The organism is Reyranella sp., assembly GCF_036558665.1.
Classification (GTDB): domain Bacteria; phylum Pseudomonadota; class Alphaproteobacteria; order Reyranellales; family Reyranellaceae; genus Reyranella.
Map to the genome: position 1 here is coordinate 1 of NZ_DATBFE010000021.1, position 55840 is coordinate 55840.

Consider the following 55840-nt stretch of genomic DNA (forward strand, 5'->3'; position numbering starts at 1 on the left):
CCTTCACCACGCCGCTGGCGACCACGGCGCCGTTGAGCGGCGCCTTCACCGACCAGATGCCGAGGCCGCCGAAGAAGAGAGCGATGATCAGCCACCCGGCCAAGGCTGGGCGCCAGCTCGAATCACTGAGGGTTTGGCCGGCGGTCGCGGCCGAGGAAGAGGCGCTCGGGGGCGCCGGGATAAGAGCCGGGAGGGTCATGCGGCCCTCGCCTTTTCGGCCTTGCCGTGCACGGGCTGGACAGTGGGACCGGCGGCATTGGCTTGATGGCGTGAAAGCTGCGCCAGGATCTCGGAGCGCGAGCCGAACATCACGGCCGCGCCGTCCTTCAGCACGAGAAGCTTGTCGACGACGCCGAGCGTGGTCGGCCGATGGGAAACCAGAATGACCGTCGCTCCACGCCCCTTGAGCTCGAGGATGCAATTGGCGAGCGCCGTATCGCCCTCCGAGTCGAGGTTCGAGCTTGGCTCGTCGAGAACGACAAGGCTCGGATCGCCGTAAACGGCGCGCGCCAGGGCGAGCCTCTGGCGAAGGCCGCCAGAAAGGACGGCGCCTCCTTCACCGACCGGCGTGTCATAGCCCTCGCGCAGGCGCAGCACGAGGTCGTGCACGCCCGCCATCTCGGCGGCGCGCAGGGTCGCGGCGTCGTCTCCGAGCTGGAAGCGGTTGATGTTGGCGGCCACAGTGCCGGGGAAGAGTTCGATGTCCTGCGGCAGGTAGCCGACATGCCGTCCGAGCGTGCCATGCGACCATACGGCGACATCGGCGCCATCGAGCCGCACCGCACCTGCCGTCGGCGCCATCACGCCGACCAGATGACGCGCCAAGGTCGATTTGCCGGCGCCCGACGGCCCGATCACGCCCAGCACTTCACCAGGCTCCAGGCTGAACGAGATACCGCGCAGGAGTGGCGTCGGGCAGCCCGGGATCATGGCGGTCAAGCCTTCTACAGCGAGCCGGCCGGCTGGACGCGGCAGCGACAGCTCCGGCGTCTTGCTCGGGCTCGCGGCGAACAGCGCGTTCAGTCGCCGCAGGGCTCCTCGCGTGGACACGAAGTTGCGCCAACTGCCGACGACCTGCTCCACCGGCTGCAGCGCGCGCCCAAGCAGAAGGCTGGCCGCGAACATGGAACCCGCCGTCGCGTCGCGCTCGATCACGAGCCAGGCTCCCAGCCCCAGGATCACCGATTGCATGGAAAGGCGCAGGAACCGGATGGCACTCTGCAGCGTCGCCGCACGGTCGCTGGCCACGACCTGCCGTTCCAGCATGTAATTGCGGTCGTCGGCCCAGCGCCGAAGGAGAGCTTCGGTCATGCCCATGGCGCGCACCACTTCCGCGTTGCGCAGGCTCATTTCCGTGAAGCCATAGCTGCGCGCGGAGGCGGCGTTGGCCGCGCCAAGCGGCGTCCGCACCAGCATTTCGTTCAGTATGGCCATCAGGACGAGCACGATGCAGCAGCCGAGCGCAAAGAAGCCGAGCGTCCAGTGCAGCATGAAGGTGACGGCGATGTAGATCGGTGCCCAGGGAAGATCGAATACGGCATGGATGCCGGGACCTGTCATGAACTGCCGCATACCGTCGAAATCACGCAAGAGCTGACTGCGCGCGCCGCCGGCGAGGGCAGGGCGGTCGATAATCGCCGTCATGATGCGCGGCGCGATGCGCCGGTCGAGCCGGATGCTGGCGCGCGTGAGCACCTGGGCGCGCATCGCGTCCAATCCCGCCAGCGCCAGATAGGCCGCCAACAGGGCGAGCGTGAGCATCGCCAGGGTGATCTCGCTGCCGCTCGAGACAACCCGGTCGTATACCTGCAGCATGTAGAGCGGGCCTGCGAGGTAGAGGATATTGACCGCGAGGCTGAAGGCTGCAGCGGTCGCGAAGTAGCTGCCGCTGGACCGCAGCAGGCGCATGAATTCGGAAGGGTTCTTGGTCATGATCGTCACGTATGATGGAAGTCCGTCGAGGTGAGGCCGAGATGGACGCCCACCAGTGTGATCTCCATGTTGGCCGCGTGCGTGTCGGACGTGGTCACGGTTTCCGTGGCATTCGTGGTGTTGACCAGAACATGCGTGCTTCCCCCGGTCTCGACAAAGGCGACGCTGTGGGCATTCAGGGTCAGGTTGCCGCCCCCGGTGATGTTGCCCTGGAATCGGGGAACGCCGTTGGTGGCGTTGATTCCGGCAATGTTGGTGAAGTCGATCTTGTCGATGCCGTGCTGAAAGTCGGTGATCGTGTCGGCTGCGGCGGGTGTCGAGTCCGCGGCCGCATGGTAGGCAAAGGTGTCCTTGCCGGCGCCGCCGGTCAGCCTGTCGCCGCCTGCACGACCGACGATCGTGTCGTTGCCGCCACTGGCGCTGATGATGTCGTTGCCCGTCGAGCCGGTGAGCGGATCCGCCTTCGAGCTGCCTAGAATTGCGCTATTGGTACCATGGATGACGTTGCCGGCCTGATCATAGACGTTGAACCCGAACGAATGGACGCCGTTTGACGCGGCGGAAGCCGTGTAGCTCCAGGTGCCGTTGGCGTCTGTCGTCGTCCAGCCGATCCAGCTAGACCCATCATAGATTTCGACGACGTCGCCTGCCTCGCCAGCATTGCCGGTAAGCAGCACGCTGCCGCTGCCCGGGATCAATCCCGTAAAGGAGGGCTGCGTCTGCAGCGTGAAGGTGAGTGAAGCGCTGCCTGTATTGCCGGCAAGATCGGTCTCGCTGGCAACGACCGTATGTGCGCCGTTCGCCAGTCCGCTCGGGGTGAAGGACCAATGACCGCTGGCATCGGCCATCGCGGTATCGGCAATGACGCTGCCGTCGACAGTGAAGTGCACGGCCGCATTGCCGTCGCTGGTACCGGCAAGGCTGGTGGCGTTGCCGCCGTTCACCAGGCTTTCTGTCACGACCGGCGCTGTCGTGTCGAGCGTGAAGGTGAGGGAGGCACTGCCCGCGTTTCCGGCGAGATCGGTCTCGGTGGCCACGATCGTGTGCATGCCTTCGGCGAGGCCGGTGGGGATATATGACCAGAGGCCGTTCGCATCGGCGGTTGCTGTGGCCGCGAGAGCGCTGCCGTCGACCGTGAAGTGTACGACTGCACCGGTATCGCCGGTTCCGGTCAGGGCAGCACTCGAGGTGACCTTGTCCGTGGCGGACGCACCCGTATCGCTGCGCAGCCCCGCCGTCACCGCGGGCGCCTTGCTGTCGAGCGTAAAAGAGAGGGAGGCCGTGCCGGTGCCGGCGGCGTTGGTCTCGCTCGCCACGATGGTGTGGACGCCGTCAGCCAGACCGGTCGGCGCGTATGTCCAAACGCCGTTCGCATTCGCCATTGCCGTTGCCGCAACGGATCGGCCGTCGACGGAAAAGTGCACCAGCGAATTCGGATCGGCGGTGCCGGTCAAAGCCGGATTGGACGTGATGTGATCGATCGAGGAGCTGCCGGTGTCGTTCGCCAGTCGTTCGTTAACGACCGGTGTGGCGACGCTGCTCAGGGTAAAGGTGAGCGAGGCGGTGCCGGTGTTGCCGGCGAGATCGGTCTCGCTCGCCACGATCGTGTGCGTGCCGTTCGCAAGGCCGGTCGGCGTGTAGGACCACGCGCCGGCGGCGTCGGCAGTCGTGGTGCCCGTGATGGCGTTGCCGTCGATGGTGAAATGCACCGTCGCATTGGCGTCGCCACTGCCGGCAAGGGCTGCGCTCGAGCTGGTTGTGCCGCCGCTCGCGAGCTTCTCGGTCATCGAGGGTGGTGCCGTGTCGAGAGTGAAGGAGATCGACGCCGCTCCGGTGCCGGCGGCGTTGGTTTCGCCTGCCACGACAGTGTGCGCGCCATCGGCGAGACTGGTCGGCGTGTAGGACCAGGCACCATTCGCGTCGGCCGTCGCCGTCGCGGCAACCGCATTGCCATCGACGGTGAACTGCACGACGGCACCGGCATCCGCTGTCCCGATGAGTGTCGGATTGGACGTGATCTTGTCCGTCGAGGAATAACCCGTATCGCTCGCTAGCCCCGCCGTTACAATCGGCGTGGTCGAGGCCGTCGTCAGGCCGATGACCGGGTCAGCGCCGGTGACGGCGATGTTCGAGCCGACAAGGACGTTGCCCGTGCCGGCGATGGCGAGCGTCCCGTTGCCCTGGATGTTGGCCAGCACAGTGGGATCCGCGCCCGAACCGTAGTACTCGTTGCTGACGCCGGTCAGGGTGACTTTCCCCCCCGCCAGATAACCACCAATCGCCGTGGTCTGCGGGCCCCAGGTCGAGAAGGTGTCGTCGGTAAAATTGCCGGGACCCTGGACGATCGCGCCGGAGCCCTGGTTGTTCTCGAAGCCGCTTGCCTGCACCAGCGTGATGCCGGATGTGGCGTCGATGCCCGGTCCGTGGTTGTCGACGAAGTAAGCGCCCTTCACGACCATGTCGTGCGCGCCATTGTCGAGAATCATGCCGGCCACGCCGTTCAGTCGGAAGCCGCCGCCTTCCCACTCGAGTCCGCTCGTCACGCCCCCGCCCGGACTGTTGGCGAAACGCGCGCCGCCCTGATCATTGCCGTTCATCCACGAGTCGACCACCAGGGCACGCGAGACATTGCCCATGACATCGAGCCCGATGCCGGCGACATGTTCCACGCTCACGTTATTGATGCTCAGCATGCTGATCGCGCGGTCGGTTCCGTCGGCCACGATCCTGATGCCGTCGCCCAAGGAGCCGTTGATCGAGAAGTTCGACAGCGTGAGTGAACTCAGGGTCACGCCGGCGCCGACGACAATCTCGATCACCGGCTGGCCGCTACCGACCTCGGAGATGATCTTGGCGCCGCCCAGGTCGATGCCGAACGCGCCCTGGTTCGTGTTGGTGACGTTGATCACGATCGGAGACGTGACGGTGTAGGTCGTGTCGGTGAGGTGGGCCACGTAACTCCCCGCCATGGCCGCGTTGAGCACGGTCGCGAGTGAGTCGGTTCCCGTGCTGGTCCCGGTCGTGGCGGCAGTGACGGGCGCAAGCGTGGGCAGCGCCACACCTTGGTTGGTCAAGCCGACATGCGCCAGGTCGCCGTCTCCGGCCGGGCTGACGGCGACGTTCGTGCCGGTCACGAGGGCGCCGCTGTCGCCGGTCGTGAACACATTGCCGCTGCCCTGGAAGTTGGCCAGCGCCGTCGGATCGGGACCTGCGCCGGTGTAGGTGCTGGTACTTCCGATCAGGGTTGCGTTGCCCACAAGGTAGCCCTTGATTCCCAGCGCTTGCGAGCCCGACGTGGTGAAGGTGTCGTCGTTGAAATTGCCGAAGCCTTGGAACCAGATGCCCGCGCCCTGATTGTCGTGGAATTCGCTGCCCGTGACCGACGTGATGCCCGATGGGGCGGCGATGCCGACGCCGTTGTTGTCGGCAAAGGTGACATGGTCGACCGACATGTCGCGCGTGCCATTGTCCAGGGTGAGGCCGTCGCCGCCATTGCCCTCGAAGCCGCCGCCGAACCAGCGCAGCGCGCTTGCCATGCCGCCATTCGCACTGTGTGAGAAGTAAGCGCCTCCTGCACCGTTGCCGTTCATCCACGAGTTCGAGACGAGGCCCTCGGAGACGCTGCCCTGCACGTCGAGGCCGTAGCCGCCGACATTGTTCACGGTGACGTTGTTGATGTTCCAGTTGTAGAGCCAGCGATCATTGCCGTCGGCCACGATCTTGATGCCGTCGCCTTCGTGGCCGTTGCCCTGGATCGTGAAATTGGACAGCGTCAGGTAGCGCACATCGACGCCTGGCCCGACATCGATTTCGATCACCGGCGCGCCGTTGGTGATCTGGGAGATGATCGTGGCGCCGCCGAGATCGATGCCCAGCGGTCCCTGAATGGTGCTGTCTATGTGGATGACGATTGGTGAGGTCACGATGTAGCTGGTGCCGGCCGAATGGGCCATGGAGCCGCTCGCGATGGCCGCGCTCATCATCGAGCCAAGGTTGGTCGCGGTGATGGTCGAACCGGTCGTCGTGCTTGGAGCGATGGGGATCGAATCCTGCAGGAGCAATGTGGTGCTGGTGCCGGTAATGTCGGTGCTTGCAATGGCCGTCGTGGGCATGGAGCGCTCTGGCTGGAGAAGAGTACGTCTCGTGGCGCCAGCGCGTAGGGCTGGCTCTACTGACATGGCGGGAAGCTTCGCGCGTGGACACACTGTCCTCCCGGCGGCTACTGCCGAGAGTTGGCGAAGGCTCTTGGTCTCAGCCGGTCGACGCGGGCGACCGGTGTCGTGGTGCAGCAGAGAGGGCGGTCGTCATCCCCAATAACCGGCTGAACCAGCATTGCGGGCTGCGCACGTTTCAAAATTACAGATCTCGATTTGAAATGAACAATGTCTGTCCCGTAAGAAACGCGAAATAAGATGTCTACGCAGACGGTAAAGAGACAATCTTAAGGCCACGCATTAACACAGGCCAGTGACTCGATGTCAATGCGTTCTTGCATATCTGGAACGGGCGAAGCCCATTTGTTGCCGCCGAGACATTGCGGCGGCTGTTCGCCAGACATCAGGCTGCAGGCAGTTGCGATCTGTCGATCAACGCGCCCTGAGCCAGCAGCATGCGCCGAATGGCGTTACCTTGTGTACGGCCTCCTTCGGCAAACTGGGCGGCCGCCACGCCAGCCGCCTGACCGGTCGCGAACGCCGTTCCCATGACGCGCAGGCTGGCGCCCGCTTTTTGATCTCCATCGGCAGTGCGCCCCGCGGCGAACAGGTTCGGCGTGTCGGCGCTCCTGAGACAGCCGAGCGGAATCTCGTAGGCACTTTTGTCGGGCGGATAGACGAAGGTACTCTCGAAGGTGGCGCGGTCGTGCCACTCCACACCCCAAGCCCCGAGCGCGATGCTGTCCTGCATCTCGCGGCCGGCCACCACGTCCTGCCAGGTAAGCCGGTAGCATGCATCGATGTGGCGCGACTCGCGGGTGCCGAAGTCGGGGCCGGTTGATACGAGATAGGCTTTCTCGCACCGCGGAAGCCCGCGGATCACATCGAGATAGGCCCAGGCCTGCTCGCGTCCGCGACGTTCGGCGATACTCATGCTGCGCGTATCGCGCGGATCGTAATCCTCCGACGCGAGGTAGCAGACGACGTCGCCCGACAGCGGCAGCCGCGTGACGACGCTCCTATCCTTGCTGAACGGCCCTTGCCCGCGGATGCGCGCGGCTTGGACGGCGGCACCGAGCTGGTCGGCGGTGATGACCACATCCGCTGGAATGCCGCCGAACCGCGTGCCGAGCGTGCCGAGGTTGACCGCCCCATCATTGCCGTAGCGTGTCGAAGCGCCGGCCAGCCAGGCGAGGTCGCCATCGCCGCTCGCATCGACGAACGCCTTCGCCCCGACGACATGCGGGCCGGCATGATCATGGTAGGTGAGATCGCCGATGTGGTCGTCCTCCCTCGTCGCACCGGTTACGAAGGCATGCAGCAGCACATCGACGCCCGCCGCTCGGCAAAGCGCGTCGAGGACGCGCTTCACGCCCTCGGGGTCGAATACGACGAAGACGCCACGATGGCGTTGCGGCCCGGTCACGGCACCCAGACGGCGCAATCCCTGCAGCACCTCCTCCGCGACGCCGGCAACCGCCTGTCGTGGCGTCTCGCCGAGCGTATACAGCCCGCAATAGGTCAGGACGTTGCGCATCGTCGAGGCGCCACCGAGGCAACCCGACTTCTCGATCAGCACCGTTCGCGCGCCTGTCCGCGCGGCTGCGACCGCTGCCGCGACACCCGCGCTGCCGCCGCCCGCCACCGCGACGTCATAACTGCCGGTCGTCATGGCTGATCCGGCTAGTTCACGTGGATATTCTGCGTCTCGATGATCTTCGTCAGCATGGCCGTCTCGGCCTCGAGCCGACGCGCGAGCACGTCGGCTGGTGCAGCCGCCACGTCCCAGCCCTGCTGGGTGAGCTGCTTGCGAACCTCGGGCGACCGGATCACCTGCAGCACGAGCGCCTCGAGCCTGCTCCTGAATTCCTCCGGCATGGTGGCGGGCGCCGCCATGGCGACCCAGCCTTCGATCTCGATGCCCTCGACGCCCAGCTGGCCGAGCGTCGGCACTCCAGGAGCGAGATCGCTGCGCTGCGCCGAGGCAATGGCCAGTGCGCCGATCTTTCCGCCCTGCACCTGTTGCATGGCGATACCCGCGGGGACGAAAGCGAGGTCGATCTCGTTGGCCGCGAGCGCGGCGAGGACCTGCGGATTGCCAGGATAAGGCACATGAGTAGGCTTGATGCCGAGCTTGGCCGTCAGCAGCTCCATTCCGAGATGCGCCATCGAGCCGATGCCGACCGAACCATAGTTCAACTTGCTGCCGGCCGCGCGGAGCTCATCGATGCCGGCCTTTTGCGCGGCCCATTTCGGGCTCAAGGCGAGAAGGAAGGGTGTGGTGCCAACGAGGCAGATCGGCGCCAGATCGTGGCGCGGGTCGTAGGTGACGGCCGGATTGAGGATGCGTGCGATGGTGAGATTGAGGTTGATCATCACGCCCACGGTGTGGTCGTCATGCGCTTTGGCGACGATATCGGCCGCAATGTTGCCGCTGGCGCCCGGCTTGTTTTCCACGACGACTGGCTGACCAATGAGCTGTGACAACGGATCGCCGATCGTGCGGGCAATAAGATCGGGCGTCGATCCGGCCGAGAAGCCGACGACGAAACGCAGTGGCTTGCTGGGCCAGGCGGGCTCGGCAAAAGCGCAGGGCGAAAAGCGCACGGTACCGGCGGTAGCCGCTGCCGCAGTGAGAAAAAAACGTCTGTCGATCATGAGTTCCTCCGCGACTCCACCCCTAGCACCAGTCGCGAGGGAATGTCTGCGGCATCGGCAGCTTTTGTGATTTCAATCGATCCGACGCCTGCTAGCTTCGCGTGAAACTGGGGAGGCAGGATTTGCAGCGATTGACCCGACGCGTGGTGCTGGCTGCGGCTGTGATGGCAGCACACTGTCCGGCATATGTGCATGCCGATGATATTCCGTTGCGCATCGTGCTCGGCTTCCCGCCGGGTGCCAGCAGCGACACTGTTACGCGGCTGATCGCCGACAAGATGCGGACGTCCCTGGGACGGCCCGTCGTGGTCGAGAACAAGCCGGGTGCCGCCGGCATCATCGCCAACATGGTGGTGAAGGCCGCAGCACCCGACGGCAACACGCTCCTGATGACGCCGCTTGCCACCATGGTCGCCTATCCGCATTCCTATTCGAAGCTCGATTACGATCCGTTCAAGGACTACGTGCCGGTGGCGCATATCGCGGCCTTCCAGCTGGCCTTCGGCGTCGGTGCCGCGGTCCCTGCGAAAACCATGGCCGAATATGCCGCGCTCGCCAGGAAGGGCGGCGCCTACGCCAATTTCGCCTCTGCCGCGGTGGGCAGCCTGCCGCATTTCTTTGGCCTGCTCTTCGCCAAGACGGCGGGCATCGAGCTCGTACATGTTCCCTACAAAGGCACTGCGTCCGTCCTACAGGCGCTGATCTCGGGAGAAGTGCCGGCGGCAGTGCTGCCGATCAGCGACCTCGGCGCACTCGCGCAGTCGGGCAAGGCGCGCATCCTCGCAAGCTCGGGTGCCCGGCGCTCGCCCCAGTATCCGGACGTCCCGACCTTCAAGGAGAGCGGCTACGATATCGAGGGCTCGGCCTGGTACGCTTTGTTCGCGCCGGCTGGAACGGAGAGGGGTCTGGTCGACAAGCTATCGGCTGCGGCGATCGCAGCGGCGCACCAGCCGGATCTGCGTCAACGCCTGGACCCGCTGGGAATGGAGGCGACAGGGCTCGGCCCCGCCGAACTGGCCGCCATCATGAAGGCGGACTACGCCAAATGGGGACCGATCATCCGCGCCTCCGGCTTCAAGGCGGACTGAGGCGGGCGCGGGCGCCGTCTATCGAGTCTTGCCCGACGACAGGCTGTCCTTGAGGTCGGGACCCAAGGAAGGGCCCAAGGAGGGCCTCGGGGAGGCATTCTGCGTCGCCGCGCCCATGGGCATGGTCCCCCCTGGAGTTGAGGATATGGAGGAGCCGCCCGGGATGCCGGGACCAGTCGCGCCCGCGTCAGAGGTGCCGGCGGACGAGGGCCGAGTCCGCGTCAAATCCTTTTGCTGAGCCTGCGCTGCCGCGACCATACCGAGCACAAGGCCGAGGGCGAGCGCCAAGGTCCTGGTCATTGCAACCTCATTGTCATCACAAGTCGTGATCAACTCTGCCGCAAGGCTACGGCCGCTGTCTGTAGCAAACGCGTGGCAATTCCTAGTAGCGCGATGGCACGTACACGGTTGTCGACGGCGGTGGCGGCGTGTCGGGTACCACGACCGCCGTCCTCGGAGCAGGTTTCTCCACGACGGTTTCGCTGTGGAAGCCACAGCCCGCGATCGCCACGGAAACCACGACCAGACAGGCAAGCGCCCTCATGATGAGCCTCCTCGAATGAGAATTTCGCCGCATCGGATTGCGACGATCCACCCAGCCAACGTGGCGATCCGCGGTTGGTTGCCGAGGTCCTTTCCGTGTCGGGAGCCCTACGGGTGGCCTTGAGGCGCTTCGACCGTCTCGCTGTGTGGCGGCGGCCCGAGGGCATCCGGCCGCTGCAGCCGGGCCATCCGCAGATTGTGGGCAAGGTGGTAGCCAAAGCCCAGCATGATCAGCAACACCAGGCAGAGGACGATGATCTTGCAGTAAGGGGAGGCCAGGAATCTTTCCATCGCCGAGCCTGCCGGCTGCATGCCGCTTCTGCCATCACCAATCGGCCAGCAACGTTCGGGTTGCACTGCGCAGTCGATTTGACCATGAAGGCAAGGCCCTGGTCTCGGCGCTAGCTTGAGCCGTCTTCCCCGCGCAGCCTCTCCAGGCGGGCGCCGACGGCCGCCACGACAGGCTCCGCCTCCTCCCGCGGCAGGAAGATGAAGTTGTAGACGAAAGGTCCGAATCGCTTGCGGGCCGTCAGCGGTGCCGTGAGGCCGGGAAGGTTGGATCGATTCTGCATGTGCTCGATGGAGAATTGATCGATCGGCTTCAGGAAGCCGTCATGAACGAAGTAGCCTGCATAATCGAGCGCGTCGAAATAGGCGCGGGCGCGCGCGATTCCTCCCGGTGACAGCATCTCCATCACCTCGACCAGCGCGCGTGGCCGGCAGCGCCGAACCGTCGCGACGCCGCCGTCGAGAACGGCCTGCTGGTGCCCTTCGACATCGATCTTGATGAAGCCGGCGTCACCGCTGTAGACGTTGTCGAGGCGATCCATGGGCACGTCGATGGCGACATAGCCCGGATAGACAGCGGAGGCCCGGTCCGAGATCGTAGAGCAGCCTTCGATGGCGACGCCATCGACCATCGGCATTCTGAGCTCGATCTTTCCGCTACGGTCGGAGAGCGCCATGCGCTGGATGACGACACCTCGGGGGAACTTTTCGTGCAATGCCTGGGCGAGCTTCGGCATCGGCTCGAACGCGATGACGCGCGGGACATGACGGCGCAGATAGTGGACGTAACTGCCGTCGTTGGCCCCGACGTCGATCGCGTCTGACCCGGGGCGGCAAAGGATGTCGAGCAGATGGAGCTCGACCTCCCCGTACCGGCCGTAGTAGCGGGCCTCGCGCCAGTTCAGCAACGGCTGGGGGCAAAGGGCACGGAGCGCGCGCTTGGCTTCGTTGAAGGATGTACTCAAAGCCACCATTCGGTCCTCGCAAGGCTCGTTCAAGGAAGAGCCATAGTACCCTATCGAGGCCACACGGAGGCGATGTGTGAGATCGGCACTGCGTCAACCAAGGCTACTCGTGGCTCCAGAAGCTGGTGCCGACGCTGGTGCTCTTGCTGACGACCGTAGGCCCGGCATCAGGCGCGGATTTCCTTTCGACCGTCTGGCTGTGGATCGAGCAGGCGGCAATGGCCAGCGAGGCGAATGCGAAGACGACAAGGGCGCGCATGAACAAGCTCCTCGAGTGCGCTCACCGTCGCCGCAAGTCCAGGTCACGGAGATGGTGCGCCCTGAGAAACGCCGAAGCTGGGCTTAGGTTGCGCGAAGGCAATCGCCTGTCACGCGCCATCGCTATTGGCGCATGGGTGTCAGTCGTTGGCGGGCCGCTTGCCGAGCTTGAGGTGCGCGGCTCGTAGCGAGGTCGCGATCCGGTGTTTTGCGGATCGGTCCAGGCTGCAGTGCGCGGTCGAGGCCCATGCTGCTTCCTTGCCGCGCGCCTTGGCTTGCAGCGCGTCGCCGAACCTCTTCGCATCGATGTCGTTCTCGAAGACGACCCTGATGTCCCTCCTGTCCGAACTCATCGCATAAGGACCGCCGAGCCGCAGCTCTTTGGCCAGCCGCTCGAGAAGTGCGAGGCCATGCTTGCGCGCCTTGGAATCGGACTGCTTTGGAAAGTCGACAATCACGAGATGCGGGCGATGGTGCGAGTCCTGAAAGGCGTCCCAATCCTCGAGGGGCATGCGTCGTCCCTGGCTGATAATCCTGTCCGTGAATAATCTGATCCGGGACGGAACGGCGGTGCCCAATCGATGCCAAACCGGTGCCAAATTGGTGGCGCCGCGAGCCGCGCCGCAGCCGGAGGATCGGCTTGAACGCGCGCCGCGGCCGTGAAAAAACGGTGACCGACGGCAAGATCACAGGCCGGACCGCCGGAGGTTGCTAGCCTCGCGCGAGGGCTTCTTGCCGGCGATTCGCCAAGCGGAGGTGAGGTGGACGTGACTCACGCGGGTGCTGCCAGGGAAGAAGGGGACGGTCCTCCCTTTCCCACGGGCGTTGTTTCGACATCCGGCATATCCCACCCGAGCGTGTCGCCAGCCCCGGCGGACGGGGTTCGGGAAAAGAAGCCGACCGGCACCAGGCCGGCCTCCGGCGCCGGCGCCCTGACGGGCCTTCTCGGCATTGTTTGCGCACTGCTCGGCATCGTCGCCGCTCCTGCGCTGTTCCTGCCGCTGGCCGTCGCCTTCTCGGCGATCTCGCTCACGCGCAGCCTTGGCACCCTCGGCGTCGCCGGCACGATTGCCGCAACCCTTTCGTGTGCTCTGACCGTCGTTGGATTGGTGTTGTATCCGTGGGGTGTGGAAGAAGGACCGAGGACGGCAACAACGGCTTCGAGGCCTGCGCCAGCGACCGCCTCCCAGGCCTCTGTAAGGCCCCCGGCGCCTGCGGCTCCGCCGGAAAATGCTTTGCCGTCAAAGCCGGTCGAGGAAAGCCCGGCGACCGGCTCGCTCTCACTGCCGCCGTCGGTCGTTCCGGAACCGGCGGCGATCCCGGCAACCCCTCCCAAAAAGGAGGAGGCCGGGCAGACGCCTCCACCGGCCATACCTCCCGCAGCCAGCGAGCCGAAGGAGAAGCTCGAGGATGCCTTGCCCGATGCGCCGCCGCCTGCTGCTGCGGTTGTGGTCCCCGCTCCGGCCGCAATGACGCCTGCGGCGGCCGCCGACGCGCCCAAGGCGCCAGCTCCTCCGGTCGACACCATGCCCAAGGCGCCACCTCCTCCGGCCGACGCCGCGTCGAAGGCAGCGCCTCCGCCCCCCGACGCGTCCAAGGCGACACCCCCAGCCGATGGTGCCAAGGTCGACCTGCAGCCTTGGCCCGAGAACAGGACCGAGCAGACCAAGTTGATTCAGGTGCTGCTGCGCGATCTCAATTTCTATCACGGCACGACCAACGGTACGTTCGGGCCCGGAACGCGCGCCGCGATCTGCCTGTATCTCGTGACCTACGACGAAAAGGGGGAGTGCGAACCAAGCAAGGCGCTGTTCGACTCGCTGCAAAGAAGGCGGGCTCAATCACCGGCCCACGGCGCGCCGCGGCGCTGAGGAGAGGGCCGGACGAGCATTTTGGCCGCGACCCCTCAGGCACTGAGCCCGAGCCGCTGACCGCGATAGGCCCCGCTCAGGACCCGTTCCCACCAGCCGCGATTGTCGAGATACCAGCGAACGGTGTCGCGCAGTCCCTGCTCGAAGCTGTGGCGCGGCCGCCAGCCCAGCTCACTGCGTATCTTGGCGGAATCGATCGCATAGCGTGCATCGTGGCCGGGACGATCGGTCACGAACTCGATCAGCCTTTCGTGCGGGCGGTGCAGGCTGTTGGGCAGCATCTCGTCGAGCAGCGAGGAAATCGCCCGTACCACGTCGATATTGCGCCGCTCGCTGTCGCCGCCGACATTGTAGGTATCGCCGGGCCGGCCCTTCTGCAGCACCAGGGTCAGCGCCTCGGCGTGATCCTCGACGTGCAGCCAGTCGCGGACATTCTCGCCCTTGCCGTAGACCGGCAGTCGCTCGCCACGCAGGGCGCGGATGATGCAGAGCGGGATCAGCTTCTCGGGGAAGTGATAGGGCCCGTAGTTGTTCGAGCAGTTGGTCGTGAGTGTCGGCAGGCCGTATGTATGGTGCCAGGCGCGCACCAGGTGATCGGAGGCCGCCTTGCTGGCGGAGTAGGGCGAGTTGGGCTGGTAGGGCGTGGTCTCGGTAAAGCGGCCGGTGGGCCCCAGCGAGCCGAAGACCTCGTCGGTCGAGATGTGCTGGAAGCGGAACCGGGTGCGCGCCTCGCCGCTCAGGTCGCGCCAGTAGTCAAGGGCGGCGTCGAGGAGCACATAGGTTCCCGTGACATTGGTCTCGATGAACGGCGAAGGACCGTCGATCGAGCGGTCGACATGACTTTCGGCGGCCAGATGGAGCACCGCGTCCGGCCGGACCGCGTGAAAGATTTCCCTGAGCGCATTACCATCGCGGATGTCGACCCTGTAGTGCCGATGGCGCTTGCTGGTGCCGGCCTCGGCCAGAGACTCGAGGTTGCCGGCGTAGGTGAGCTTGTCGACGTTGGCTACCGACCAGTCGGTGTCGCGAATGACATGCCGTACGACCGCCGAGCCGATGAACCCCGCGCCGCCGGTGATGAGGAGCTTCATGTCGCGAAGATACCGAAAGATCTCTCGCTGCGCTCGCGAGGACACAACAACATCTGTGTTGACCCGAGACGATACCGAGGGATCTTTCGCACCCGGGATGACAAATCAGTGATGCAGGATCTGGCCCAGGAAGGTCTTCGTCCGTTCGTTCTTCGGATGGGCGAAGAATTCCTCGGGCGCGTTCTGCTCGACGATCTCGCCGCGGTCCATGAAGATGACGCGGTCGGCGACGGCCCGCGCGAAGCCCATTTCGTGGGTGACGCAGAGCATCGTCATGCCTTCCTTCGCAAGCTCGATCATGACGTCGAGCACTTCCTTCACCATCTCCGGGTCGAGCGCCGAGGTCGGCTCGTCGAACAGCATGATCTTGGGCCGCATACAGAGCGCTCGGGCGATCGCCACGCGCTGCTGCTGGCCGCCCGATAGCTGGCCCGGATACTTGTGCGCCTGCTCGGGGATGCGCACCCGCGTCAGCAGACTCATGGCGATCTCCTCGGCCTCCCTCTTGGGCGTCTTCTTCACCCAGATCGGTGCCAGCGTCAGGTTATCGAGAATGGTGAGGTGCGGGAACAGGTTGAACGACTGGAACACCATGCCGACGTCGCGCCGGATCGCCTCGATGTTCTTGACGTCGTTGGAGAGCGCGACACCGTGGACGACGATATCGCCGCGCTGGTGCTCCTCCAGCCGGTTGATGCAGCGGATCAGCGTCGACTTGCCGGAGCCGGACGGTCCGCAGATCACGATGCGTTCGCCCTGCTTCACGTCGAGATTGATGTTGGAGAGGACGTGGAACTGTCCAAACCACTTGTTCACGCCCTTGAGCTCGATCACCGATGGGGCATGGGAGAGGTCATGAGCGGCAGTGGTGACCATTTTAGCGGCGCGTCCCCTTGTTGAGTTCGATCTCGAGGTACTTGGAGTAGCGCGACATCGAGAAGCAGAAGCAGAAATAGACGAAGGCGGCGAACAGATAGACCTCGCTCGGAAAGCCGGCCCAGTTGGGGTCCACGAGCGCCTGGTTGGCGGCGTTGAGAAAGTCGAAGATGCCGATGATCAGCACCAGCGAGGTGTCCTTGAAGAAGCCGATGAAGGTGTTGATGAGGGGTGGGATCACCACGCGCAGCGCCTGCGGCAGGATCACCAGCATCGTCTTCTGGAAGTAGTTGAGGCCCATCGCGTCGGCGGCCTCGAACTGGCCTTTCGGCAGCGACTGCAGGCCGCCGCGGATGATCTCCGCGATGTAGGCGCCGGAGAACAGGATGATCGCCACCAGGGCGCGCAGGAACTTGTCGATGCTCATGCCCGAGGGCAGGAACAGGGGCAGCATGACCGAGGCCATGATCAGGAGGCTGATCAGCGGCACGCCACGGATCAGCTCGATGAAGCCCACGCACAGTCCCCTGATCAGCGGCAGGTTCGAACGCCGGCCGAGCGCCAGCAGCACGCCGTAGGGAAAGCCGAACAGCAGGCCATAGGTGGCGAGGATGAGCGTGACCGGCAGGCCGCCCCACAGGCCGGTCTCGACATAGGTAAACGGCGCGATGGCGAGACTCCAGGGAGGCAGCACGCCCGCCAGCCGAAGAAGGATGCCGATCGCGCCGATCGCCGCCAGGGTCCGCCAGCCGTTGAGTTCGGCCGGGGCAGCGACGCTGCCGCGCAGCAGCATGCCGACGCCGCCGACCGCCAGCGCCACGAACAGGATGAGGGCAAGCGGGATGTGGATCTGGCCAAGCATCAGCAGGAAGGTGAGGAAGCTGCCGACCGCCCAGATCCAGACCAGCCGCGCATTCCACATCCGCCGGTCGGCGCTTGTCACCAGCATGGTCAGCATGACGATCACCGCCAGGAGCGGCCGCCACTGCTCGTTGTAGGGAAAGGTGCCGAAGAAGATGAAACGATACTTCTCGTGGATCAGGGCCCAGCAGGCGCCGTGACCACGGCAGCTCTGGCCGGTCGGCGCGGTCCAGACCGCATTCACCACGGCCCAGTCCAGGAACGAGGTCAGCAGCCAGAAGATCGCCACGAGCAGGACGACGGTGGTGATGCCGTTGCCCCAGCTCGAAAACAGGTTCTTGCGCAGCCAGCCCAGAGCGCCAGTCTCACTGGCAGGAGGCGGAAGCTGCTGGCGCTCGTTCGCGGACAGCACATCGGCCATGGCTCAACGCTCCCGAAGCGCGATGCGCTTGTTGTACCAGTTCATGAAGGCGGAGATGCTGAGGCTCACGGTCAGGTAGGCGGCCATGATGATCAGCACGTTCTCGATCGCCTGCCCGGTCTGGTTGATGGTGACGTTCACCGCCGCCACCAGGTCGGGATAGCCGATGGCGATGGCGAGCGAGCTGTTCTTGGTGATGTTGAGATACTGGCTGGTCATCGGCGGTACGATCACCCGCAGAGCCTGGGGCAGCAGGACCAGCCGCATCGCCTGGCCGCGCGACAGGCCGAGCGCCATCGCCGCCTCGCTCTGGCCCTTGTGCAGCGCCAGGATGCCGGAGCGCACGATCTCGGCAACGAAGGCCGAGGTGTAGACCACCAGCCCGAACAACAGCGCGGTAAACTCCGGCTGGATTACCGTGCCGCCCTGGAAGTTGAAACCCTTGAGCTCGGGCCAGCTCATCTGATGCGGCGCGCCGCCCAGCAGCCAGACGACGAACGGCACGCCGATCACCAAGGCGGTGCCGGCCCAGATCGTGGGGAAGGGCTCGCCGGTCGCGTCCTGGCGCCGTCTCGCCCAGCGCTTCACCGCAAAGGCCGCCGCGATCCCGATCAGGAGCCCCAGCCCCATCCATGGATGAATCGGGTCATCGACCGGCACCGGGAAATAGAGGCCGCGATTGCTGAGGAACAGCGTGCCCAGCACGTTGATCGCCTGGCGGGGGCCGGGAAAGGCCTCGCTGATGAGCTTGTAGAAAAGGAACAGCCAGAGCAGCAGGGGCACATTGCGGAACGCCTCGACGTACCATTCGCAGATCTTGGCCAGCAGCCAGTTGGGCGACAGGCGGCCAATACCGATCAGCGTTCCCAGGATGGTCGAGAGGATGATGCCGAGGACCGCCACTTTCAGCGTGTTGAGCATGCCGACCAGGATGGCGCGCGCATAGGTGTTGGCGGGCGAATAGGGGATCATCGAGTCGCCGATTTCGAAGCCCGCCTCGCGGCTGAGATAGTCGTAGCCGCTGGCGATCTTCTGCCGCGCCAGATTTTCCATGGTATTGCTGACCAGGAACCAGGCCAGCAACCCGACCAGGCCCACGATCACGATCTGGAAGGCCCAGCCGCGGATGACGGGGTCGTTCCAGGGTGCCACTTTGGGACGCGTCGTTGAGCCGAGTGTCTCGACGACCATGCCGCTAGTCTCCCTGCCTGATGCGATTCGTCCGCACGTCGCTTGGTTGCCGGCAGTGTAGGAGGGAATTGCAGGGTTGCAACCCGCCAAGACACCGCCGGCAATGCAGCTTCAGCGGATGGGCGGGGCGTATTGCAGGCCGCCGTGCGTCCAAAGCTTGTTGAGGCCGCGGTCGATCTTGAGCGGCGAGCCCATGCCGACGTTGCGCTCGAAGCTCTCGCCGTAGTTCCCGACCTGCTTGACGATGTTGTAGACCCACTTCTCGTCGACGCCGAGCGCCTTGCCCATGCCGGGGGTGACGCCGAGGATGCGCTTGATCGACGGATTGTCGCTCTTCAGCATTTCGTCGACGTTCTTCGACGTGATGCCGTATTCCTCGGCCTCGAGCATGGCGAACTGCGACCAGCGGATGATGTCACCGAACTGGTTGTCGCCGTGCCGGAAGGCCGGTGCCAGCGGCTCCTTCGAGATGATCTCCGGCAGGATGATGAAGTCTTCCGGCTTGGCGGGCGGCGGAGTATTGGCAGCGCGGGTCGCGTAGAGGCCCGACGAGTCCGTCGTGTAGACGTCGCAGCGGCCGGCGAAGAACGCGGCCCGGATCTCCTCGACCTTCTCGATCACCACCGGCTTGAAGCTCATCTTGTTGGCACGGAAGTAGTCGGCGAGGTTGAGCTCGGTGGTCGTCCCGGGGGCGACGCATACGGTGGCGCCATTCAGCTCCTTGGCGCTCTTGATGCCGAGCTTCTTGTTCACCATGAAGCCCTGGCCGTCGTAGTAGGTGATCGCGCCGAAATCGAGGCCAAGCGCGGTGTCGCGGGTCAGCGTCCAGGTGGTGTTGTTGGAGAGCAGGTCGACCTCGCCCGATTGCACGGCCGTGAAGCGCTGCTGGGCCGTCAGCGGTACATATTTCACCTTCTCCGAGTCGCCGAAGATCGCGGCCGAGACGGCGCGGCAGACATCGACGTCGAGGCCGGCCCACTTGCCCTGGCTGTCGGGCACTGCAAAGCCCGCGATGCTGGTTGGTACGCCGCAGATGACCGCGCCGCGCGCCTTGACGGCGTCGAGATCCTTGCCGGCCCACGCCGTGCCCGACATCAAGAAGGCGGCCAGTCCGATGACCGCCGCGTTCGAAAGTTTGTGCATGATGTTTGCCTCTCCCGTTTTCATTGACCGACGGAGTGTCTCCCGGGCCGGGCAGGCAAGCAACAGGCCAAACGAAACCACCGCCCCTTTGGGGCAGTGGCGCGTTCGTTCGGGAGGTCCGAGGAGATCCTAGCGGATCGGCGGGGCGTACTGGATTCCGCCGTGGGTCCACAGGCCGTTCAGGCCGCGCGCGATCTTGAGCGGCGAGCCCATGCCGACGTTGCGCTCGAAGCTCTCGCCGTAGTTCCCGACCTGCTTGACGATGTTGTAGACCCACTTCTCGTCGACGCCGAGCGCCTTGCCCATGCCAGGCGTCACACCCAGGATCCGCTTGATCGACGGATTGTCGCTCTTCAGCATCTCGTCGACATTCTTGGAAGTGATACCGTACTCCTCGGCCTCGAGCATGGCGAACTGCGACCAGCGGATGATGTCACCGAACTGGTTGTCGCCGTGCCGGAAGGCCGGCGCCAGCGGCTCCTTCGAGATGATCTCTGGCAGAACCACGAAATCGTCGGGTGTCGCCGGCGGCGGTACATTCGCGGCTCGCGTCGAGTAGAGGCCGGAGGCATCGGTCGTGTAGACGTCGCAGCGTCCGGCGAAGAAGGCGGCGCGCGCTTCCTCGACCTTCTCGATGACCACCGGCTTGAAGCTCATCTTGTTGGCGCGGAAGTAGTCGGCGAGGTTGAGCTCGGTGGTGGTGCCGGGCTGGACGCACACGGTGGCGCCGTTCAGTTCCTTGGCACTCTTCACGCCGAGCTTCTTGTTCACCATGAAGCCCTGGCCGTCGTAGTAGGTGACGGCGCCGAAATCGAGGCCGAGCGCGGTGTCGCGGGTCAGCGTCCACGTCGTGTTGCGCGACAGCAGGTCGACCTCGCCGGATTGCACCGCCGTGAAGCGCTGCTGGGCCGTGAGCGGCACGTACTTCACCTTCTCCGAGTCGCCGAAGATCGCGGCCGAGATGGCGCGGCACACATCGACGTCGAGGCCGGTCCACTTGCCTTGGCTGTCGGCCTGCGAGAAGCCGGCAACGCCGGTGCTGACCCCGCAGACAAGCTGGCCGCGCGCCTTGACGGCGTCGAGATCCTTGCCGGCCCACGCCGTGCCGGCAGCGCCCAGCAGCGCGGCGGCGGCGCCGACGGCAACGAATTTCTTCAGCATGTTTCTGTCCCTTGTGGTTGTTCCTGCCGCTCGTCAGCCGCCACGACGGCCGCTCGGGCGCGGCGGCGCCATTGGTAGGCGATCAACCGCTGGGACGCAACGCCGGCAGCGATACTGCAGCCGTCGCTTGCGCCGATGCCGTCGAGACTAGAGACGGCCGGGACTTGGTGGCGGCGTGAAGGGGTTGCGGCTCCAGAAGGAGGCCTGCTCGGTCTTGGTCTTTTGAGCGAGCGCGGCGCCGCGTACGTCCTGCTGCCATTGGCGGTAGGCGACGAGATCGTTGCCGCCCAGCGCGTTGGCCTTGTCCGAGAGGTAGTTCTCCGGGTCGACGAAATGGCCGTCGACGATCGCAGAGAAGTGGAGATGCGGTCCGGTCGCGCGACCAGTCGCACCGACATAGCCAATCACGTCGCCCTTATGCACCATCGTGCCCGGCGCGATGTTCGGCGCTATCCGCGACATGTGAGCGTAAAGCGTCTCGAAATGCTCGGAGTGGCTGATCTTCACCGTCCGGCCATAGTTGTAGTACCAGTTGGCGTGATTCACGACGCCGTCGGCCGCGGCATAGATCGGATCGCCGACATGACCCTCGAAATCGATGCCGTTGTGGAAGGCGTGGCTGGTGATGCGGCCGTAGTAGCGACGGGTCCCGAAGGGTGAGGAAATGCGAGCGCCCGGCTTGGGCTCGATGAGCGCCGCGCCACCCAGACGCTTGCCCTGCTCGTCGAACCAGCCTTCAGGCTGGTCGGGGGGCGCAAACCACCAGTAGGAATGCCTGCCCTTGCCCTCGCCGATGCTGGCATAGACCACCCGCGATGAACCATCGCCGGTTCGGGCCTGCATCATCTCGACTCTGGCTTTGGTCGGTGAGAAGCCTGCGAAGGCTTTGGTCAAGTCCTTGAAGATCGGCTGGTTGGCACCGCCCGGCATGGAGTTGAAGGCGGCGGCGGCATTGTCGGCTTTGACGAAAGTGATCGTGCCTGCAACGACGGCGCGAGCTCCGGCCCCCGGTGGCGTCGGCGTGGGCGCGCTCAGGGTGCGCTCGGTCTCGGTGCCGGCCACCCCGGGCGTGGTGGCAACGGTGTCCGGATTGGCGGCGGCGTTAGCCTTGAAATCGGAAAGCCACTTCCTGTTGAGTTCGTCGGCCTCGTTGTCGGTGGGCGAGGCCTGGCTGTTGAGCTTGGCGACGTTGCTCGGTTTGGTGACGGTCCGATGTTGGGAGTGGACCTGCTTCTTGGCGGCGGTGGCAACCTGGGCCATTGAGGGCGAGGGTGCAGTGAGCTGGAGGAGGGAGACCGTCAGTGCTGCGGCTGCCACAGCGCGCATCATCCTCCACCGGTCGGCGCGCTCAGCGCGCGTCGTCGTGATCGCCATCAGCCTCTCCCGTTCCATTGATCCAAACAAAAAACGCTTGAGGCAGTGGCGAACTTACCGGCTCCCCTGCCGGCGCCCCCCGCCTTGCCGCCTCGGGGGGTGATACTGGTCACGAAAAAATCTCATGTCCAACAAAAAGTTGCAAAAATGCAACAGTCGTGCAGATCTGGGGTAACGTTCTGATTTGACGAAGTATTGTCGGTTACGCGTGCTTCCGGTCCCGAAAGACTGCGGTGGGCAGAATGTCGCTTTCGACTTGTTGACGAAGGGTCGGGTAGCGCGCGAGCAGGCCAGCGGCTTCGGCCATTTCCTCGACGTCGTTGAACATCGGCACGCCCGCTTGCTCCATACGGGCGAACCATTCGCTCTTGGCCGGCAGCGTTCCCATCATGCTGTGCAGCAGCGGCAGCGGGCTCTGACGTGCGAGTCGGGCGAGGCGCTCGATCACCGGACCAGCCTCGACCATGAAGGGCACGACATGGATCATCAGCACCGCGTCGTAGTCGGCAGCGGCGTGCGCCATGGCCGCTTCGAGAGCGAGGGAGAACCGATCCTCACGGGCATCGGCCAGCAGGTCGATCGGATTGGCGATCGAGGCCTCCGCCGGTAGCTGCTGGCGCAGTATGTCGACCATCGCCTTCGGCAGGGGCGCGAGGTCGAGGCCTTCGAGCGCGGCGCGGTCGGCGCAGATCACGCCCGGCCCGCCGGAGTTCGAAAGTATAAGGGTCCGCCGGCCCAAGCCCTGTGGGAAGCGGCCAAAGGCCTTTGCCGCGAGCAGCAGGCGGCGCAGGCTGGCGACCCGCACGATGCCGCATGAGGCGCAGAATCTCTCGATGGCCGCGTCGTCATTGGCCACCGCGCCGGTGTGAGCCGCAGCGGCTCGGCCGCCGATCTCGGTTCGGCCGCCGAACAGGGCAATCACCGGCTTGACGGCCGCCACCTTGCGCGTGACGGCGCGGAAGCGCTCATGATCATCGATCGATTCGACGTAGAGCAGTGCCGCGCCGATCTCGGGCCGCTCGCCGAGCCAGGCGAGGTAGTCCTCGACGCCAAGATGCACCGCGTTGCCGACCGACACCACGCTGGTGAGCGGTAGCGCGCGCCCATTCGCCTTGTCGATGAACTCCTCGGCCAGAGCGCCCGATTGGGAGATGAAGGCAAGGCCGTTGGCGGCGCCTGGAGCGGCGCCGGGCGGCAGGTCGCGCAGGAAGGTCGCGGCAAAGCGCCAGGCCGGATCGAGGTGGACGATGCCGGCGCAGTTTGGGCCCGCGATGGTGAGCCCGCGCTCGGCAGCGAGCGTCAGCAGCATCTCGTTGCGTGCGATCCCTGATCGGCCGGCCTCGGCGAAGCCGCCTGGCAGGATCAGAAGATTGCGGATCCCGCGGTCGGCCGCTTCGCCGACGGCGTCGATGATGGCGTCAGGCCGAATCACCATCACCGCAAGGTCGACCGGCGGATCGATGGCAGCGATCGAGGACACCGATTCGTAACCGAAGATCGGGCCGCCCCTGGGATTGACCGGCACGACGCGTCCGCCATAACCGGCGAGACGCAGCATCTGCATGACAGCGCCGCCCGAGGAAGTGGGTCGTTCGCCCGCGCCGACAACGGCGATGCTGCGCGGAGCGAAGAACGGAGAGAGATCGCGGACGGCTGTCGGCATGGCACGCCGTTGCAGCACAGGCGGGAGAGGAGAACAAGATGGCCGAGCCGATCGAACTCCTGATCCAGGGCCGCGCGCATGAACTCACGCCGGGGTTTGCCGTGCGACGCCTGCTGCCGAACATGAAGCGCCGCACCGTCGGGCCGTTCATCTTCCTCGACCATTTCGGGCCGCTCGATGTGCCACCGGGCGGCGATGGCATGGAGGTGCGGCCGCATCCACATATCGGCCTCGCCACGGTCACCTATCTGTTCCAGGGCGGCATCTTCCATCGCGACAGCCTGGGCCATGCGCAGGCGATCCGGCCGGGCGACGTCAACTGGATGACCGCGGGCAGCGGCATCGTCCATAGCGAGCGCACCGAGCCCGAGATGCGCCAACACGGCTTCCGCTTGCACGGCATACAGACCTGGGTTGCATTGCCGAAGGCGCACGAGGAGACAGCGCCGAGGTTCGAGCACGTCCCGGCGGCGCGATTGCCGGCATGGCACGAGGACAAAACAGGGCTTCGTCTGATCGTTGGCACCTATGCCGGCCGCACCGCGCCAACCACCCACTTCTCGCCGATCTTCTATATCGCCGCCGAGTTGCCGGCGGCGGGCAGGGTCGGCGTGACGGCCGAGCATGCGGAGCGCGGCGTCTATGTCTCGGCGGGCACGGCCACGATCGGGAACCGGCCGCTCGGCGTCGGCGATCTCGCGGTACTGGCGGCGAAAGCCCCGATCGATGTCGTCGCCGGGTCCGAAGGCGCCAGGTTGATGCTGCTGGGCGGCGCTCCGCTCGACGGGCCGCGCCACATCTGGTGGAACTTCGTCTCCTCCTCGAAGGAGCGCATCGAGCGCGCCAAGGCCGACTGGAAGGAAGGCCGCTTCGCCAAGGTGCCGGGCGATCCCGAGTTCATCCCGCTGCCGGAGGGGCGACGTCCTTCGGGGAATGTCCTGTAGTGCAGAACCATCGACTCTCGGGAGGGGCCGGCCGTCACGATGGACAGATATAGCCTTCGCCGCTGGGGTTCCTGAAGCAGCCGACCGACTCGGGCAGCAGGAGCTTGGGCAGGTAGAGAACAACGTCTGGAAACAGCACGGTGAAGGCGATGGTCGCGAAGAAGACGACATAGATCGGCAGCGACGCGTACATGGCACGTGGGAAGCCGACGCCGACGAATTTCGAGGCGACCAGCAGCGAGAGGCCGTAGGGCGGTGTGATCAGGCCGAACACCAGTGTGGTGATGATGACCACGCCCATATGGACAGGATTGATTCCGCCCAGCTCGGTCAGCTTGTTGATGATCGGCATGAAAATGATGATGGCCGGGATGGCATCGACGAAGTCGCCGATGATCACGAACAGCGCCACCAGCAGGAACAGGATCATGCCGGCATTGGTGCCGGCATAGTCTGAAATCCAGGTGGCCACGATGTCGGGTCCGCGCAGGTAGCCCAGCATCCAGCCGAACGCTGAAGCGCTCGCGACAGCGGCGAGCGGGATGGCATAAAGCATGCCGGTGTAGACGAAATCCCACAGCAGCAAGCGCACGTGGCCGCGGTTCAGGAGCGGGATCAGGATCACGAGGATGTAAACGGCGGCGATCATGCCGGCCTCGGTCGGCGTGAACCAGCCGCTTAGGATGCCGCCCATGATGATGATCGGGATCATGAGCGGCAGCGAGGAGTCTCTCAGGGCAAGCCCGAACTCGCCGAGGCTCGCCATCTTCTTCTTGACGCCCGTGGGTCCGAAGAAGTGGGAGTAGATCATGAGTCCGATCCCGATCAGAACGCCGGGCGCGATGCCGCCCAGGAACAGGCCGCCGATGGAGACGTTGCCGGTGGCGCCGTAGACCACCGCCATGATGCTGGGCGGGATAAGATTTGCCATGGTCGAGGCGCAGGCGATCAGCGCCGCCGTGAAGGCGCGGTCGTAACCCTCGCGGTCCATTTCCGGTGCCACCGTGCGGCTCAGCACTGCGACATCGGCGGTCGAGGAGCCGGAGATGCCGGCAAAGAACATGCTGAACAGCGTTACGACCTGCGCCAGGCCGCCGCGCAGATGGCCGACCATGGTCTGCGCCAGCCGGACCATGCGGTGCGTGACGTTGGCCGACGTCATCAGCTCGCCGACCAGCAAGAAGAAAGGGACCGCGAGCAAGGTCTCCGAGTCGATGCCATGGAACATCTGTCCCACCATCGACTGGAGGCTGATCGGGGTGAAGCCAGTGGCGACGATAACGCCTGCCATGAGGGAAAAGGCAACTGGTACTCCCATGTAGCCCAGGCCCAGAAACAGGAAGGCCATCAGGAACAGGACACCACCATTGCTCATTCGATCGCCCCGGCGAGGTCGCTGGTGTCCTCCGGCCCCTCGAAGCCATTCTTCCAGCCGTTTGCCAGCTGCTCGACCGCGAACAGGGCGATCAGCACGCCGGAGAGCGGCACGCTCGCGGTGTACCAGGTGAGCGGGATGAGCGAGGGCATGCGGAAGCTGCCGAGATCGAGGATTGCGTTCTTGACCCCGAACCACGCCATGCAGAGCGCGACACCCAGCACGACAAGACGGTTGAAGCTTTCCATGAAGGTCCGCGGCGGACCCTTCAACCGCTTGGTAATCTCGACGAGATAGAGGTGATCGTTGCGGCGCGCGGCCGCTGCCATGCCGATGAAGACGCCCCAGGCGAAGAATCCGGTCGTCACCTGCTGCAGCCAGAGCCACGGCGCATGGATCTCGCGGGTGACCACGTCGAGCAGTACGGAGCTCGTGAAGCCGATGATCGACACGCCGCACAGGATCATCAGCAGCGCTTCCAGCGGGTCGAGCGCCTTCCACTTGAGGTGGCGATGGCGTGCCAGGATGAGAGTGCGGTTACCGAGCGCCACGCGTTACCCGTGTGACCGGCAAAGACCTCACTGCACGTTACGCACGAGGGCGAGGATCTTCACCGCGTGCGGCCCGAGCTCTTTGGCAAGGCTATCCTGAATCGGCTGGGCATCCTTGGCGAAGCCCGACTTGTCGACGTTGTCGACGATCTTCACGCCCATCTTCTTGAGTTTTTCGGCCGAATCCTTCTCGAGCTGAAGTGCCTTGGCGGGTTCGACCTTGCTCACCTCGTCGGCCGCCGCCTGCACCCACTTCTTCTCCTCGTCGTTCAGGCTGTTCCAGGTCTTGTCGCTTACCCAGATGCAGTTGTTGTTGGCCTCGTGCTCGGTCATCGACAGGATGGGCGCGACCTCGTAGTGCTTGTTGGCGAGATAGACGTTGACGCCATTCTCGGCGATGTTGACCACGCCGGTCTGCAGCGAGGTGTAGACTTCGCCGAACGGCATGTGCACCGTCTGCGCGCCATAGGCGGGGAAGTGCGTGTCCTCCGTCTTGGTCGCCTGCACGCGCACCTTCTGGCCCTTCACGTCGGCCACCGACTTGATCTCCTTCTTCGAGTACATGCTCCGCATGCCCATGGTCATGAGCCCGAGCACGTGGCCGCCCTTCACCGTGTCCGAGATCATGTCGCGGAAGGCCTGTGCGACCGCGGGATCGGCGATTACCCGTGTGAGATGCCCCTGATCGCGGAAGATATAGTGCAGCGAGAAGACGCCCGCCTGCGGTGACACCGAGGCCGCGTTGGCGGTCGAGGTGATGACGAAGTCGATGTCGCCCGCGCGCATCTTCTCCAGCATCTGCGGCTCCTGGCCAAGCTGCGCACCGGGGAACTGGTTGATGCTGAACTTGCCACCGCTAACCTCCTTGAGCTTTGCATCGAAGAGGTTGCCCGCGACGCCGTAGGCCGTCGTGGTCGGCTGGTCATAGGCAAAACTGAAGGCCCGGTTCTGTGCCGACGCCTGGCCGGCGATTCCCAACGCCACGCACGCAACCGATGACGCCAGCGCCATACGGCGCCAAAGTGCCTTGGCCATCGTTCTCTCCCTGGCGGCGATCTCTTCGGATCGGATCTTTGTTGCCGGCAGAGTGGCACTTCGCGCGTCGGACGACAACTGCGGCCAGCCCGGCTCAGGAGGAGGTCAGGAAGTCCTCGACCAGGCGATTGAAGGCCGAGGCCTGCTCGAAATAGGGCGAGTGCCCACAGTCGGGAAGGATATGGGCGCCGGCACAGGGCAGCTTGGCGGCAACGGCAGGGCAGAGGAAAGCCGGGAACACGACGTCCTCGGCACCGCCGATCAGCATCGTCGGCACCTTGAAGTCCCCGAAATCCGCGAGCGAGCGGGTCGCGGTACGGCGCAGCCCAGCGCGCAGCTTCTCCTTGTCGAGGGCGCCTGCCATCTCGTCGATGCTGCGGTAGAGAAGATGCAGCGCCGGGTGGCGCTCCGCCGCCCTGACGCCCATGGCGGGATGGATATTCCTCGCGTGTCCTTCGGCGATGGCGGCCTCGGCCTTCTTGGACCAGGCATCGTATTTCACACCGCCCGACGGATCGCAGTCCCTGCGGTTGAGCGTGCCCGCGGTCGAGCTCAGGACCAGTGCCTTCACGCGCGCAGGCTGGGCGATCGCATATTCCAGCGTCGTCCAGCCGCCCATCGACTGGCCGACAAGGCGCACGTCCGCAAGCTTCAGATGGTCGATCAGCGCGGCCAGATCGCCGGCATAATCTGCCGGATCGGGACCTTCCGGGATGGCATCCGACGGCGCGAAGCCCCGATGGGCGAACGTCACGCAGGTGTAGTGCGGGGCAAAATGCGCGACCTGTTGCCACCAGCTCAGATGATTGCCGCCGAGGCCGTGGGCGAAGACCACCGCCGGCCCGCTGCCAGTGACCTCGTAGTAGAGCGCGCCGAAGGGTCGGTTCAACCGTCCGACCGTGCGCTGCGGGGTGCGATAGGAGCTCATGTTGGTCCTCTTCAGAAGAGGACCAACCTAGAACCCGCGACGCCGAGCAGCCAGCGGCCGGCGACGAACACACGGAATTTCCTCTCGAATGGCGAGTTCTCGCGGCCAGCCAACCGTGCGACGGCGAGTTGGTAGACCGCCTGTGCCGCGGCGCCCGCCGCGACATGGATCGAAGGGCGCGCGGCATTTCCCATGCGGGCGGCTGCTGCGGCGGCTTTGCCGTGCACGAGATCGCCCGCTTCCGTCGTCAGCTCGGTAAGCGCGGTCCACTGCGCCCGTCCCGGATATCGTGCCTCCGCCTCGACAACCAGCGCCTTGCGCAGCGCCTCCTCGCGGTCCCACCAGCCCGACGTATCAGGGGTCTTCAGCAGCCTTTCGGCCTGAGGCCAGTCGCGCACCAGATCGACCGCGAGTGCCCCGAGTCCGAGCACTTCGGCGTAGGCGATCGCATCGGAGCGGTCTCCTTCGGTCAGCGGCTCGCCAAGGGCCGCGAACCACGCCGCCGCCTTCACCTGCGCGCGAAGCGATCCGAGCAGCGTTGCTGGAAGCGCGGCGGCGCTCATCGTCAGGGCGTCACGCCGCCTGGCGGATCTCCGGCAAGGTGAGGCCGTACTTTGCGGCAACCTCGGTCGCGCGCTTCACATAGTCCTCGCGCATCTCGTCGTTGGTGCGCTGCTTGATCTTCCACTTGCGGAAGATTTCGTTGTTCTTCGACTTCGATCCGCCGAAGAACCTGGGCAGATACGGCCAATATTCGTTCACCGCCGCCTGCAATTTCGCCTTGCCCTCCGGCGTCTTCACCAGCTCGGCGGAGAAATCCTCGCCAAACTGCGCATGGAAGCGCTCCTCCGGCATGGTGGCGCGCGCCAGGTTGCGCAGCGGATGGAAGGTGCAATGCAGGAGATCCTCGACCTGCAGGATCTCGGCAAGATCGGCAAGGAGCTTGATGGCGACGAATTCTTCCCAGGTCTTCAACGGAAACTCGAAGATCGACAACGGCTTCTTGCCTGCGCTCGCCATCATGCGCTCCTCGGGGATGCCGATCTGGAGGCCGAGCTGCTTGAAGCGCACGTGATGGCCGTATTCCTCCATCGCGACACGGCAGGTCAGCCACTTTGCATAAGGCGTCGGCGCGTAGCTGATGGCGGGCTCGTCGAACACCTGCGCGCCATAGAGCTCATTGACCGCGTGGCTGATCACCAGCTTGGCGACGGCGCCGCGATATTCCTCAGGCGCATCCTTCAGCTCTTCGACGGTCTTCACGACGAGGTCGGTCATGGTGGCGCTCCGCTAGACGAGAGGTTCGGTGTTGAAGGCTTCGAGATCGGTGGTGAGGTCAGTGAACTGGCCGGCGAGCTTTGCGACGAGATCCTCGGCGAGCGAGTCCGGGCTGCCGACTTCGAGGCGGCCGATGGGGCGCGGCTGGCCGAACAGGAAGACCTCGCGGCCGCGCACCCCCAGAAGCTGGCCGGTGATGCCCCCGGCACCCGGAGCACAAAGCGCCATCACCAGATTCGCGACATGGTGCGCGCCGATCTTGAGTGCGCGCTCCTTGTAGGCCTTTTGCGCTTCGTTGGCCGGCTGGATGACATCGGTGACGCGCGTCCGCGCGAACGGCGCCACGGCATTCACCGTGATTGCCGCGCGCTGCAGGTCCATGGCGGCGACGCGCGTCAGGCCAAACAAGCCGGCCTTGGCGCTGGCATAGGCCGCCTGCCCGAGATTGCCGTACAGTCCGGCCGAGGAGACGATATTGACGATGCGGCCCCAGTCGTACCCGTCCTTGCCGCCGCGGCCCGCCTTGCCCTGGTCGCGCATCACGGCGGAGGCGGCGTTGATCAGGTAGAAGGCCGCAGAGAGGTTGTTGCGGATTACCGCATCCCAGTCGCGCGGATCGGCACGGAAGACGAAGGCGTCGCGCAGGATCGCGGCATTGTTCACCACGATATCGATGCCGCCGAACTGCTTCACCGCCGTCTCCACGAGCAACCGCGCGACGCCGGGCGAGGCCACGCTCTCGGTGAAGGCGAGTGCCTTTGCACCGATCGTTGCAGCGACGTCGCGGGCGGGTGCGGGATCGGCGCCTTCGCCGGAGATGGACGCACCGACATCGGCCACGACGACGCTCGCACCCTGGGCCGCCAGCGCCTCGGCGATGGAGCGACCGATGCCTCGACCCGCACCCGTGACGATCGCCGAACGTCCGTCCAGGATTCCTGTCATAGCTCCGCCCCCGTCTTCTTTCCGGCATCGGCCATCTCGGCCGCCGTATAAAAAGCGTCGGCATGCACATCGATTCGCCGCATGCCACGCTTCTCGAACAACCTGGTCGCCGCCTCGACCATGACGGGCGGACCGGCGAGATAGGCCTTGCAGCCGTCGAACTCGTCGAAATCCTGGGCAACCGCCTCGTGAACCAGGCCTGTCCGCAGCTTCCCGCCGGTAGCTTCGCTCAACACGGGTGTGAAGTGGAGGTTGGCGTGCTTTTGGGCGAGTGCGGAGAAGTGATCGTGCAGGTAGAGGTCGCGTTCGGTGCGGGCGCCGAAATAGAAGTAGACATGCTGCGGCAGCTCCTTGGCGAGCGCGCGTTCGACGATCGACTTCAGCGGCGCCATGCCCGAGCCGCCGGCCACAGCGATGATCGGCCCGCGGTGAGCCTCGCGCAAGTAGGAGGTCCCGAACGGGCCTTCGACGCGAACGCTGTCGCCCAGCCTCAGCCGTTCGCCGACGTAGGCGCTGGTGAGGCCGCCCTCCGTGCGTCTCACATGGAACTCCAAGATCGGATCACCCGGCACATTCGCCATCGAGTAGTCGCGCGGCTGACAGCCGTCGAAGGTGACCGATGCATACTGCCCGGCCGAAAAGTCGAACGGCCCGCCCGCCACGATCTCGAGGCGCACGCGCTTGATGTCGTGAGTGGCATCGTCGATGCCCATCACCGTGCAGGAGAGCACGCGGCGCGGATGGACGATCAGGTCGTCCTCCTCGAGCCACGCCACCTCCGACTCCTCCCAGGGCACGGCGCGGCAGGCGAGGATCAGCCCGCGCTCCTTCTCGTCATCGGACAGCGCGAACTCGGAATAGCCCTCCATGGTGACTTCGCCCTTGACCAGATGGGACTTGCAGGCGCCGCAATTGCCCGACTGACAGCCGTGCGGATAGGCGATGCCCACCTCCAGCGCGGTCTCGAGGATCGTGGCGCCGGTCGGCACCTCGATGGTGCGGCTGGCCGGGGCGATATGGACCTTGAAGCTCATGCCGAAATAACGCCTTGGCGGGGTGGGACGAAACGAATTTGTTTGCTACCCAAACAATCTCCATCTACCACTTGAGGCATGGCCAGTCCATCCGCTCCGCCCAATGGGAAGCTGCGGGCCGAAAACCTGGATCGCGGTATGCTAACCCAACTGCTGGGATATGGGCTGCGGCGCGCCCAGTCGGCCGTGTTCGCGGACTTCGCCAGTACCTTCGCCAGGGCAGGCGAGACGCTGACGCCCGGCGAGTTCGGGCTGCTCGTGTTGGTGGAGCGCAATGCCGGCTTGAGCCAGATGGCGCTGTCCCGCGCCCTCGCCATCGATCGCTCCACCCTCGTGCCGATCCTGAATCGCCTGCAGGCGCGGGGTTTCCTGGTTCGTCATGCCTCGCCGACCGACGGCCGTACACATGCGCTTGCTCTCACGCCCGCTGGCGAAAAGGCACTGGCGAAGTTCGCGCGGCTCGTCAAAGCGCACGAGAAGCGGATCACCGCGGGCCTTTCGGCGGCCGAAACGCGTGCACTGATCGAACTTCTGGAAAGGGTGCGCACGGCGGCCGGTCCGCTATAGTCCGCGCGCCATGAGTTCCACCCATCCCGACTTCGCCCATATCGACGCCGAGTCCGTGACCGCTACGGATCTGCTCGAGCTCCTCCGGGCTTCGCCGGCCGAGGCATGGCAGACGTTGAACGGCAAGCTGCTCGACGTCGACTCGGGTCGCGGCATCGCCCGCTTCCGGTTCGAGATCGTGCCTGCCTTCTGCCATTCACAGGGCAAGATCTGCCAGGGCGGCTTCCTTACCGGCATGGTCGACACGGCGATGGCCACCGCCGCCATCGCCAAGGGCAAGCTCTCGGTCGCCGTGCCGACTCTGGAGATCAAGGTCAGCTTCTTCGAAGCGATGGGACCGGGCATCGTTTTCGCCGAAGGCCGGGTGATGCGCTGGGGCGGCTCCGTCGGCTTCCTCGACGGCGACTTGAGGGACGAGAAGGATCGGTTGATCGTGCACGCGACCTCAACGATCAAAATCGTCAGACCCAAGGCGTAAGACGCGGCGAGGGACCCTTTCTACTCGCCGCCGCCCTTCAGCCGCGCCACTTCCTCTTCCAGTTCCTTGATGCGCGCCACGAGGCTGTTGACCGCCGGTGCGATCTCGGCCTCGCTGTAGCGCGGGACGATGTGCTGGTGGCAGTTTACATCCCACGCCTCGAGCGAAAACACGATCGCGCGTTCGGGCCTCGCCTTGTAGGAGGGATCGACCAGCCGCTCCATCAGCTCGAGATCGCCTTCGACGATGCGCGCGCGACCCCAGAGCTTCACCCGCTGCCGGGTGGCGAAGTGCGGGATGAAGATATGAGCACGATCGTTTTCCCGCAGATGCCCGAGCGTGATGTATTGCCGGTTGCCGGCGAAGTCGGCGAAGGCAAGCGTATGGGTGCCGATCGGCTTCAGGAAGCCGGACGGTCCGCCTTTGTGCTGGATGTAGGGCCGACCGTCGGCGCTCGCGGTCGCGAAGAAGAAGGTATCGATGGCGTCGAGGAACTGGCGGAGATCAGGTGTGATCTCAGTCTGCCAGGTCCGCCCCTCGAAGGAGATGCGCGATCCGAGACGCGTCTGCTCCGCCTTGACTGCCGGCGAAAACAGCACGTCTTCCGGATCGCTCATGATCACCCCAGTTTCTTCCCGAGCTGGCCGGCGACTTCCTGGATGAACTGCCAGGCGACGCGGCCCGAGCGCGCGCCACGCGTCACCGACCATTCGACCGCCTGCTTGCGCAATTCCTCGACTGGCACGTCGAGGCCATAGTGCCGGGCATAGCCCTCGATCATGGCGAAGAAGGTATCCTGGTCGGCGTTGTGGAAGCCCAGCCACAGGCCGAAGCGGTCGGACAGCGAGACCTTCTCCTCCACGGCCTCCGACGGGTTGATCGCCGTCGAGCGCTCGTTGTCGATCATGTCTCGCGACATCAGATGGCGCCGGTTGGAAGTCGCGTAGAACAGGACGTTGTCCGGGCGCCCTTCGATGCCGCCCTCGAGCACCGCCTTCAGTGACTTGTAGGCGGCATCGTGGCCGTCGAACGACAGGTCGTCGCAGAACACGACGAAGCGGCGGTTGTTCTCGCGGACGCGCGCGAGCAGCACAGGGAGCGAGGGGATGTCCTCACGGTGGATCTCAACCAGCGCCAGCGGGCCAGGCGGTCCGCCCATCTCGCGGTTTACCCGGGCATGGGTCGCCTTCACGATCGAACTCTTGCCGGCACCCCGCGCCCCCCAGAGCAGCGCGTTGTTGGCGGGCAGACCCTTGGCGAAGCGGCGAGTATTTTCCAGTAATGTGGCTTTCTGACGGTCGATGCCCTGCAGGAGGTCGAGATCGACCCGGTTTACCCTGGCGACCGCCTCGAGACGGCGGCCGGAGGCATGCCATACATAAGCCTCGGAGGCGGCGATATCGGCGCTGCCCGGCTCCGGCGGAGACAGCCGGTCGAGGGCTTCGGCGATGCGTGAAAGCGTTGCTTTGAGGTCTTGATCCATCGTTGCCCAGAACCGGCGGGGGCGCGAGAAAGGGGGCGACCATATCGCCCGCCGCTCGCGTTGCAAAGCGGGCGCGGGCCGCTATAGTCCGCGCGCTTTTGAGCGGCGGGAAGAATCGGAGCGGACGATGTTCATTTCAGAGGCTTGGGCGCAGGGCACGGGCGCGGGCGGCGGCTCGGATTTCCTGGTGCAGCTCTTTCCGCTCGTCCTCATCTTCGTCGTCTTCTATTTCCTGCTGATCCGCCCGCAACAGTCCAAGATGAAGGCGCAAAAGGAGATGCTGGCGGGCGTCAAGCGAGGCGACCGCGTGGTCACCGGCGGCGGCATCATCGGCCTCGTTACCAAGGTGATCGGCGAGAACGAATTGCAGGTCGAGCTCGCCGAAGGCGTGCGGGTGCGCATCATCAAGCAGACGATCACCGACATCCTGACACGCGGCGAATCGGTACGCGGCGCGAAGGAGGGCGACGAGGACGAGAAGCCAATGCTGCCGTCGGCGGCGCCCGCGACGGAGCGCAAGAGCCTGCTGGGCGGGCTGTTCGGCAAGAAATAGATCGACGAAAGGGGTATCGGCGTCATCGCAGGGTAGTCGGGAATGCTCCATCTTCCGCGTTGGCAGACCATCGCGATTATCATCTTCACCGCGCTCGCCGGTTTCTTCGCGCTGCCCAACATCCTGCCGGACTCGGTGGATGATCTGCTGCCGAAGTGGTACGCGCAGAATCGCATCAACCTCGGCCTCGATCTGCGCGGCGGCGCGCACTTTCTGCTCGAAGCCGACCTGCGCGGCGTGCTGAACGAGCGGATGACCAACGTATCGGACTCGGTCCGCAGCGAGCTGCGCAAGAAGCAGGTCGCCTTCAAGGAAGTGGCGGTCGAGCCCAACGGGCACGTCACGGTGGAACTTCGCGACGAGGCGCAGCGCCCCGCTGCGATCGAGGCAATTCGCGCCGTCGACCCCAGCCTGGTGGCCGCGGGTTCGGGGGCGAAGGTCGACGTTGCTTTTTCCGACCAGGAGCTCACGCGCAAGCGCAAGGAAGTCATCGACCAGTCGATCGAGATCCTGCGCCGGCGCGTCGACGAGACCGGCACCATCGAGCCCACGATCGTGCGTGAGGGTGACGACCGCATCCTGCTGCAGGTACCGGGGATCAAGGACACGACCGAACTCAAGAGCAAGATCAACCAGACCGCCAAGCTCACCTTCCATCTGGTGAACGAGGATCTGGCGACGAGCAGCGGCGGCGCTCTGCCGGCGGTGCTGCCGCCGACCACGTCGCTGGTGCCCACGCGCGAGGGCATGCAGGCGCTGAAGGCTGGCAACCCCAAGGCATTCGACGAGATCCAGAGCGCCAATCCGCGACTTTCGCCGGAGCAGATCTGCCGCCGCTACCATCCACCCTGCCTGCCGATCTTCAAGCGCGTGATCGTAGGCGGCGAGGATCTCGACGATGCCAAGGCGACCTTCGAAAGCCAGCAGAACGGCGGCCGTCCGATCATCAGCTTCACCTTCAACGCGGCGGGCGGTCGCTCGTTCTGTGCCGCGACGCGCCAGAACATCGGCAAGCGGCTGGCCATCCAGCTCGACAACGAGATCATCAGCGCACCGGTGGTGCAGAGCGCGATCTGCGGCGGCAGCGGCATCATAACGGGGGCGTTCACGCCGCAGCAGACGCAGGAGCAGGCGCTGCTGCTGCGCTCGGGCGCGCTGCCGGCAACGCTCACCATCATCGAGGAGCGCACGGTGGGCGCCGACCTCGGCGCCGACGCCATCCATGCCGGCACGGTCGCCGCCGTGGTGGGCACGGTGCTCGTCATGTTCTTCATGTTCGGGACCTACGGCCCGCTGTTCGGCGGTTTCGCCAACCTCGCCATGGGGGTGAACCTCCTGCTGGTGCTGGCCGGGATGTCCGTCCTCGGCGCCTCGCTGACGCTTCCCGGCATCGCGGGCCTCGTGCTCACCGTCGGCATGTCGGTCGATTCCAACGTGCTGATCTACGAGCGCGTGCGCGAGGAGAAGGCCAACGGCCGCTCGGCGCTGGGCGCGCTCACGGCGGGCTACGAACGCGCGCTGGCGGCGGTCATCGACTCGAACCTCACGGCGCTGATCGCAGGTGTCCTGTTGTTCGGCTTCGGCTCGGGCCCGATCCGCGGCTTCGCGACGTCGCTGTCGCTCGGCCTGCTCACCCACCTTTTCACCGCCACGATATTCACCCGCATGTTGCTCGCCACCTGGATGCGCTGGCGGCGGCCCACCGAACTCACGCTCTGAGGCCGCGTCATGCTGTGGAAACCGCATCACATCGTTCCCGCCCATACCAAGATCAACTTCATGGGCCACCGCCTCTGGGCGCTCGGCCTCTCGACCCTGGTCAACGTGCTGTCGCTGGCGGGCGTCTTCGTGTTCGGCCTGAATTTCGGCATCGACTTCGAGGGCGGAATCGCCATCCAGGTCCGCGCCAAGCAGGGGACCATCCAGCTCGACGAGCTGCGCAACACGACCGGCGCGCTCGGCATCGGCGAAGTCTCGCTGCAGGAGTTCGGCGACAAGAGCAGCGCCCTGATCCGCGTGCAGCGCCAGCAGGGCAACGCCGAGTGCGTGGCGCACGCCGACGCCGTCATGAAGCGGCGCGTCGGCAACGGCTGGAGCGTCAAACCGGGCGCCGAGGGCACCGGCGACGTTGTCTTCAGCGCGCCGAGCCAGCTCGATGCGGGCGGCTGGCGCGACGCCGTGAGCCGCGTCGGCCTCACCGTGCTCGAGCGCGAGCTGCCACGCGCCAACACCAACACCGTCAAGATCGACATGACTCCCGAGCAGCGCGCCGAATGGTGCCAGCAGGTGGCCATCAAGGTCGTCGACGACGCGATCAGCAACCAGTACGACGTCCGCGGCACCGAGTCGGTCGGCCCGAAGGTCGGGGCGGAGCTGATGCACAGCGGGATCATCGCCGTGCTGGCGACCCTGGCGGCGATCGCGATCTATATGTGGTTCCGCTTCGAGTGGCAGTTCGGCATCGGCGCGCTGATCTCCATGCTGCACGACGTGATCTCGACGATCGGGATCTTCGTGCTGCTCCGGCTCGACTTCAGCCTGACGGCGCTGGCCGCGGTGCTCACCATCGCCGGCTACTCGATCAATGACACCGTCGTAGTGTTCGACCGTGTGCGCGAGAACATGCGCCGCTACAAGAAGCTAGGACTGGTCGACGTTCTGAACCTCAGCATCAACGAGACGCTGTCGCGCACGGTGATGACCTCGATCACCGTGTTCGTCGCCGTGCTGGCGCTGGTCATCTTCGGCGGCCCGGTCCTCTACAGCTTCTCGGTCGCCATGCTGTGGGGTGTCATCGTCGGTACCTACTCCTCGATCTGGATCGCCTGCGCGGGCCTGGTCTACATGAAGCTGCGGCCCGAGCAGTTCCGGCGCGAGGAGGAGGGCGCGAAGGCCAAGGCGTGAGCCCGGCGCGCGGCGAGCCCGACGACAAGACCTTGCCGGCGCCCGATCCGTCGCAGGTGCAGGTGATCCGGAGCTATGGCCCCGGCCGCTTCGTGATCGGCGAGCGCGAGTGGCGCGAGCCCGTGCTGGTGACACCGGGCGCCACCTCGGCCTGGAGCGTGACCCGCATGGAGGACCTCACCTCCGCGAGCGTGGCGGCGCTGCGCGAAGGGCCGGAGCCGGTCGAGTTGCTGGTGCTGGGCTGCGGCGCGCGTGCCGTGTTCCTGCCGTCGTCGCTTCGCACCGACCTCAAGGCCGCCGGCTTGTCGGTGGAAGCGCTGGACACCGGCTCCGCATGCCGGACCTATAACGTGCTGCTGGCCGAGGGGCGCCGCGTCGCCGCCGCGCTGATCCCGATTTAGCTGGCGTTGCGGAAATCCCCCGCTGGAGCGCCCGGGTCCCGCGCGCGACTCGGGATAACACAAACTGCGGTGTCATCCCGGGCCGACGGCGGGGGCCCCTTGTTCCGATGCGACGATCAGGAGACGAACCCGCCGTGACTCTGCGCCGCCATGCAGTAGAGCATGCCGATCGAGAACATGGTGTTGAAGCGGCTGGCATAGAGCGCGATCGGACCGGCCTTGGCCTTCTCCTCCGCCGTCGCCTCGACCAGCCCGAGGATCTTCTTCTGCATCGGCCAGATGATGAACCAGACGTTGAAGGCCATGATCAATGCCATCCACATGCCGATGCCGATCGGGTAGTAAGGCTTGCGCAGCAACAGCGCGTCGACGATGTAATCGTTCATCCAGGCGAGCAACAGGCCGGTGATCACCGTCGCCAGCGCGCCGTAGCGGAACCAGAAGAGGGCGCTGGGCGCGATGTACTTGGACACGGCGCTGCGGCTCTCCACAGGCTGGATCTTGGGCATGGTCGGCGTCTGCACGAAGTTGAAGTACCAGAGGAGCCCGATCCACATCACGCCGCTCAGGATGTGCAGCCAGCGCATGAAGAAAGCGCCCCAGGCATGGTTGAGGTGGATCACGTCCCCCGACAGCGCGGCGGTCACGAGGACGATGACGATGAGGACGACGACGCCGGCTGCGACGGTGCGCCCCAGTGAGGTGAAGATGGCGCCCATATTCGATTTCTCCCCTATCTTGTTGAAGGAATTGGCCTTTCCTCTCCAGAACCATTCTAATCCAGAGCGCCCCTGCGTTCAACGGTCGCAGATGCGCGATTATCCCCGGACCGGCCGTCGGACGTGAGATCGCCCTACCGCGCGCCCGAGAGTTCGCATCGTTATGTGCTCGACACGGTGCGGTCGGCGGATCGCGACCGCTTTCTGGCGGCTCTTTTCGCGCCGGAGACGGCGCGCCGGGGCCTGATGGCGCTGCTGGCGTTCGATCACGAGCTTGCCCGCGCACGAACGGTGACACGCGAGGCGTTGCTGGCCGAGATCCGACTGGAGTGGTGGCGCGAGGCCGCCACGGAGGCGGCGGGACCCGAAAAGCCGCGCCCCCAGCCCGTTGTCGAAGCCCTTAGCGAAGCCGCCCGTCACCACGGTCTGACGGCCGATGCGCTGATCGCCCTGATCGACGCGCGCGCGCAGGCAATCGAAGGCCCGCTCGACGTGGTGCGCACCGGGGCAGCCTTTGCCGATCTCGAACTGGCCATCCTGGACGTCAGCGATGCGGCGACGCGCAAGGCCGCGCATGCTGTCGCTGCCGCCGGCCTGATGGCTGAGGGACCGGAACGCGGCATCCTGCTTTCCGAGGCGCGCGGGCTCGCGCGCAAGGTCGATCCGGCGGCGCTGCCCGTCCTGCTTCAGGCTCGCTTGCTCGACCAGCCGATGAGTCCATGGCGCAAGCCGCTCGTCCTGTGGTGGGCGGCGCGGCGCGGGCGATGGTAAGGTCGCGGCGAAATCAAATCTGGAGGTAGCGTGGCACGCATCAAGGCGAACGGCATCGAGATCGAATATGAGACGGCCGGCAGCCGGAGCGATCCGGCGCTGTTGTTGGTGATGGGCCTGGGAGCGCAGCTCACCATCTGGCCCGAGGCCCTGTTCGAGGGCCTCGCGAAGCGCGGCTTCCATGTCGTCCGCTACGACAACCGCGATACGGGTCTGTCGACCGACTTCGCATCATGGGGCGCGGCCGACGTGCCGGCGGCGATACAGAAGCTGATAAGGGGCGAGAGGGTGGCGGCGCCCTATTATCTCAAGGACATGGCGGGCGATGCGGTCGGCCTGCTCGACGCGCTGGGCATCGAGCGCGCGCACATGGTCGGCGCCTCGATGGGTGGCATGATCGTGCAGATCGTGGCGGCGCAGTATCCCGAGCGCACGCGCTCGATGGTGTCGATCTATTCCACCAGCGGCCGGCCCGGCTTGCCGCAGGGCAAGCCGGAAGCGCTGGCGATGCTGGGAGCCCAGCCCGAGGACACGAGCCGCGAGGCCCGCGTGCTGCATGGCATGAAGCTGCGCCGCACGATCGGCAGCCCAGCCTATCCCGTGCCCGAAGGCGAGTTGCGCGCTTTGGTCGAGAAGAATGTCGATCGCCGCTATTACCCGGAGGGCGTCAACCGGCAGTATCTCGCCGTCATCGCGTCGGGCGATCGCGTCGAGCTGCTGAAGAACGTGAAGGCGCCGACGCTGGTGCTGCATGGGGAGGAGGATCCGCTGCTGCCGGTCGAGTGCGGTCGCGACGTCGCGCGCCTGGTGCCGGGCGCCGAGATCCAGACCTATCCCGGCTGGGGTCACGATTTCCCGACCCAGATGATCCCGACGCTGATCGACCGCATTGCGGGGTTCTGCAAAGCGGCCTCCTGACCGAAGCGGTTCGACGCCGCTATTGTCATGCGCAGCGGAGCGCGGGACCTTGCCCGCCGGAGGAACGATCCATGAAGTTCGGCATCTTCTATGAGCATCAGTTGCCCCGGCCGTGGGATCCGATGAGCGAGTACCAGCTCCTGCAGGACTCGCTCGCCCAGATCGAGCTCGCCGATCGGCTGGGCTACGACTATGCGTGGGAGGTCGAGCACCACTTCCTCGAGGAATATTCCCACTCCTCCGCGCCCGAGGTCTTTCTGGGCGCCGCAAGCCAGAGGACGAAGCGCATACGGCTCGGCCACGGTGTTGTCCAGCTCACCACCAACCAGCCGCATCGCGTCGCCGAGAGGGTGGCGACGCTCGACCTCGTGTCGGGTGGACGCGTCGATCTCGGCATGGGCGAAGCGGCCGGACCGGCCGAGCTCCATCCGTTCAATGTCAAGGTGCGCGACAAGCGCGACCGGTGGGAAGAGGCGGTCAAGGCCATCATCCCGATGTTCACGAAGGAGAGCTGGGAGTTCCACGGCCGGTACTACGACTTCGGAGCGCGCAACGTGATTCCCAAGCCCTTCCAGAAGCCGCATCCGCCGCTCTGGGTCGCCTGCTCCAACATCCAGACCATCGGCAAGGCGGGCGAGTGGGGCATGGGCGCGCTCGGCTTCACTTTCGTCACGCCCGAGGCGGCGCGCGCCTGGGTGCACAAGTATTACAACAACCTTCTGAACAACCCGCAGAAACTCACCGATTATCCGAGCAATCCCAACGTCGCGATGGTCTCGGGGTTCATGTGCGCGCCGACCGACGCGGAGGCCGAGGCCAAGGCGGCCGGTTGGACTTTCTTCATCTTTGCGCTCTCCTACTATGGCCGCAAAGGCGTCGATGCGCCGGGCACGTCCGATCTCTGGAAGGAGTACCAGAGCTGGAAGGGCGGACCGGAGGAGAAGAAGGCGCTGGAGTCCGGCCTGATCGGCTCACCCGCGACCATCGCGAGCAAGCTGCGCCAGTTCCAGCAGAGCCGCGTCGACCAGGTGATCCTACTGAACCAGGCAGGCAAGACCAGCCATCAGGACATCTGCGACTCGCTCGAGCTGTTCGCGAAGGAAGTGATGCCCGAGTTCCATGCCGCCGAGGCCGAGCATGCGGCATGGAAGCGAAGGGTGCTCGACCGCGAGATCGTGCTCGAGGACCTCGATGTCGGGAAATACGACATCTACAGTCACCAGAACGAGCACATCGTCCGCCTCACGCCCGAGCAACTCAAGGCCAAGATGGCGGAGAAGGAGGCGAAGCGAGCTTGAGAGAATGTGTCATCCCGAGGGATCTTTCGCGATGCCGATTGAAAGATCCTCACTTCGTTCGGGATGGCACCGACTTGGATTCAGTACCGACCTCAAATCGCAAGCTTGTTGAAGATGAAACGCGGGATGTGGCGCACCACGAGCATGATGGCGCGCCAGATCGGCGGCGCGTAGACCACGGGCTTGCCGCGCTTCATGCCGTCCACGATCGTGCGGGCGACGTCCTCGACGGGCGCCACCCGCCGGCCCTCGGCCTTGATCGCGGCGGTCATCGGCGAATCGGTCGGGCCGGGCTTGATCAGGACGATCCTGACGCCGCTGCCGGCGAATCGATGGTCCATGCCTTCGGCATAGCGGGCGAGAAAACCCTTGGCGGCGCCATAGGTGTAGTTGGCCTTGCGGCCGCGGTCGCCGGCGACCGAGCCGATGATGCCGAGCGTGCCGCGGCCGACCTCGGCGAAGTGGCGCGCGAAGGCTTCGGCGAACAGGGCGGGCGACAGTGCATTGATCGCGATCGAGTCGCGACAAAAGGCGAGATCGGTCTGGCAGGTCTCTTGATGCGACAGCCATCCCTGCGCGATCAGCGCGATATCGATCGGGCCCGATGCTGCGGCAGACTGCACCAGCGCGCCGATGGCCGCCGGGTCGAGGAAGTCGCCCCTGGCGACCGTGATCGCCGAACCCGGCCCGCGGACGCCGAGGTCGGCCGAAATCTTATCGGCCTTCGTGACGTCGCGCGCCACCAGGATGAGCTCGGTCGGACCTTCGGCCACCCACAGCCGGCAGCAGTGCTCGGCAATGGCGGAGGTCGCGCCCACAACGACGATCTTCATCGCGGTCTCCCTCAGCTTCCCATCAAGCGGCGCGACATGGCCGAGCTCATGCCGGGGTCGCGAAAGCGTCCGAAGGCGGCGAGATCGGGATAACGCGCCTCGAACATCTCGCGCGGCATGCGCGCATCCTTCGCCGGATAGAGTCGCCCCCTGGCGTTGCGAACGATGGCGTCCAGCCGCGCGAACAGGGCGGGAACGGCACGCGTGTTGCGAAAGTCGAGAGCGAGCGTGACGCCGGGCTGTGGAAAGCTCAACAGCCCGGCGGGCCGACGTGCGCCGAAGGTCTTGAGCACGGCGAGAAAGGAACCCTCGCCCGAGACCGCAATGGCATCGAGCATGTCCTGGGTCGCGGCCAGAGCCGCCTCCCGCGGCACCACGCTCTGGTACTGGTAGAAGCCGCGGGGACCGTACAGGCGGTTCCATTCCAGGAGCGAGTCGAGCGGATAGAGAAACGGCTCTGCCTGCACGGTGCGCGCGCCGGTTCGCCGCCGCCCGGCTGCGTAACAAAGCGCATTGAGGGGACGCAGCGACAGCCCGTTGACCAGCGAGAAGGGCGGCGTCAGCGGCAGGCGCCGCCGTCTTTCGCGCCATGGCCGGCCGCCGATCTCGGTCGGCCGTGCACGCAGGAAGAGACCGCGCGCTTTTCGTCCGGACGTGCAGTCGATCCAGGCGACGGCGTGCTCCCACGTGGCTTCCGAGTCGTCGGACAGCCGAAGGAAGTCCGTCAGGCCGGCGAAGGGTATCGTCTCGGCCTCGAGCCACGGGCCTTTGCTTGGCCGTAGTTGTAGTTCAGCCTCGACGATCAGGCCGGTGAGCCCGAGTCCGCCGACCGTGGCGGCAAGCCATTCCGGCCGCAGGTCGGGGCCACATTCGACGGATGCGCCGTCGGTTCGCACCAGACGCAACCGCCGCACATGCTCGCCGAACGTGCCCATCGCATGATGGTTCTTGCCATGCACGTCGTTGGCGATGGCGCCGCCCACGGTCACGAGCTGGGTGCCGGGCACGACCGGCAGGCTCCAGCCGCGCGGCCCCAGCAGCCGCTGGATGTCGCGCAGCATCACGCCCGCCTCGCAGGCGAGTCGCCCTGTCGCCTTGTCGAAGGAGATGAAACGATTGAGCCCCGCCGTGTGCCACAGGATGCCGCCCGGATTGAGACAGGCATCGCCATAGCTGCGGCCCATGCCGTGGGCGATACCCGGCCGGCTGCGCGTGATCTGCTCGGCCACGCGGTCGCGATCGGCAAGCTCGATGACGTCGTGCGGCGCCGCGCTCAGCCGTCCCCAGGAGGAGACGGGCCTCATGCCGTCGGCGCCGTGCGAAAGACGAAACGCTTGTCGAGGTGGTATTTGGCCCAGTAGCCCAGGGCGAGCCCGATCAGCGCGCCGACGTAGCGCATCTCCCTCGTTGCGAAGACGCGGTCGAAGCCGAACTCGAAACCCCAGAAGAGGAGCGTCGTGGCGACGCCCATCGCGGTATAGAGGAGGAACGTCTGCGCATCGTGCAGCGAATCGCGCGCCGTGAAGCGGAAGATGTAGCGCTTGTCGAGAACGTACTTCGCGAGCAGACCGACGCCGGTGCCGACGACCACCGCGGCGGCAATGGCGAAGCGACCGTGATAGGCGCGGATGCTGAGGTCCTGGGCGCCGATATTTGCAGCCGTCGCCACCACAGCGATCAGGGCATAGAGGACGGCCAGCGGCATCAACGGGCTGTGGCTATTGAGGACATCTGATAGTATAGCGCAAACAGCGCCAGGGAGCGGTTTCGATTAAGACGTCCGTCAGCGCGTTGCTTGGGCTCATACGTCCCCGGCAGTGGATCAAGAATACCTTCGTCCTGGCGCCGCTGATTTTTGCGCGCGAATATCTGGACCCTCACTCGATCACGCGCGCGGCGCTTGCTTTCGTGCTGTTCTGCGTCGCCTCGTCGGCATGCTACGCCGTGAACGACATGCATGACGTGGAACGCGACCGGGCGCATCCGGTAAAGCGTCTCACCCGGCCGCTGGCCGCGGGCCTGGTGCCGGTCCGGACCGCTGTCCTCCTGCTGCTCGTGCTCTATGCCCTGCTGATCCTGGGCTTCACGGTATTGCCGGTGGTAGCGATGCCAATCCTGGCCTATATCGCGCTCAATTTCGCCTATACCTATGTCCTGAAGGATCAGCCGGTCCTCGACATCTTCGCGATCGCGGCCGGCTTCGTGCTCAGGGTCTATGCCGGCGCCGAGGCGCTCGGCGTGCCGCTGTCGAGCTGGATGGCGATCACCACGCTCTGCCTCGCGCTCTATCTCGCCTCGATCAAGCGGCGGCAGGAGCTGCAGGCCAACGGCAGCGAGGCCCGGCGCGTGCTGCGCGAATATTCGGTCACCCTGGTCGATCGCTACGCCGAGATGTCGGCGGTGGGCGCGCTGATCTTCTACAGCCTGTTCGTGATCTCCACCAACAATCGGCTGAGCGTCACCATCCCCTTGGTGATCTTCGGCCTGTTCCGCTACTGGTACGTGGTCGACACCAGGGCGGGCGGCGAATCGCCGACCGACGTGCTACTGACCGACTGGCCGCTGGTGCTGTGCCTGCTGGCCTGGGTCGGCGCCTGCATCGTCGTCCTCCTGCAGTGAGCGGACTGCCGGGCATGACGAGCAGCATTCAAGCGGACCCTCTACTCCAGCGATGCACTTCTTCATCTTCCGGACCGCGCGCGTCTCGCTCGCTCATGAGCGAGCCGGAGGCTCGCGGTCCGGAAAAGAATGAGCCATGAGAGTCGCGATCGTCGGTGGCGGTATCGGCGGCCTTTCCGCCGCGCTGCAGCTCCTGAAGGCCGGACTCGACGTCCATGTATACGAGCAGGCGCCGCGCATCGCCGAGATCGGCGCCGGCATCCAGATCAGCCCCAACGCCTCGCGGCTCCTGCTTCGGCTGGGGCTCGGGTCGGCGATGGAGGCGGCTGGCGTGCGCCCGCGCGCGGTGCATCAGCGGCGCTGGGACGACGGCCGCACTTTGCAGCGCGCGCCGCTCGGGTCCGAGATCGAGGCGACGTTCGGTGCGCCGTACTACCACTTCCACCGCGCGGATCTTGCCAATCTGCTGGCTGGCGCGCTGCCGCCGGAGCGCCTGCACGTCGGGCACAAACTCATCGACCTCGCGCAGAAGAGCGAGCGAGTCGTCGCGCGCTTCGAGAACGGCGCCTTGTCCGAGGCCGATCTCCTGGTCGGCGCCGACGGCATCCATTCGCGCGTGCGCACGCTCCTGTTCGGGCCGGAGAAGCCGCGCTTTACCGGCTGCGTCGCCTGGCGCGGGCTGGTGCCGGCCGAGCGCATCAAGCGGCTCGACATCGAGATCGCCTCGCACAACTGGATGGGACCGGACGGCCATGTCGTCCACTACTGGGTCGCGGGCGGACGGATGATGAACGTCGTCTGCGTCGTCGAGCACGGAGCCTGGACCAACGAATCGTGGACCGACAAGGGCGACGTCGGCGATGTGCTGGCGCGCTACGAGGGCTGGCACCCGACCGTGCGCGGCCTGATCGGCGCCTTTCCCGAGACCTTTATCTGGGCGCTGCACGATCGGGCCGAACTGCCGCGCTGGAGCCTGGGCCGCGTGACACTCCTGGGCGACGCCTGCCATCCCATGCTGCCCATGATGGCGCAGGGCGCCGCGCAATCGATCGAGGATGGCGCCGCACTCGCGTCGCTCCTCAAAGCGATGCCGGATGACATCGAGGGCGCGCTCGCGCGTTACGAAGCCGTGCGCAAGCCGCGGGCGACGAAGCTGCAGCAGGCGAGCGCCGCCAACCGCGCGCGCTTCCATCTCCACGACGGGCCCGAGCAGCGGAAGCGCGACGAAGCGATGGCCACCTCCGGCGACCGCTCCGTCGCCAACATCGGCTGGCTCTACGGCCACGACGCGGCGGCGGTGTAGCCGAACGTCTGTCGCCTCGATACCGTGTCATTCGGAGCGAAGCGAAGGATCTTTGACGACCGCCGAGAAGGAGAGACCGACATGATCGAAGTGAACGGCATGGCGCACGTCATCCTGACCGTCAGCAACTGGGAGAAGGCGCGTCCCTTCTATGCCGAGCTGCTGCCTTTCCTCGGCCTGAAGAAGGTCTACGACGGCAACAACTTCCTCTATCACGTGGGCGGCCGCACCGCGGTCGGCATCCAGCGCTGCGCCGAGGAGCATGCTAGCGGCCGCTTCGTGCAGAATCGAGTCGGCCTGCATCACCTCTGCCTGCGCGCCCGCTCGCGCGAGGATGTCGACCGGATCGCTGACAAGCTGCGCGCCATGGGCGCCCATATCGACCGCGGCCCGATGGAGGGCACCTGGGCGCCCGGCTACTACTTCGTCGTCTTCGAGGATCCCGACGGCATCCGCCTCGAGGTCAACTTCATCCCCGGCAAGGGCCTGCTCGCTTCGGACCCGCCGCTCAACCCGAGCTTCGATCCCAACTGGAACCAGAACTATCCGTGAAAGTGGGCGCTGCTTCGAGCGTAGATATTCACCCCGCCTTGTTCGGATTGATCAGGAACTTCTCGCCGGTCGCGCGCTTGCTGTAGAGGGCGATGTTCTCCAGCCGCAGCGCCTCGGGCAGCGAGATGGTGCGGGTGTAGTGGCTGGCGAAGGTGGTCTTCAGCGAGCGCGCGACGCGTTCGCGCAGGCGCTGCTGGTCGGCGCGGCCAATCTTCTGCAGGAAGGGCGTGAGCAGCCAGCCGCCGACGCCCCACGCCATGCCGTAGTTGCGCACCAGCTCGACCGGGCCGGGGTCGAGGCTGCCGTAGATATAGACCTGCTTGTGCACGCTCGAACCGTAGCGGCTGTAGTCGCTGGCCGACCGCGTGATGGCCATTTCCATGCAGGCAAGGATCTGGCTGGCGAGCCTTCCGCCGCCGATCGCATCGAAGGCGATCGTGGCGCCCGTCTCGGCCAGCGCCTGCGCCAGCTTTCCGGTGAAGCCCGCTTCCGTCGAGTCGCAGACCTGCTTCGCGCCGGCGTCGCGCAAGATCTTCGCCTGCGCAGGGCTGCGCACGATGTTCACCAGCCCGATCCCGTCCTCGAGGCAGATCCGGTTCAACATCTGGCCGAGATTTGAGGCGGCCGCGGTGTGGACCAGCGCCTTGTGGCCCTCGCGCTTCATGGTCTCGGTCATACCGAGCGCGGTGAGCGGGTTCACGAACCACGAGGCGCCTTCGGCCGCCGTCGTGCCCGAAGGAAGTGCCTGGCAGTCGCGCGCCTTGATGAGGCGGTATTGCGCGTACATCGCGCCGCCGATCATCGACACGATCTTGCCCTTGAGCGCTTGCGCTTCGTCAGACTTGCCCGCCTTGACGACCGTGCCCGCACCCTCGTTGCCGACCGGCATCGGCTGGTCGAGCCGCGCGGCAAGCAAGGGCAGGGAGGCCTCGGGCACCTTCGCCTTCACGACGATGCCCTCGCCGCTGCCCGACGCTGCTGCATTTTTCATGTCGGCCGGCCCCAGCAGCAGACCGAGATCGGAGGGATTGATGGGCGTCGCCTCGACCTTCACCACGACCTGGTCGTCCGCCGGCTCGGGCACCGGGACCTTCGCCAGCGAGAGTTCCAGCTCGCCGTTCTTCTTGATCAGCGAGCGCAGCTCCAGGCCGGTGGTCGGGGTGGCGTCGGGCATCGGTCGTCTCCGTCAATTTGGTTGGGCGACACGATGCACAGCGCGGTGCGGGTGGACAAGGGGGCGACTGGCTACTCCGCCGCGAGCGGCGCGGGGGCGAGCCAGGTCTCGAAGTCGCGCAGGGCGCGCTTCGCCAGCAATTGCTTGCGCTCCTTGCCGCGGGCATTGCCCTCGATGGGTGGGAACAGGCCGAAGTTGACGTTCATCGGCTGGAAGCTGTTGGCGTCGGCGCCGCCGGTGATGTGGCCGAGCAGCGCGCCCATCGCCGTCGTCGCGGGCGGAGCCGCAGGCACGAGGCCCAAGCGCTCGGCGGCGGCGAAGCGGCCGGTCATCAGGCCGACGGCGGCGCTTTCGACATAGCCCTCGCAGCCCGTGATCTGCCCGGCGAAGCGCAGCCGCGGCATCGCCCTGAGCCGCAGCGTCTCGTCAAGAAGCCGCGGGCTGTTGAGGAAAGTGTTCCGATGCAGTCCGCCCAGCCGCGCGAACTCGGCGCGCTGCAGACCAGGGATGGTCCGGAACAGGCGCGTCTGCTCGCCGTGCCTGAGCTTGGTCTGGAAGCCCACGATGTTCCAGAGCGTGCCGAGCGCGTTGTCCTGGCGGAGCTGCACCACCGCCCAGGGCCGCCGGCCGGTGCGCGGATCGCGCAGGCCGACCGGCTTCATCGGCCCCCAGCGCAGCGTGTCCGGCCCGCGCGCCGCCATGACCTCGATCGGCAGACAGCCGTCGAAATAGGGTGTCGCCGTCTCCCACTCCTTGAACTCGGTCTTCTCGCCTGCCAGCAGACCCGCGACGAAGGCCCCGTATTCCTCTTTGTTCAGCGGGCAGTTGAGATAATCGGCGCCATCGCCGGCCGGGCCGCCCTTGTCGTAGCGCGACTGCTTCCAGGCGATCGAGCGGTCAATGCTGTCGTAGTGCACGATCGGCGCGATGGCGTCGAAGAAGGCGAGTGCGGTTTCGCCGCTGAGCTTGCCGATCGCCTCGGCGAGTGCCGGCGAGGTGAGGGGACCGGTGGCGATGATGACGCTGTCCCAGTCCTCGGGCGGCAGGCCCGCGATCTCCTCGCGCCGCAGCTCGACCAGCGGATGGGCCACTAGCGCGTCCTGAACCGCGGCGGAGAAGCCGTGCCGATCGACCGCAAGCGCGCCGCCGGCCGGCAGCTTGTGCGCGTCGGCCGCGCGCATGATCAGCGAACCCGCGCGCCGCATCTCCTCGTGCAGCAGGCCGACCGCGTTGTTCCCGGCATCGTCGGAGCGGAAGGAATTGGAGCAGACGAGCTCGGCCAGAGAATCGGTTTGATGCGCCTCCGTCCCGCACACCGGCCGCATTTCGTGCAGCACCACGGGGACACCTGCGGAGGCGAGCTGCCAGGCCGCCTCGCTGCCCGCCAGTCCGCCGCCCACGACATGTACCTTCTTGATGCTTGACGCCATCCCACCCAGCCTGAAACTTGCGCCTCCTTACATGGGAGAGCCGGTCATGGCCATCAAGTTCCACAATCCCTCGAGCGTTTCCTTTTCGGGCAAGTACAGCCTCGGGGCCGAGGTGCCGGCGGGCGCGCGGCTGTTCCATGTCTCGGGTCAGGTCGGCGTCGATTCCAACGGCAAGCTGCAGCCCACCTTCGAGGGGCAGGCGGCGCAGGCGTGGCGCAACATCGGCGAGGTGCTGAAGAGCGCCGCCATGACCTACAAGGACATCGTCAAGGTCACGATCTTCCTGACCGACAGCCGCTTCATCGCGCCCTATCGCGAGGTGCGCGACCAGTTCATCACCGAGCCGCCGTACCCAGCCTCCACCCTGCTGGTCGTGGCAGGGTTGGCCGATCCTGCCATGCTGGTCGAGGTCGAGGCGGTGGCCGCCAAGGCCTGATCATGACGCAGAGTCTCAAGGTTGCGCTCGCCCAGCTCAATCCCAAGGTCGGAGACGTTGCCGGCAACCTTGCCAAGGTGCGCGCCGCGCGCGCCAAGGCGAAGGAACAGGGGGCGGACCTGGTCGTCACGTCGGAGCTGGTGATCGCGGGTTATTTTCCCGAGGACCTGGTGCTGAAGCCCGCGTTCCAGCGGCAATGCCGCGAAGCGGTCGAGGCGTTGCGCACGGACACGCGGGATGGCGGGCCGGCGCTGTTCGTCACCACCCCCTGGCGCGAGGACGACAAGCTCTACAATGCGATCGTCGCCCTCGACAAAGGCGAGATCATAGGCAAGCGCTTCAAGGTCGATCTGCCGAACTACGGCGTGTTCGACGACAAGCGCGTCTTTGCGCCCGGCCCCATGCCGGGACCGCTGGTGTACAACGGCGTGCGCCTCGGCGTGCCGATCTGCGAGGATGTCTGGACGCCCGAGGTCGTCGAATGCATCTCCGAGACCGGCGGCGAAATCCTGCTGGTGCCCAACGGCTCGCCTTACGAGGTCGAAAAGACCGACGTCCGCGTGCAGCACGGCGTCAGGCGCGTGATCGAAAGCGGCCTGCCCTTCGCCTATGTCAACCAGGTGGGCGGCCAGGACGAGGTGATCTACGACGGCGGCTCGTTCGTGATCGGCGCCGACCGCCAGCTCAAGGCCAAGCTCGCCTCGTTCACGGAGGAGGTGGCGACGGTCGAGTTCCGGCGCAGCGCCGGCGGCTGGGAATGCCTGCCGGGCAGGATCGCCCCCGAGCTGGGAAAGCTCGACTCGATCTACCAGGCGATGATGCTCGGCCTGCGCGACTATGTGAACAAGACGGGCTTTCCATCGGTCGTGATCGGCCTCTCGGGTGGCGTCGATTCCGCCCTCACCGCAGCCGTCGCCGCAGATGCCCTGGGGCCCGAGCGCGTGCGCACGCTGATGATGCCCTCGCCCTATACCAGCCGCGAGTCATTGGAGGACGCCAGGGCCTGTGCCGACGCAATCGGCGTCAAGTACGAGATCGTGAGCATCGAGCCCGCCATGGAGGCCTTCCGGCAGATGCTGCTGCCGCTGTTCGGCAACCGTGCGCCCGACGTGACCGAGGAGAACATCCAGAGCCGTGCGCGCGGCACGACGCTGATGGCCGTCTCCAACAAGCTCGGCGGCATGGTGGTGACGACGGGCAACAAGTCGGAGATGGCGGTGGGCTACGCCACGCTCTACGGCGACATGTGCGGCGGCTACAACGTCCTGAAGGATGTCTACAAGACGACGGTGTTCGAGCTTTGCGCCTGGCGCAACCGGCACCTGCCGGACGGCGCGCTGGGTCGCAAGGGCCGCGTGATTCCCGAGCGCATTCTCACCAAGCCGCCATCGGCCGAGCTGAAGCCGGACCAGAAGGATTCCGATTCGCTGCCGCCCTATCCGGTGCTGGACGCCGTCCTGCACGGCCTGATCGAGCGCGATCTGTCGGCCGAGGAGCTGGCGGCCGAGGGTTACGATCGGGCGACCGTGGACAGGGTCTGGCGTCTCCTGGAGAACGCCGAGTACAAGCGCCGCCAGGCGCCGCCGGGCGTGAAGATCACCTCGCGCCTCATCAGCAGGGAACGGCGCTATCCGATCGTCAACGGGTTTCGAGGGTAAGACGATGTTGATCGCGCAGATCTCCGACATGCACGTGACCGCCGAGGGCACGCTGCTCTACAAGCGCATCGACACCGCGGGCTATCTCGAACGCGCGGTGGCGCATGTCCTCGGCCTCGATCCGCGTCCCGATCTCGTGATCGCGACCGGCGATCTCGTCGACGGCGGCAAGCCTGACGAATATGCGCGCTTGCGCCGACTGCTCGAACCCCTGCCGATGCCGGTCTATCTCATTCCCGGCAATCACGATGCACGCGAGCCTCTGCGGGCGGCTTTTCCCGACCATCGCTATCTGCCTGCGGACGGCTTCCTCCAGTATGCGATCGAAAGTCCGCCACTGCGCCTGATCGGGCTCGATACGTTGGTAGCGGGCAAGCCTTACGGCGAGCTGTGCGAGGAACGGCTCGGCTGGCTGGCGGCGCGGCTCGGCGAACACCCCGACGTGCCGACATTGATCTTCCTGCATCATCCGCCGTTTGATTGCGGCATCGAGGCGTTCGACCGCGCGCGCCTGAACAAGGGTGATGCGGCCCTGGCCGATCTCGTGAGCCGCCATCGCAATGTCGAGCGGGTAATGTGCGGGCATGTCCATCGTCCCATCCAGATGCGCTGGGCGGGAACCATGGCCTCCATCGCCCCCAGCACCGCGCATCAGGCGACGCTCGACCTGCACGACGGCGCGCCGCTTTCCATGATGATGGAGCCGCCGGGGCTGGCGTTGCACTACTGGAAGGCCGGCGGCCTCGTCACCCACGTGAGCTATATCGGGTCGTTCGAGGGGCCGAGGCCGTTCCGTGCCCTCTGACGGAACCTCGGCCGCAAAGGGCGCGTTCTCGATGGCCGTGTCCCTGCAAAGCCTCAGCAAGCGCCTCGGCCCGGGCGTCATCACGGGCGCGGCCGACGACGATCCGAGCGGTATCGCCACCTACTCTCAGGCAGGGGCCCAGCAGGGCTTCGGCCTGCTTTGGACCGTAGTCGTGACATGGCCGATGATGGTCGCGGTCCAGTCGGTGAGCGCGCGCATCGGTCGGGTCACGGGACACGGGCTCGCTGCCAACATGCTGGCCGTCTTTCCGCGGCCTGTCGTGACCGGACTGGTGGCGCTGCTGTTCCTCGCCAACACCATCAATATCGGCGCCGATCTTTCGGCCATGGGGGCGGCCGCCAAGCTCGTGATGGGTGGCAGCCAGCATCTCTACACGTTGCTGTTCGCGCTCGGCACGCTGCTGGCGGTCGTTTTCATCCCGTACCACATCTACGTCGGCGTCCTGAAGTGGCTCACCTTTTCGCTCTTTGCCTATGTCGGCATCGTCTTCACCGTGCACATCGACTGGGGCCGGGTCGCCATGGGCGCCCTCCTGCCGCGGTTCGACCGCACCGGCGATTCCTACATGCTGATCGTCGCCATCTTCGGCACCACCATCAGCCCCTACCTGTTCTTCTGGCAAAGCTCGCAGGAGGTCGAGGAAGAGGAGGCGGATCCCGGAGCCGGGCCGCTGGTCGACCATCCCGAACAGGCGAGCCGCGAGCTCAATCGCATCGGCTGGGAGACCATGGTCGGCATGGCTGTCTCCAACGTCGTTGCCTTCTTCATCATCCTGACGACAGCCGTCACAATGCACGCCAACGGCCATACCGATATCCAGACCTCGGAGCAGGCTGCGGTCGCGCTGCGGCCGATCGCAGGCGATGCCGCGTTCCTGCTGTTCAGCCTTGGCATCGTCGGCACCGGCCTGCTCGCCGTGCCGGTGCTGGCGGGCTCCACCGCCTATGCGATGGGCGAGGTGCGCGGCTGGCGGATCGGGCTCGAGCACAAGCTCGGCGAGGCGCAGGCCTTCTATGCCGTAATTGCTATTTCCATCTTGCTCGGCATCGCGGTCGAGATATCGCCCCTCGATCCGATCAAGGCGCTGGTATGGAGCGCCGTGGTGAACGGCGTGATCACGGTGCCAATCCTGATCGCGATGATGATCGTGGCGTCGAGCATGAGGCAGATGGGCGGGTTCGTGGCCACGCGCGGCCAGCGCATCTTCGGCTGGATCACCACGGCGATGATGGCGGTGGCGGCGGTCGCCATGTTCGGGACGATGTAGGTTTCAATCCTTCACCGCCGGCAATACCACGCGATTGAGGATCGCCGAGGCGATGGCATAGCCCAACGGGCCGTCGTAGTGCCCGGTGGTGATCGCGAATACGAGGTCGAACGCGGGAATGACATAGACTCGCTGTGCACCGACACCAAAGCCGGCAATCCAGTCGAGTTCGCGGCCATTGAGGAAGCTGCGTCCAAGCCACCATTGATACCCGTAGAAGAACAAGCCGTCGCCTTTGATGCGCGGCTTGGCCGATTCCGCCGCCCAACCTGTCGGCAGCACGCGTCGGCCGTTCCACTGGCCGTCGGTCAGCATGAGCTGGCCAAGCTTGGCCATGTCACGGGGCCGGAGCCGCAGGCTGCCGTAGGCACCGAGTTTGCGACTTGCACCAACCTCGGGCCAGTCGAAGTCGATGATGTCGAGCGGGGCGAACAGCTTTTCCCGTGCATAGTCCTGCAGGCCACGACCGGTCGCGCGGACGAGCGCCTCGCCCAGCAGCGACGTGACGCCGTTGCTGTAGTGATAAATTGTGCCCGAGGGATGAATTACCGGCTGTGAGAGCACAAAGCGGAAGGGGTCGGAGGACTCCAACATCCTCCGTTCGTCGTTCAACGGATCGGTGTAGGGCCGGTCCTCATCCCAGGCGAGGCCAGCCGACATGGTGAGCAAATGCCGAAAGGTAATGCGCTCCTTGTCCGGCGTGCGCAGGTCGGCATATTCGGGAAAGGCGTCGAATACCGGTGAATCGAGGGCCGGGAACTTGCGCTCGGCCAGGGCAATGCCGACCAGCAGCGACGTCGCGCTCTTGGACACTGATTTCACGTCGTGTTTCACATCAGGCCCGAATCGCACGATGCCGAGCGGCTGGCCCCAGCTTTCGTCGACGCCGTCAAAATAGCGCTCCATGACGAGCCTGCTGTGGCGGGCGACAATAACGGCATGGATGTTCCGGTCTGGCCACTGATCGAGGAGCTTGTCGAGGTCGCACAGCTTTCCGGCATCGAGACCGACGGCATCGGGTGTGGCGGTTGTCCAGCCGTCGTTGATCGGCTTGGGGGCGCCGCAGACCGATGCCTCCTGCGCCATTGCGGCCGTCGGAAGCCCTACGAGCATCAGAAGAAACGTGACGATTCTTGCCATCAATATTCGCTCCGTGAGCCGGCCGACCGCCTGGGCGGCATGTTAGCGTCGCCGGCATGAAACTCTATTCCGGTCCGCTCAGCATGTTCGGCGCCAAGGCCGAGATCGCGGCCCTCGAGAAGGGCGTCGATGTCGAGCTGGTCATGGTGCCGTTCGAGATGAACACGCTCTATCAGCCCAAGCATGCCGAGGTCCTGCGCATCAACCCGAAACGCCAGGTTCCGGTGTTGGTGGACGGCGATCTCGAGATCTTCGACTCGACCCAGATCTTCGAATATCTCGAGATGTTGAGGCCGGAGCCGGCGCTGTGGCCGGCGGATCCCAAAGCGAGGGCACGGGCGCGTCTGCTGGAGCACAAGTCGGATGAGGTCTACTTCCCGCACATCGTCCGGTTGATGGGTCTGCAGGCGACGCTCGACGATCCACTTGCGGTCGAGGCCCGGGCTGCGGCGACGGCCTGTTATGACGAGATGGAACGAGTGCTCGGCGAGCGGGACTGGCTGGCCGGTGCCTATTCATATGCCGACATCGCCTTCTACATGGCGCAGCTCTTCGGCGCGCGCATGACCGCGCCCATGACCGAGGCGCATCCGCGGCTGCTGCGCTGGCGAGACCGCATGAGCGCGCGGCCGGCGGTCGCCAGGGTCGCCGGCGCGATGGGACGCTATCTCCTGTCGCAGGGGCGTCCGTTGCCGCCGTTCCTGCAGCGCCTGTCGGGTGGTGGGCCTACGGCTTGATCGTGCGGCCGAGCACCTTCTCATAGACGCGCAGGATCGACGAGCTGTCGTCCGCACCGAGGCCCATGCGACGGGCCATGCGCTGCAGGTTGTGCGTCGCCGAGCCCTGCGGCAGCGGCACGTCGAGTTCGTCGCCGAGCTCTAG

55 protein-coding genes (1 of these 55 cut by a window edge) are annotated in these 55840 nt (G+C 65.7%); 20 read left to right on the forward strand and 35 right to left on the reverse strand.

All coding sequences use genetic code 11. From position 1 onward, the window contains the following. Positions 1-195: 195 nt before the first annotated feature. The 4 genes from VH499_RS03570 to VH499_RS03585 all read right to left on the reverse strand — a co-directional run bounded on the left by VH499_RS03570 (position 196) and on the right by VH499_RS03585 (position 8744). Positions 196-1932, reverse strand: a complete 1737-nt coding sequence (locus tag VH499_RS03570) for a type I secretion system permease/ATPase (RefSeq protein WP_332051314.1) — start codon at positions 1930-1932, stop codon at positions 196-198. A gap of 5 nt (positions 1933-1937) precedes the next feature. Then, the gene (locus VH499_RS03575) at positions 1938-6044 is read right to left on the reverse strand and encodes a beta strand repeat-containing protein (RefSeq protein WP_332051315.1); all 4107 of its coding nucleotides are present in this window, start codon (positions 6042-6044) and stop codon (positions 1938-1940) included. Positions 6045-6489: 445 nt separating this feature from the next. After that, the gene (locus tag VH499_RS03580; RefSeq protein WP_332051316.1) at positions 6490-7758 is read right to left on the reverse strand and encodes an FAD-dependent oxidoreductase; all 1269 of its coding nucleotides are present in this window, start codon (positions 7756-7758) and stop codon (positions 6490-6492) included. Between the two features lie 11 nt (positions 7759-7769). Continuing rightward, the gene (locus tag VH499_RS03585; protein ID WP_332051317.1) at positions 7770-8744 is read right to left on the reverse strand and encodes a tripartite tricarboxylate transporter substrate binding protein; all 975 of its coding nucleotides are present in this window, start codon (positions 8742-8744) and stop codon (positions 7770-7772) included. 122 nt (positions 8745-8866) lie between these two features. Between VH499_RS03585 and VH499_RS03590 the strand changes: the two genes are divergently transcribed. After that, on the forward strand, positions 8867-9832 hold the full coding sequence (locus VH499_RS03590) for a tripartite tricarboxylate transporter substrate-binding protein (protein WP_332051318.1): 966 nt from the start codon (positions 8867-8869) through the stop codon (positions 9830-9832). Between the two features lie 382 nt (positions 9833-10214). On the opposite strand, the gene VH499_RS03595 is transcribed toward VH499_RS03590, so the two are convergent. The 5 genes from VH499_RS03595 to VH499_RS03615 form a co-directional block, all read right to left on the reverse strand. Then, positions 10215-10376: a hypothetical protein gene (locus VH499_RS03595; RefSeq protein ID WP_332051319.1), complete on the reverse strand. Its 162-nt coding sequence runs from the start codon at positions 10374-10376 to the stop codon at positions 10215-10217. Positions 10377-10483: 107 nt separating this feature from the next. Continuing rightward, complete coding sequence (locus VH499_RS03600) at positions 10484-10666, reverse strand: hypothetical protein (RefSeq protein ID WP_332051320.1); 183 nt, start codon at positions 10664-10666, stop codon at positions 10484-10486. 110 nt (positions 10667-10776) lie between these two features. Continuing rightward, the gene (locus tag VH499_RS03605) at positions 10777-11634 is read right to left on the reverse strand and encodes an FkbM family methyltransferase (protein WP_332051321.1); all 858 of its coding nucleotides are present in this window, start codon (positions 11632-11634) and stop codon (positions 10777-10779) included. 97 nt (positions 11635-11731) lie between these two features. Further along, entirely contained in the window at positions 11732-11887 is a 156-nt protein-coding gene (locus VH499_RS03610) for a hypothetical protein (RefSeq protein ID WP_332051322.1), read from the reverse strand. 139 nt (positions 11888-12026) lie between these two features. Next, the gene (locus tag VH499_RS03615) at positions 12027-12398 is read right to left on the reverse strand and encodes a hypothetical protein (protein WP_332051323.1); all 372 of its coding nucleotides are present in this window, start codon (positions 12396-12398) and stop codon (positions 12027-12029) included. 345 nt (positions 12399-12743) lie between these two features. Between VH499_RS03615 and VH499_RS03620 the strand changes: the two genes are divergently transcribed. Further along, complete coding sequence (locus VH499_RS03620; RefSeq protein ID WP_332051324.1) at positions 12744-13757, forward strand: hypothetical protein; 1014 nt, start codon at positions 12744-12746, stop codon at positions 13755-13757. Positions 13758-13792: 35 nt separating this feature from the next. On the opposite strand, the gene rfbB is transcribed toward VH499_RS03620, so the two are convergent. The 8 genes from rfbB to VH499_RS03660 form a co-directional block, all read right to left on the reverse strand. Further along, a complete protein-coding gene (rfbB, locus tag VH499_RS03625) occupies positions 13793-14848 on the reverse strand; it encodes a dTDP-glucose 4,6-dehydratase (protein WP_332051325.1) in 1056 nt (351 codons plus the stop codon). 105 nt (positions 14849-14953) lie between these two features. Beyond that, positions 14954-15724, reverse strand: a complete 771-nt coding sequence (locus VH499_RS03630; RefSeq protein WP_332051326.1) for an amino acid ABC transporter ATP-binding protein — start codon at positions 15722-15724, stop codon at positions 14954-14956. Between the two features lies 1 nt (position 15725). Then, the gene (locus tag VH499_RS03635) at positions 15726-17006 is read right to left on the reverse strand and encodes an amino acid ABC transporter permease (protein WP_332051327.1); all 1281 of its coding nucleotides are present in this window, start codon (positions 17004-17006) and stop codon (positions 15726-15728) included. A gap of 3 nt (positions 17007-17009) precedes the next feature. Continuing rightward, positions 17010-18197: an amino acid ABC transporter permease gene (locus tag VH499_RS03640; protein WP_332051328.1), complete on the reverse strand. Its 1188-nt coding sequence runs from the start codon at positions 18195-18197 to the stop codon at positions 17010-17012. Between the two features lie 111 nt (positions 18198-18308). Beyond that, positions 18309-19340, reverse strand: a complete 1032-nt coding sequence (locus tag VH499_RS03645; protein ID WP_414709737.1) for an amino acid ABC transporter substrate-binding protein — start codon at positions 19338-19340, stop codon at positions 18309-18311. Positions 19341-19469: 129 nt separating this feature from the next. After that, a complete protein-coding gene (locus tag VH499_RS03650; RefSeq protein WP_332051329.1) occupies positions 19470-20501 on the reverse strand; it encodes an amino acid ABC transporter substrate-binding protein in 1032 nt (343 codons plus the stop codon). A 147-nt stretch (positions 20502-20648) separates the two neighbouring features. Then, positions 20649-21875 (reverse strand): M23 family metallopeptidase, encoded by a 1227-nt coding sequence (locus tag VH499_RS03655; RefSeq protein WP_332051330.1) that lies wholly within the window; start codon positions 21873-21875, stop codon positions 20649-20651. 202 nt (positions 21876-22077) lie between these two features. Then, positions 22078-23538: a CoA-binding protein gene (locus tag VH499_RS03660; protein ID WP_332051331.1), complete on the reverse strand. Its 1461-nt coding sequence runs from the start codon at positions 23536-23538 to the stop codon at positions 22078-22080. A gap of 38 nt (positions 23539-23576) precedes the next feature. Here VH499_RS03660 and VH499_RS03665 point away from each other — a divergent pair, with 38 nt between their 5' ends. Next, positions 23577-24482 carry a pirin family protein gene (locus tag VH499_RS03665; protein ID WP_332051332.1) on the forward strand — a complete coding sequence of 302 codons (906 nt, stop codon included), beginning with the start codon at positions 23577-23579 and terminating at the stop codon, positions 24480-24482. 34 nt (positions 24483-24516) lie between these two features. Here the strand turns inward: VH499_RS03665 and VH499_RS03670 are convergent, their stop codons facing one another. The 8 genes from VH499_RS03670 to VH499_RS03705 all read right to left on the reverse strand — a co-directional run bounded on the left by VH499_RS03670 (position 24517) and on the right by VH499_RS03705 (position 31628). Next, the gene (locus tag VH499_RS03670; RefSeq protein WP_332051333.1) at positions 24517-25857 is read right to left on the reverse strand and encodes a TRAP transporter large permease; all 1341 of its coding nucleotides are present in this window, start codon (positions 25855-25857) and stop codon (positions 24517-24519) included. Next, entirely contained in the window at positions 25854-26408 is a 555-nt protein-coding gene (locus tag VH499_RS03675; protein ID WP_332051334.1) for a TRAP transporter small permease, read from the reverse strand. Before VH499_RS03675 ends, VH499_RS03670 begins: the two co-directional genes overlap by 4 nt. Before the next feature lie 27 nt (positions 26409-26435). Further along, entirely contained in the window at positions 26436-27443 is a 1008-nt protein-coding gene (locus tag VH499_RS03680; RefSeq protein WP_414709738.1) for a TRAP transporter substrate-binding protein, read from the reverse strand. 94 nt (positions 27444-27537) lie between these two features. Next, positions 27538-28371 carry an alpha/beta hydrolase gene (locus VH499_RS03685; RefSeq protein ID WP_332051335.1) on the reverse strand — a complete coding sequence of 278 codons (834 nt, stop codon included), beginning with the start codon at positions 28369-28371 and terminating at the stop codon, positions 27538-27540. 11 nt (positions 28372-28382) lie between these two features. Beyond that, entirely contained in the window at positions 28383-28934 is a 552-nt protein-coding gene (locus VH499_RS03690; protein ID WP_332051336.1) for a hypothetical protein, read from the reverse strand. Between the two features lie 10 nt (positions 28935-28944). Next, a complete protein-coding gene (locus tag VH499_RS03695) occupies positions 28945-29649 on the reverse strand; it encodes a Phenylacetic acid catabolic protein (protein WP_332051337.1) in 705 nt (234 codons plus the stop codon). A 12-nt stretch (positions 29650-29661) separates the two neighbouring features. Then, entirely contained in the window at positions 29662-30594 is a 933-nt protein-coding gene (locus VH499_RS03700) for an SDR family NAD(P)-dependent oxidoreductase (RefSeq protein WP_332051338.1), read from the reverse strand. Next, positions 30591-31628 (reverse strand): 2Fe-2S iron-sulfur cluster-binding protein, encoded by a 1038-nt coding sequence (locus tag VH499_RS03705; protein WP_332051339.1) that lies wholly within the window; start codon positions 31626-31628, stop codon positions 30591-30593. Before VH499_RS03705 ends, VH499_RS03700 begins: the two co-directional genes overlap by 4 nt. 78 nt (positions 31629-31706) lie before the next feature. On the opposite strand from VH499_RS03705, the gene VH499_RS03710 reads away from it, so the two are divergent. Together VH499_RS03710 and VH499_RS03715 are read left to right on the forward strand one after the other, a co-directional pair. After that, the gene (locus VH499_RS03710; RefSeq protein ID WP_332051340.1) at positions 31707-32195 is read left to right on the forward strand and encodes a MarR family winged helix-turn-helix transcriptional regulator; all 489 of its coding nucleotides are present in this window, start codon (positions 31707-31709) and stop codon (positions 32193-32195) included. Positions 32196-32205: 10 nt separating this feature from the next. After that, complete coding sequence (locus VH499_RS03715) at positions 32206-32673, forward strand: PaaI family thioesterase (protein WP_332051341.1); 468 nt, start codon at positions 32206-32208, stop codon at positions 32671-32673. Between the two features lie 20 nt (positions 32674-32693). Here the strand turns inward: VH499_RS03715 and VH499_RS03720 are convergent, their stop codons facing one another. Together VH499_RS03720 and VH499_RS03725 are read right to left on the reverse strand one after the other, a co-directional pair. Next, complete coding sequence (locus tag VH499_RS03720; RefSeq protein WP_332051342.1) at positions 32694-33290, reverse strand: pyridoxamine 5'-phosphate oxidase family protein; 597 nt, start codon at positions 33288-33290, stop codon at positions 32694-32696. Positions 33291-33292: 2 nt separating this feature from the next. Then, entirely contained in the window at positions 33293-34156 is an 864-nt protein-coding gene (locus VH499_RS03725; RefSeq protein WP_332051343.1) for an ATP-binding protein, read from the reverse strand. Positions 34157-34283: 127 nt separating this feature from the next. Between VH499_RS03725 and yajC the strand changes: the two genes are divergently transcribed. The 4 genes from yajC to VH499_RS03745 are packed head-to-tail and all read left to right on the forward strand — an operon-like array spanning position 34284 to position 38014. Beyond that, positions 34284-34709, forward strand: coding sequence for a preprotein translocase subunit YajC (yajC, locus tag VH499_RS03730; RefSeq protein WP_332051344.1), 426 nt, complete (start codon positions 34284-34286; stop codon positions 34707-34709). A gap of 42 nt (positions 34710-34751) precedes the next feature. Further along, positions 34752-36428 carry a protein translocase subunit SecD gene (gene secD, locus VH499_RS03735; protein ID WP_332051345.1) on the forward strand — a complete coding sequence of 559 codons (1677 nt, stop codon included), beginning with the start codon at positions 34752-34754 and terminating at the stop codon, positions 36426-36428. 9 nt (positions 36429-36437) lie between these two features. Then, the gene (secF, locus tag VH499_RS03740; RefSeq protein WP_332051346.1) at positions 36438-37613 is read left to right on the forward strand and encodes a protein translocase subunit SecF; all 1176 of its coding nucleotides are present in this window, start codon (positions 36438-36440) and stop codon (positions 37611-37613) included. Next, positions 37610-38014 (forward strand): Mth938-like domain-containing protein, encoded by a 405-nt coding sequence (locus VH499_RS03745; RefSeq protein WP_332051347.1) that lies wholly within the window; start codon positions 37610-37612, stop codon positions 38012-38014. Before secF ends, VH499_RS03745 begins: the two co-directional genes overlap by 4 nt. A 116-nt stretch (positions 38015-38130) precedes the next feature. Here VH499_RS03745 and VH499_RS03750 read toward each other — a convergent pair whose 3' ends face one another. After that, positions 38131-38733 carry a urate hydroxylase PuuD gene (locus VH499_RS03750; protein WP_332051348.1) on the reverse strand — a complete coding sequence of 201 codons (603 nt, stop codon included), beginning with the start codon at positions 38731-38733 and terminating at the stop codon, positions 38131-38133. Positions 38734-38856: 123 nt separating this feature from the next. Here VH499_RS03750 and VH499_RS03755 point away from each other — a divergent pair, with 123 nt between their 5' ends. From VH499_RS03755 to VH499_RS03765, 3 genes are all read left to right on the forward strand, one after another. Further along, the gene (locus VH499_RS03755; protein ID WP_332051349.1) at positions 38857-39504 is read left to right on the forward strand and encodes a squalene/phytoene synthase family protein; all 648 of its coding nucleotides are present in this window, start codon (positions 38857-38859) and stop codon (positions 39502-39504) included. 30 nt (positions 39505-39534) lie between these two features. Beyond that, complete coding sequence (locus VH499_RS03760) at positions 39535-40422, forward strand: alpha/beta fold hydrolase (protein WP_332051350.1); 888 nt, start codon at positions 39535-39537, stop codon at positions 40420-40422. 71 nt (positions 40423-40493) lie between these two features. Continuing rightward, positions 40494-41720 (forward strand): LLM class flavin-dependent oxidoreductase, encoded by a 1227-nt coding sequence (locus VH499_RS03765; RefSeq protein ID WP_332051351.1) that lies wholly within the window; start codon positions 40494-40496, stop codon positions 41718-41720. Between the two features lie 92 nt (positions 41721-41812). Here VH499_RS03765 and VH499_RS03770 read toward each other — a convergent pair whose 3' ends face one another. The 3 genes from VH499_RS03770 to VH499_RS03780 are packed head-to-tail and all read right to left on the reverse strand — an operon-like array spanning position 41813 to position 44258. After that, positions 41813-42553 (reverse strand): SDR family NAD(P)-dependent oxidoreductase, encoded by a 741-nt coding sequence (locus VH499_RS03770; RefSeq protein WP_332051352.1) that lies wholly within the window; start codon positions 42551-42553, stop codon positions 41813-41815. A gap of 11 nt (positions 42554-42564) precedes the next feature. Further along, positions 42565-43857 (reverse strand): FAD-binding oxidoreductase, encoded by a 1293-nt coding sequence (locus VH499_RS03775; protein ID WP_332051353.1) that lies wholly within the window; start codon positions 43855-43857, stop codon positions 42565-42567. Beyond that, positions 43854-44258 (reverse strand): GtrA family protein, encoded by a 405-nt coding sequence (locus VH499_RS03780; protein ID WP_332051354.1) that lies wholly within the window; start codon positions 44256-44258, stop codon positions 43854-43856. Before VH499_RS03780 ends, VH499_RS03775 begins: the two co-directional genes overlap by 4 nt. 65 nt (positions 44259-44323) lie before the next feature. Between VH499_RS03780 and VH499_RS03785 the strand changes: the two genes are divergently transcribed. The 3 genes from VH499_RS03785 to VH499_RS03795 all read left to right on the forward strand — a co-directional run bounded on the left by VH499_RS03785 (position 44324) and on the right by VH499_RS03795 (position 47027). Next, entirely contained in the window at positions 44324-45172 is an 849-nt protein-coding gene (locus tag VH499_RS03785; protein WP_332051375.1) for a decaprenyl-phosphate phosphoribosyltransferase, read from the forward strand. Between the two features lie 136 nt (positions 45173-45308). Beyond that, on the forward strand, positions 45309-46475 hold the full coding sequence (locus tag VH499_RS03790; protein ID WP_332051355.1) for an FAD-dependent oxidoreductase: 1167 nt from the start codon (positions 45309-45311) through the stop codon (positions 46473-46475). Between the two features lie 81 nt (positions 46476-46556). Further along, complete coding sequence (locus VH499_RS03795) at positions 46557-47027, forward strand: VOC family protein (protein WP_332051356.1); 471 nt, start codon at positions 46557-46559, stop codon at positions 47025-47027. Between the two features lie 28 nt (positions 47028-47055). On the opposite strand, the gene VH499_RS03800 is transcribed toward VH499_RS03795, so the two are convergent. Together VH499_RS03800 and trmFO are read right to left on the reverse strand one after the other, a co-directional pair. Then, entirely contained in the window at positions 47056-48201 is a 1146-nt protein-coding gene (locus VH499_RS03800) for a zinc-binding dehydrogenase (protein ID WP_332051357.1), read from the reverse strand. Between the two features lie 71 nt (positions 48202-48272). Continuing rightward, positions 48273-49631: a methylenetetrahydrofolate--tRNA-(uracil(54)-C(5))-methyltransferase (FADH(2)-oxidizing) TrmFO gene (gene trmFO, locus VH499_RS03805; protein WP_332051358.1), complete on the reverse strand. Its 1359-nt coding sequence runs from the start codon at positions 49629-49631 to the stop codon at positions 48273-48275. A 46-nt stretch (positions 49632-49677) separates the two neighbouring features. Here trmFO and VH499_RS03810 point away from each other — a divergent pair, with 46 nt between their 5' ends. Genes VH499_RS03810 through VH499_RS03825 form a run of 4 tightly spaced genes read left to right on the forward strand, consistent with a single transcriptional unit; the run spans position 49678 to position 53818 of the window. Then, positions 49678-50067, forward strand: a complete 390-nt coding sequence (locus VH499_RS03810) for a RidA family protein (RefSeq protein WP_332051359.1) — start codon at positions 49678-49680, stop codon at positions 50065-50067. Positions 50068-50069: 2 nt separating this feature from the next. Beyond that, entirely contained in the window at positions 50070-51725 is a 1656-nt protein-coding gene (locus tag VH499_RS03815) for an NAD+ synthase (RefSeq protein WP_332051360.1), read from the forward strand. A 4-nt stretch (positions 51726-51729) separates the two neighbouring features. After that, positions 51730-52530, forward strand: coding sequence for a phosphodiesterase (locus tag VH499_RS03820; RefSeq protein WP_332051361.1), 801 nt, complete (start codon positions 51730-51732; stop codon positions 52528-52530). 31 nt (positions 52531-52561) lie between these two features. Continuing rightward, a complete protein-coding gene (locus VH499_RS03825; RefSeq protein WP_332051362.1) occupies positions 52562-53818 on the forward strand; it encodes an Nramp family divalent metal transporter in 1257 nt (418 codons plus the stop codon). Positions 53819-53821: 3 nt separating this feature from the next. Here the strand turns inward: VH499_RS03825 and VH499_RS03830 are convergent, their stop codons facing one another. Beyond that, the gene (locus VH499_RS03830) at positions 53822-54958 is read right to left on the reverse strand and encodes a serine hydrolase (RefSeq protein ID WP_332051363.1); all 1137 of its coding nucleotides are present in this window, start codon (positions 54956-54958) and stop codon (positions 53822-53824) included. Between the two features lie 56 nt (positions 54959-55014). On the opposite strand from VH499_RS03830, the gene VH499_RS03835 reads away from it, so the two are divergent. Next, on the forward strand, positions 55015-55695 hold the full coding sequence (locus VH499_RS03835; protein WP_332051364.1) for a glutathione S-transferase family protein: 681 nt from the start codon (positions 55015-55017) through the stop codon (positions 55693-55695). On the opposite strand, the gene VH499_RS03840 is transcribed toward VH499_RS03835, so the two are convergent. After that, positions 55685-55840, reverse strand: the 3' portion of a protein-coding gene (locus VH499_RS03840; RefSeq protein WP_332051365.1) for an NAD(P)-dependent oxidoreductase. 735 nt of this gene lie beyond the right edge of the window; the window shows 156 of its 891 coding nt (coding positions 736-891); its start codon lies beyond the right edge, outside the window; it ends in the stop codon at positions 55685-55687. The genes VH499_RS03835 and VH499_RS03840 overlap by 11 nt on opposite strands.

Excerpts from the sequence above, each read along its gene's own strand:
- VH499_RS03710 (WP_332051340.1), top strand. The coding sequence starts at position 31,707 with ATGGCCAGTCCATCCGCTCCGCCCAATGGGAAGCTGCGGGCCGAAAAC.
- VH499_RS03835 (WP_332051364.1), top strand. The coding sequence starts at position 55,015 with ATGAAACTCTATTCCGGTCCGCTCAGCATGTTCGGCGCCAAGGCCGAG.
- VH499_RS03775 (WP_332051353.1), bottom strand. The coding sequence starts at position 43,857 with ATGAGGCCCGTCTCCTCCTGGGGACGGCTGAGCGCGGCGCCGCACGAC.
- VH499_RS03630 (WP_332051326.1), bottom strand. The coding sequence starts at position 15,724 with ATGGTCACCACTGCCGCTCATGACCTCTCCCATGCCCCATCGGTGATC.
- VH499_RS03680 (WP_414709738.1), bottom strand. The coding sequence starts at position 27,443 with ATGGCCAAGGCACTTTGGCGCCGTATGGCGCTGGCGTCATCGGTTGCG.
- VH499_RS03670 (WP_332051333.1), bottom strand. The coding sequence starts at position 25,857 with ATGAGCAATGGTGGTGTCCTGTTCCTGATGGCCTTCCTGTTTCTGGGC.
- VH499_RS03635 (WP_332051327.1), bottom strand. The coding sequence starts at position 17,006 with ATGGCCGATGTGCTGTCCGCGAACGAGCGCCAGCAGCTTCCGCCTCCT.
- VH499_RS03795 (WP_332051356.1), top strand. The coding sequence starts at position 46,557 with ATGATCGAAGTGAACGGCATGGCGCACGTCATCCTGACCGTCAGCAAC.
- VH499_RS03800 (WP_332051357.1), bottom strand. The coding sequence starts at position 48,201 with ATGCCCGACGCCACCCCGACCACCGGCCTGGAGCTGCGCTCGCTGATC.
- VH499_RS03600 (WP_332051320.1), bottom strand. The coding sequence starts at position 10,666 with ATGGAAAGATTCCTGGCCTCCCCTTACTGCAAGATCATCGTCCTCTGC.
- VH499_RS03830 (WP_332051363.1), bottom strand. The coding sequence starts at position 54,958 with ATGGCAAGAATCGTCACGTTTCTTCTGATGCTCGTAGGGCTTCCGACG.
- VH499_RS03575 (WP_332051315.1), bottom strand. The coding sequence starts at position 6,044 with ATGCCCACGACGGCCATTGCAAGCACCGACATTACCGGCACCAGCACC.
- VH499_RS03695 (WP_332051337.1), bottom strand. The coding sequence starts at position 29,649 with ATGACCGACCTCGTCGTGAAGACCGTCGAAGAGCTGAAGGATGCGCCT.
- VH499_RS03765 (WP_332051351.1), top strand. The coding sequence starts at position 40,494 with ATGAAGTTCGGCATCTTCTATGAGCATCAGTTGCCCCGGCCGTGGGAT.
- rfbB (WP_332051325.1), bottom strand. The coding sequence starts at position 14,848 with ATGAAGCTCCTCATCACCGGCGGCGCGGGGTTCATCGGCTCGGCGGTC.
- VH499_RS03665 (WP_332051332.1), top strand. The coding sequence starts at position 23,577 with ATGGCCGAGCCGATCGAACTCCTGATCCAGGGCCGCGCGCATGAACTC.
- VH499_RS03810 (WP_332051359.1), top strand. The coding sequence starts at position 49,678 with ATGGCCATCAAGTTCCACAATCCCTCGAGCGTTTCCTTTTCGGGCAAG.
- VH499_RS03595 (WP_332051319.1), bottom strand. The coding sequence starts at position 10,376 with ATGAGGGCGCTTGCCTGTCTGGTCGTGGTTTCCGTGGCGATCGCGGGC.
- VH499_RS03610 (WP_332051322.1), bottom strand. The coding sequence starts at position 11,887 with ATGCGCGCCCTTGTCGTCTTCGCATTCGCCTCGCTGGCCATTGCCGCC.
- VH499_RS03650 (WP_332051329.1), bottom strand. The coding sequence starts at position 20,501 with ATGCTGAAGAAATTCGTTGCCGTCGGCGCCGCCGCCGCGCTGCTGGGC.
- VH499_RS03690 (WP_332051336.1), bottom strand. The coding sequence starts at position 28,934 with ATGAGCGCCGCCGCGCTTCCAGCAACGCTGCTCGGATCGCTTCGCGCG.
- VH499_RS03715 (WP_332051341.1), top strand. The coding sequence starts at position 32,206 with ATGAGTTCCACCCATCCCGACTTCGCCCATATCGACGCCGAGTCCGTG.
- VH499_RS03790 (WP_332051355.1), top strand. The coding sequence starts at position 45,309 with ATGAGAGTCGCGATCGTCGGTGGCGGTATCGGCGGCCTTTCCGCCGCG.
- VH499_RS03770 (WP_332051352.1), bottom strand. The coding sequence starts at position 42,553 with ATGAAGATCGTCGTTGTGGGCGCGACCTCCGCCATTGCCGAGCACTGC.
- VH499_RS03720 (WP_332051342.1), bottom strand. The coding sequence starts at position 33,290 with ATGAGCGATCCGGAAGACGTGCTGTTTTCGCCGGCAGTCAAGGCGGAG.
- secF (WP_332051346.1), top strand. The coding sequence starts at position 36,438 with ATGCTGTGGAAACCGCATCACATCGTTCCCGCCCATACCAAGATCAAC.
- VH499_RS03815 (WP_332051360.1), top strand. The coding sequence starts at position 50,070 with ATGACGCAGAGTCTCAAGGTTGCGCTCGCCCAGCTCAATCCCAAGGTC.
- VH499_RS03580 (WP_332051316.1), bottom strand. The coding sequence starts at position 7,758 with ATGACGACCGGCAGTTATGACGTCGCGGTGGCGGGCGGCGGCAGCGCG.
- VH499_RS03700 (WP_332051338.1), bottom strand. The coding sequence starts at position 30,594 with ATGACAGGAATCCTGGACGGACGTTCGGCGATCGTCACGGGTGCGGGT.
- VH499_RS03655 (WP_332051330.1), bottom strand. The coding sequence starts at position 21,875 with ATGGCGATCACGACGACGCGCGCTGAGCGCGCCGACCGGTGGAGGATG.
- secD (WP_332051345.1), top strand. The coding sequence starts at position 34,752 with ATGCTCCATCTTCCGCGTTGGCAGACCATCGCGATTATCATCTTCACC.
- VH499_RS03640 (WP_332051328.1), bottom strand. The coding sequence starts at position 18,197 with ATGGTCGTCGAGACACTCGGCTCAACGACGCGTCCCAAAGTGGCACCC.
- VH499_RS03660 (WP_332051331.1), bottom strand. The coding sequence starts at position 23,538 with ATGCCGACAGCCGTCCGCGATCTCTCTCCGTTCTTCGCTCCGCGCAGC.
- VH499_RS03615 (WP_332051323.1), bottom strand. The coding sequence starts at position 12,398 with ATGCCCCTCGAGGATTGGGACGCCTTTCAGGACTCGCACCATCGCCCG.
- VH499_RS03705 (WP_332051339.1), bottom strand. The coding sequence starts at position 31,628 with ATGAGCTTCAAGGTCCATATCGCCCCGGCCAGCCGCACCATCGAGGTG.
- VH499_RS03825 (WP_332051362.1), top strand. The coding sequence starts at position 52,562 with ATGGCCGTGTCCCTGCAAAGCCTCAGCAAGCGCCTCGGCCCGGGCGTC.
- VH499_RS03820 (WP_332051361.1), top strand. The coding sequence starts at position 51,730 with ATGTTGATCGCGCAGATCTCCGACATGCACGTGACCGCCGAGGGCACG.
- trmFO (WP_332051358.1), bottom strand. The coding sequence starts at position 49,631 with ATGGCGTCAAGCATCAAGAAGGTACATGTCGTGGGCGGCGGACTGGCG.
- yajC (WP_332051344.1), top strand. The coding sequence starts at position 34,284 with ATGTTCATTTCAGAGGCTTGGGCGCAGGGCACGGGCGCGGGCGGCGGC.
- VH499_RS03570 (WP_332051314.1), bottom strand. The coding sequence starts at position 1,932 with ATGACCAAGAACCCTTCCGAATTCATGCGCCTGCTGCGGTCCAGCGGC.
- VH499_RS03780 (WP_332051354.1), bottom strand. The coding sequence starts at position 44,258 with ATGCCGCTGGCCGTCCTCTATGCCCTGATCGCTGTGGTGGCGACGGCT.
- VH499_RS03685 (WP_332051335.1), bottom strand. The coding sequence starts at position 28,371 with ATGAGCTCCTATCGCACCCCGCAGCGCACGGTCGGACGGTTGAACCGA.
- VH499_RS03585 (WP_332051317.1), bottom strand. The coding sequence starts at position 8,744 with ATGATCGACAGACGTTTTTTTCTCACTGCGGCAGCGGCTACCGCCGGT.
- VH499_RS03645 (WP_414709737.1), bottom strand. The coding sequence starts at position 19,340 with ATGCACAAACTTTCGAACGCGGCGGTCATCGGACTGGCCGCCTTCTTG.
- VH499_RS03750 (WP_332051348.1), bottom strand. The coding sequence starts at position 38,733 with ATGGGCGCCATCTTCACCTCACTGGGGCGCACCGTCGCAGCCGGCGTC.
- VH499_RS03725 (WP_332051343.1), bottom strand. The coding sequence starts at position 34,156 with ATGGATCAAGACCTCAAAGCAACGCTTTCACGCATCGCCGAAGCCCTC.